At 64.9% G+C, this 56842-nt stretch carries 58 protein-coding genes and 1 pseudogene (2 of these 59 only partly in view); 28 read left to right on the top strand and 31 right to left on the bottom strand.

All coding sequences use genetic code 11. The features are described from left to right. From ABIC16_RS09340 to ABIC16_RS09255, 18 genes are all read right to left on the bottom strand, one after another. Positions 1–52 carry the start of an NADH-quinone oxidoreductase subunit M gene (locus ABIC16_RS09340; RefSeq protein WP_354290856.1) on the bottom strand. Its footprint begins 1478 nt before the window's first position, so 52 of the gene's 1530 nt are visible here — the first part of the coding sequence; it begins with the start codon at positions 50–52; its stop codon lies beyond the left edge, outside the window. After that, positions 49–2235 carry an NADH-quinone oxidoreductase subunit L gene (nuoL, locus tag ABIC16_RS09335; protein WP_354290855.1) on the bottom strand — a complete coding sequence of 729 codons (2187 nt, stop codon included), beginning with the start codon at positions 2233–2235 and terminating at the stop codon, positions 49–51. The genes ABIC16_RS09340 and nuoL overlap by 4 nt, the downstream gene beginning before the upstream one ends. Positions 2236–2240: 5 nt before the next feature. Next, positions 2241–2549: an NADH-quinone oxidoreductase subunit NuoK gene (gene nuoK, locus ABIC16_RS09330; protein WP_010163525.1), complete on the bottom strand. Its 309-nt coding sequence runs from the start codon at positions 2547–2549 to the stop codon at positions 2241–2243. Next, positions 2546–3157, bottom strand: a complete 612-nt coding sequence (locus tag ABIC16_RS09325) for an NADH-quinone oxidoreductase subunit J (RefSeq protein WP_010163524.1) — start codon at positions 3155–3157, stop codon at positions 2546–2548. The genes nuoK and ABIC16_RS09325 overlap by 4 nt, the downstream gene beginning before the upstream one ends. A gap of 34 nt (positions 3158–3191) precedes the next feature. Beyond that, positions 3192–3677, bottom strand: coding sequence for an NADH-quinone oxidoreductase subunit NuoI (gene nuoI, locus ABIC16_RS09320; RefSeq protein WP_010163523.1), 486 nt, complete (start codon positions 3675–3677; stop codon positions 3192–3194). Beyond that, complete coding sequence (gene nuoH / locus ABIC16_RS09315; protein WP_277969938.1) at positions 3674–4843, bottom strand: NADH-quinone oxidoreductase subunit NuoH; 1170 nt, start codon at positions 4841–4843, stop codon at positions 3674–3676. Before nuoH ends, nuoI begins: the two co-directional genes overlap by 4 nt. Further along, the gene (gene nuoG, locus ABIC16_RS09310; protein ID WP_354290854.1) at positions 4840–6840 is read right to left on the bottom strand and encodes an NADH-quinone oxidoreductase subunit NuoG; all 2001 of its coding nucleotides are present in this window, start codon (positions 6838–6840) and stop codon (positions 4840–4842) included. The genes nuoH and nuoG overlap by 4 nt, the downstream gene beginning before the upstream one ends. Continuing rightward, entirely contained in the window at positions 6840–8144 is a 1305-nt protein-coding gene (gene nuoF, locus ABIC16_RS09305; RefSeq protein WP_010216648.1) for an NADH-quinone oxidoreductase subunit NuoF, read from the bottom strand. The genes nuoG and nuoF overlap by 1 nt, the downstream gene beginning before the upstream one ends. Continuing rightward, complete coding sequence (locus ABIC16_RS09300) at positions 8144–8812, bottom strand: complex I 24 kDa subunit family protein (protein WP_277969935.1); 669 nt, start codon at positions 8810–8812, stop codon at positions 8144–8146. Before ABIC16_RS09300 ends, nuoF begins: the two co-directional genes overlap by 1 nt. Then, on the bottom strand, positions 8812–9117 hold the full coding sequence (locus ABIC16_RS09295; RefSeq protein WP_277969977.1) for a nuclear transport factor 2 family protein: 306 nt from the start codon (positions 9115–9117) through the stop codon (positions 8812–8814). The genes ABIC16_RS09300 and ABIC16_RS09295 overlap by 1 nt, the downstream gene beginning before the upstream one ends. 26 nt (positions 9118–9143) lie before the next feature. Beyond that, a complete protein-coding gene (locus tag ABIC16_RS09290) occupies positions 9144–10379 on the bottom strand; it encodes an NADH-quinone oxidoreductase subunit D (protein WP_277969934.1) in 1236 nt (411 codons plus the stop codon). Continuing rightward, positions 10376–11200 (bottom strand): NADH-quinone oxidoreductase subunit C, encoded by an 825-nt coding sequence (locus tag ABIC16_RS09285; RefSeq protein WP_277969933.1) that lies wholly within the window; start codon positions 11198–11200, stop codon positions 10376–10378. The genes ABIC16_RS09290 and ABIC16_RS09285 overlap by 4 nt, the downstream gene beginning before the upstream one ends. After that, entirely contained in the window at positions 11197–11751 is a 555-nt protein-coding gene (locus tag ABIC16_RS09280; protein ID WP_277969932.1) for a NuoB/complex I 20 kDa subunit family protein, read from the bottom strand. Before ABIC16_RS09280 ends, ABIC16_RS09285 begins: the two co-directional genes overlap by 4 nt. Beyond that, positions 11742–12116 carry an NADH-quinone oxidoreductase subunit A gene (ndhC, locus tag ABIC16_RS09275; protein ID WP_277969931.1) on the bottom strand — a complete coding sequence of 125 codons (375 nt, stop codon included), beginning with the start codon at positions 12114–12116 and terminating at the stop codon, positions 11742–11744. Before ndhC ends, ABIC16_RS09280 begins: the two co-directional genes overlap by 10 nt. A gap of 272 nt (positions 12117–12388) precedes the next feature. Beyond that, positions 12389–13201 carry an inositol monophosphatase family protein gene (locus ABIC16_RS09270; RefSeq protein ID WP_354290853.1) on the bottom strand — a complete coding sequence of 271 codons (813 nt, stop codon included), beginning with the start codon at positions 13199–13201 and terminating at the stop codon, positions 12389–12391. 147 nt (positions 13202–13348) lie between these two features. Further along, positions 13349–13912, bottom strand: a complete 564-nt coding sequence (gene efp / locus ABIC16_RS09265) for an elongation factor P (protein WP_277969929.1) — start codon at positions 13910–13912, stop codon at positions 13349–13351. Positions 13913–13976: 64 nt separating this feature from the next. Next, a complete protein-coding gene (locus ABIC16_RS09260) occupies positions 13977–14612 on the bottom strand; it encodes a M23 family metallopeptidase (protein WP_354290852.1) in 636 nt (211 codons plus the stop codon). Positions 14613–14624: 12 nt separating this feature from the next. Further along, positions 14625–15599 (bottom strand): L,D-transpeptidase family protein, encoded by a 975-nt coding sequence (locus ABIC16_RS09255; RefSeq protein ID WP_354290851.1) that lies wholly within the window; start codon positions 15597–15599, stop codon positions 14625–14627. 154 nt (positions 15600–15753) lie between these two features. Between ABIC16_RS09255 and ABIC16_RS09250 the strand changes: the two genes are divergently transcribed. Then, positions 15754–16278, top strand: a complete 525-nt coding sequence (locus ABIC16_RS09250; protein WP_354290850.1) for a YcbK family protein — start codon at positions 15754–15756, stop codon at positions 16276–16278. A gap of 52 nt (positions 16279–16330) precedes the next feature. Here ABIC16_RS09250 and thiE read toward each other — a convergent pair whose 3' ends face one another. Together thiE and ABIC16_RS09240 are read right to left on the bottom strand one after the other, a co-directional pair. Further along, on the bottom strand, positions 16331–17014 hold the full coding sequence (thiE, locus tag ABIC16_RS09245; RefSeq protein WP_354290849.1) for a thiamine phosphate synthase: 684 nt from the start codon (positions 17012–17014) through the stop codon (positions 16331–16333). A 128-nt stretch (positions 17015–17142) separates the two neighbouring features. Then, positions 17143–18051 carry a class I fructose-bisphosphate aldolase gene (locus ABIC16_RS09240; RefSeq protein WP_354290848.1) on the bottom strand — a complete coding sequence of 303 codons (909 nt, stop codon included), beginning with the start codon at positions 18049–18051 and terminating at the stop codon, positions 17143–17145. Positions 18052–18189: 138 nt separating this feature from the next. On the opposite strand from ABIC16_RS09240, the gene ABIC16_RS09235 reads away from it, so the two are divergent. The 7 genes from ABIC16_RS09235 (at position 18190) to ABIC16_RS09205 (ending at position 24666) form a co-directional block, all read left to right on the top strand. Next, positions 18190–19386 carry an MFS transporter gene (locus ABIC16_RS09235; protein WP_354290847.1) on the top strand — a complete coding sequence of 399 codons (1197 nt, stop codon included), beginning with the start codon at positions 18190–18192 and terminating at the stop codon, positions 19384–19386. Between the two features lie 111 nt (positions 19387–19497). Further along, positions 19498–20757 (top strand): tryptophan synthase subunit beta, encoded by a 1260-nt coding sequence (trpB, locus tag ABIC16_RS09230; protein WP_277969924.1) that lies wholly within the window; start codon positions 19498–19500, stop codon positions 20755–20757. Beyond that, positions 20754–20963: a hypothetical protein gene (locus ABIC16_RS09225; protein WP_277969923.1), complete on the top strand. Its 210-nt coding sequence runs from the start codon at positions 20754–20756 to the stop codon at positions 20961–20963. Before trpB ends, ABIC16_RS09225 begins: the two co-directional genes overlap by 4 nt. Continuing rightward, a complete protein-coding gene (gene trpA, locus ABIC16_RS09220; protein WP_354290846.1) occupies positions 20960–21763 on the top strand; it encodes a tryptophan synthase subunit alpha in 804 nt (267 codons plus the stop codon). The genes ABIC16_RS09225 and trpA overlap by 4 nt, the downstream gene beginning before the upstream one ends. After that, positions 21760–22620, top strand: coding sequence for an acetyl-CoA carboxylase, carboxyltransferase subunit beta (gene accD / locus ABIC16_RS09215; protein ID WP_354290845.1), 861 nt, complete (start codon positions 21760–21762; stop codon positions 22618–22620). The genes trpA and accD overlap by 4 nt, the downstream gene beginning before the upstream one ends. Before the next feature lie 197 nt (positions 22621–22817). Then, positions 22818–24152 (top strand): bifunctional folylpolyglutamate synthase/dihydrofolate synthase, encoded by a 1335-nt coding sequence (locus ABIC16_RS09210; protein ID WP_354290844.1) that lies wholly within the window; start codon positions 22818–22820, stop codon positions 24150–24152. A gap of 70 nt (positions 24153–24222) precedes the next feature. Then, positions 24223–24666 (top strand): DUF6628 family protein, encoded by a 444-nt coding sequence (locus ABIC16_RS09205; protein WP_277969919.1) that lies wholly within the window; start codon positions 24223–24225, stop codon positions 24664–24666. A gap of 3 nt (positions 24667–24669) precedes the next feature. Here the strand turns inward: ABIC16_RS09205 and ABIC16_RS09200 are convergent, their stop codons facing one another. Both ABIC16_RS09200 and ABIC16_RS09195 read right to left on the bottom strand, forming a co-directional pair. Next, positions 24670–25998, bottom strand: a complete 1329-nt coding sequence (locus ABIC16_RS09200; protein ID WP_354290843.1) for an AmpG family muropeptide MFS transporter — start codon at positions 25996–25998, stop codon at positions 24670–24672. 104 nt (positions 25999–26102) lie between these two features. Then, a complete protein-coding gene (locus tag ABIC16_RS09195; protein ID WP_354290842.1) occupies positions 26103–26534 on the bottom strand; it encodes a response regulator in 432 nt (143 codons plus the stop codon). Between the two features lie 147 nt (positions 26535–26681). Between ABIC16_RS09195 and ABIC16_RS09190 the strand changes: the two genes are divergently transcribed. Further along, on the top strand, positions 26682–28013 hold the full coding sequence (locus tag ABIC16_RS09190) for a pseudouridine synthase (RefSeq protein ID WP_354292294.1): 1332 nt from the start codon (positions 26682–26684) through the stop codon (positions 28011–28013). Beyond that, positions 28013–28549 carry a 16S rRNA (guanine(966)-N(2))-methyltransferase RsmD gene (gene rsmD, locus ABIC16_RS09185; RefSeq protein ID WP_354290841.1) on the top strand — a complete coding sequence of 179 codons (537 nt, stop codon included), beginning with the start codon at positions 28013–28015 and terminating at the stop codon, positions 28547–28549. The genes ABIC16_RS09190 and rsmD overlap by 1 nt, the downstream gene beginning before the upstream one ends. A 75-nt stretch (positions 28550–28624) precedes the next feature. Here rsmD and ABIC16_RS09180 read toward each other — a convergent pair whose 3' ends face one another. Continuing rightward, on the bottom strand, positions 28625–30262 hold the full coding sequence (locus ABIC16_RS09180) for an inorganic phosphate transporter (RefSeq protein ID WP_277971410.1): 1638 nt from the start codon (positions 30260–30262) through the stop codon (positions 28625–28627). A gap of 310 nt (positions 30263–30572) precedes the next feature. Here ABIC16_RS09180 and ABIC16_RS09175 point away from each other — a divergent pair, with 310 nt between their 5' ends. The 5 genes from ABIC16_RS09175 to ABIC16_RS09155 all read left to right on the top strand — a co-directional run bounded on the left by ABIC16_RS09175 (position 30573) and on the right by ABIC16_RS09155 (position 36045). Next, positions 30573–31688 carry a glycosyltransferase gene (locus tag ABIC16_RS09175; protein WP_354290840.1) on the top strand — a complete coding sequence of 372 codons (1116 nt, stop codon included), beginning with the start codon at positions 30573–30575 and terminating at the stop codon, positions 31686–31688. 60 nt (positions 31689–31748) lie between these two features. Continuing rightward, complete coding sequence (locus tag ABIC16_RS09170) at positions 31749–34076, top strand: ATP-dependent helicase (protein ID WP_354290839.1); 2328 nt, start codon at positions 31749–31751, stop codon at positions 34074–34076. 44 nt (positions 34077–34120) lie between these two features. Next, positions 34121–34471 carry a DUF3147 family protein gene (locus ABIC16_RS09165; RefSeq protein WP_354290838.1) on the top strand — a complete coding sequence of 117 codons (351 nt, stop codon included), beginning with the start codon at positions 34121–34123 and terminating at the stop codon, positions 34469–34471. Positions 34472–34501: 30 nt separating this feature from the next. Beyond that, complete coding sequence (locus ABIC16_RS09160) at positions 34502–34891, top strand: hypothetical protein (protein ID WP_354290837.1); 390 nt, start codon at positions 34502–34504, stop codon at positions 34889–34891. 164 nt (positions 34892–35055) lie between these two features. Continuing rightward, positions 35056–36045 (top strand): phosphatase PAP2 family protein, encoded by a 990-nt coding sequence (locus ABIC16_RS09155; RefSeq protein ID WP_277971405.1) that lies wholly within the window; start codon positions 35056–35058, stop codon positions 36043–36045. 137 nt (positions 36046–36182) lie between these two features. Here ABIC16_RS09155 and ABIC16_RS09150 read toward each other — a convergent pair whose 3' ends face one another. Then, the gene (locus ABIC16_RS09150; RefSeq protein WP_277971404.1) at positions 36183–36527 is read right to left on the bottom strand and encodes a hypothetical protein; all 345 of its coding nucleotides are present in this window, start codon (positions 36525–36527) and stop codon (positions 36183–36185) included. 177 nt (positions 36528–36704) lie between these two features. On the opposite strand from ABIC16_RS09150, the gene ABIC16_RS09145 reads away from it, so the two are divergent. The 3 genes from ABIC16_RS09145 to ABIC16_RS09135 all read left to right on the top strand — a co-directional run bounded on the left by ABIC16_RS09145 (position 36705) and on the right by ABIC16_RS09135 (position 39574). Next, positions 36705–37196 carry a pyridoxamine 5'-phosphate oxidase family protein gene (locus tag ABIC16_RS09145; RefSeq protein WP_277971403.1) on the top strand — a complete coding sequence of 164 codons (492 nt, stop codon included), beginning with the start codon at positions 36705–36707 and terminating at the stop codon, positions 37194–37196. A gap of 59 nt (positions 37197–37255) precedes the next feature. Further along, a complete protein-coding gene (locus ABIC16_RS09140) occupies positions 37256–38647 on the top strand; it encodes an MFS transporter (protein ID WP_354292293.1) in 1392 nt (463 codons plus the stop codon). Between the two features lie 303 nt (positions 38648–38950). After that, entirely contained in the window at positions 38951–39574 is a 624-nt protein-coding gene (locus ABIC16_RS09135; protein WP_354290836.1) for a PEPxxWA-CTERM sorting domain-containing protein, read from the top strand. Positions 39575–39637: 63 nt separating this feature from the next. Here the strand turns inward: ABIC16_RS09135 and ABIC16_RS09130 are convergent, their stop codons facing one another. Continuing rightward, positions 39638–41374 (bottom strand): DUF885 domain-containing protein, encoded by a 1737-nt coding sequence (locus ABIC16_RS09130; RefSeq protein ID WP_354290835.1) that lies wholly within the window; start codon positions 41372–41374, stop codon positions 39638–39640. A gap of 143 nt (positions 41375–41517) precedes the next feature. Here ABIC16_RS09130 and ABIC16_RS09125 point away from each other — a divergent pair, with 143 nt between their 5' ends. After that, positions 41518–42339, top strand: a complete 822-nt coding sequence (locus ABIC16_RS09125; protein WP_354290834.1) for an alpha/beta fold hydrolase — start codon at positions 41518–41520, stop codon at positions 42337–42339. Positions 42340–43027: 688 nt separating this feature from the next. On the opposite strand, the pseudogene ABIC16_RS09120 reads toward ABIC16_RS09125, so the two are convergent. After that, a pseudogene (locus tag ABIC16_RS09120) lies at positions 43028–43316 on the bottom strand (FtsB family cell division protein). Between the two features lie 82 nt (positions 43317–43398). After that, on the bottom strand, positions 43399–44676 hold the full coding sequence (eno, locus tag ABIC16_RS09115) for a phosphopyruvate hydratase (protein WP_277970906.1): 1278 nt from the start codon (positions 44674–44676) through the stop codon (positions 43399–43401). A 144-nt stretch (positions 44677–44820) separates the two neighbouring features. Between eno and ABIC16_RS09110 the strand changes: the two genes are divergently transcribed. From ABIC16_RS09110 to ABIC16_RS09090, 5 genes are all read left to right on the top strand, one after another. Next, positions 44821–45333, top strand: coding sequence for a hypothetical protein (locus ABIC16_RS09110; RefSeq protein ID WP_354290833.1), 513 nt, complete (start codon positions 44821–44823; stop codon positions 45331–45333). A 22-nt stretch (positions 45334–45355) separates the two neighbouring features. Further along, on the top strand, positions 45356–45724 hold the full coding sequence (locus ABIC16_RS09105) for a phage holin family protein (RefSeq protein ID WP_354290832.1): 369 nt from the start codon (positions 45356–45358) through the stop codon (positions 45722–45724). Beyond that, complete coding sequence (locus ABIC16_RS09100) at positions 45721–46026, top strand: DUF3618 domain-containing protein (protein WP_354290831.1); 306 nt, start codon at positions 45721–45723, stop codon at positions 46024–46026. The genes ABIC16_RS09105 and ABIC16_RS09100 overlap by 4 nt, the downstream gene beginning before the upstream one ends. A gap of 19 nt (positions 46027–46045) precedes the next feature. After that, complete coding sequence (locus ABIC16_RS09095; RefSeq protein ID WP_277970902.1) at positions 46046–46609, top strand: hypothetical protein; 564 nt, start codon at positions 46046–46048, stop codon at positions 46607–46609. 79 nt (positions 46610–46688) lie between these two features. Next, positions 46689–46922, top strand: a complete 234-nt coding sequence (locus ABIC16_RS09090) for a DUF4170 domain-containing protein (protein WP_354290830.1) — start codon at positions 46689–46691, stop codon at positions 46920–46922. A gap of 43 nt (positions 46923–46965) precedes the next feature. Here the strand turns inward: ABIC16_RS09090 and greA are convergent, their stop codons facing one another. From greA to carA, 4 genes are all read right to left on the bottom strand, one after another. Continuing rightward, positions 46966–47442, bottom strand: coding sequence for a transcription elongation factor GreA (gene greA, locus ABIC16_RS09085; protein ID WP_242186948.1), 477 nt, complete (start codon positions 47440–47442; stop codon positions 46966–46968). An 85-nt stretch (positions 47443–47527) separates the two neighbouring features. Further along, positions 47528–50860, bottom strand: a complete 3333-nt coding sequence (gene carB / locus ABIC16_RS09080) for a carbamoyl-phosphate synthase large subunit (RefSeq protein ID WP_354290829.1) — start codon at positions 50858–50860, stop codon at positions 47528–47530. Then, positions 50860–51252 (bottom strand): ribonuclease E inhibitor RraB, encoded by a 393-nt coding sequence (locus tag ABIC16_RS09075; RefSeq protein WP_354292292.1) that lies wholly within the window; start codon positions 51250–51252, stop codon positions 50860–50862. The genes carB and ABIC16_RS09075 overlap by 1 nt, the downstream gene beginning before the upstream one ends. Next, positions 51252–52529 (bottom strand): glutamine-hydrolyzing carbamoyl-phosphate synthase small subunit, encoded by a 1278-nt coding sequence (carA, locus tag ABIC16_RS09070; RefSeq protein WP_354290828.1) that lies wholly within the window; start codon positions 52527–52529, stop codon positions 51252–51254. The genes ABIC16_RS09075 and carA overlap by 1 nt, the downstream gene beginning before the upstream one ends. Before the next feature lie 118 nt (positions 52530–52647). Here carA and ABIC16_RS09065 point away from each other — a divergent pair, with 118 nt between their 5' ends. The 4 genes in view from ABIC16_RS09065 to rpoD are tightly spaced (at most 56 nt apart) and all read left to right on the top strand, a layout consistent with a single transcriptional unit that may run on beyond the window. Then, the gene (locus tag ABIC16_RS09065) at positions 52648–53115 is read left to right on the top strand and encodes a GatB/YqeY domain-containing protein (RefSeq protein WP_354290827.1); all 468 of its coding nucleotides are present in this window, start codon (positions 52648–52650) and stop codon (positions 53113–53115) included. 56 nt (positions 53116–53171) lie between these two features. Continuing rightward, positions 53172–53615 (top strand): endonuclease domain-containing protein, encoded by a 444-nt coding sequence (locus tag ABIC16_RS09060; protein WP_354290826.1) that lies wholly within the window; start codon positions 53172–53174, stop codon positions 53613–53615. Beyond that, positions 53612–55495, top strand: coding sequence for a DNA primase (gene dnaG / locus ABIC16_RS09055; RefSeq protein ID WP_354290825.1), 1884 nt, complete (start codon positions 53612–53614; stop codon positions 55493–55495). Before ABIC16_RS09060 ends, dnaG begins: the two co-directional genes overlap by 4 nt. Next, positions 55495–56842, top strand: partial view of an RNA polymerase sigma factor RpoD gene (rpoD, locus tag ABIC16_RS09050; protein ID WP_354290824.1) — the 5' portion only. Its footprint extends 680 nt past the window's final position; the window shows 1348 of its 2028 coding nt (coding positions 1–1348); the start codon lies at positions 55495–55497; its stop codon lies beyond the right edge, outside the window. The genes dnaG and rpoD overlap by 1 nt, the downstream gene beginning before the upstream one ends.

Genomic DNA, 56842 nt, shown 5'->3' with positions numbered 1-56842 from the left:
CCGCGATCGCAGGGATCGCGAGCATGATCGAAAGGATTGGAAAGCCGCTCACTTGCTCGTCGCCCAGATGTTGATTGCCCAGGTCACGGCCCCGGTCAGGCCCAGCAGCATGACGAACGCATAAGTATAAACGTACCCCGATTGGATTTTACCAGCGACCCGCGAGCTGCGCTCGACGATCCAGGCCGAGCCGTTCGGCCCGAAGCGATCGATCGTCTTCTCGTCCCCGCGGTGCCAGAAGAAGCGACCGATGGCGAATGCCGGCCTCACGAACAGCAGATCGTACAATTCGTCGAAATACCATTTGTGGAGCAGGAAGTCGTAGATCGGCGCGTAGGTCTCGGCGAGCTTCTGCGACACCCCCGGCGAGCGGATGTAGAAGATGTACGCACCGACCAGACCGGTCAGCATCGCAATGGTCGCCGACAGCTTCACCAGCAACGGAACCTCATGCATTTCGTGCATCAGATGCTCGCGGAAGGCGATCGCGCCACGCCAGTATTCTTCGCCGGCGGTCGGCTCGATGAAGTAGCCATGGAACACGAACCCAGCCGCAATCGCACCGATCGACAGGATGATCAGCGGGATCAGGATCGGGAACGGGCTTTCGTGCGGATGATAGCCACCCGTGCCGTCGCCCTTGGTGGTGAACACCGGATGCAGCGGGACGGCATGGCCGTGCGCGCCATGAGCATGATCGTCATGACCGTGCGGCTCGCTGCCCTGCCCTTCCTCTGCGGCTTCACCGTGATGCGCATGCGCCGCGGTGGTGCCGTGATCGTCATGGCCAGCATGGACCGCGTCATGGCCGTGGCCGTGCGCATCGTGGATCGCATGCTGGATATGCTCGGACTGCTCCCAGCGCGGCTTGCCCCAGAAGGTAAGGAACATCAGACGCCACGAGTAGAAGCTCGTCAGCAGCGCCACGATGATCCCGACGATCGACGCGCCATGCTGGCCCGAAGCCCAGGCCGCCTCGATGATCGCATCCTTCGAATGGAAGCCTGCGAACCCGATTGCGAGCGGGTTGCCGAACACCGCGGGAATACCGACGCCGGTGATCGCCAGCGTGCCCATCATCATCCCCCAGAAGGTGATCGGGATGCTTTTCCGCAGGCCGCCATAATAGCGCATGTCCTGCTCGTGATGCATCGAGTGGATCACCGAACCGGCACCAAGGAACAGCAGCGCCTTGAAGAAAGCGTGCGTGAACAGGTGGAACATTGCGGCGCCATAGGCCCCGCACCCGGCGGCAAAGAACATGTACCCGAGCTGCGAGCAGGTCGAATAAGCGATCACGCGCTTGATGTCGGTCTGCACCATGCCGATCGTCGCGGCGAACAGGCAGGTCGCAGCGCCCACGGTCATCACCACCGTCAAAGCGAACGGCGACGTCTCGAACATCGGCGACAGGCGGCACACCATGAACACGCCCGCGGTGACCATCGTCGCCGCGTGGATCAGCGCCGACACCGGGGTCGGGCCTTCCATCGCGTCCGGCAACCAGGTGTGAAGCCCGAGCTGTGCCGACTTGCCCATCGCGCCGACGAACAGCAGCAAACAGAGCACCGTCATCGTATCGAAGCGGCCACCGAAGAAGCCGATCGTCGACCCGGCCATCCCCGGCGCAAGCCGCAGGATCTCGGGGATCGAGACGGTGTTGAACACCAGATACGTGCCAAAGATGCCGAGCATGAAGCCCAAGTCGCCGACGCGGTTGACGACGAACGCCTTGATCGCAGCAGCATTGGCCGTGGGCTTGCGGAACCAGAAGCCGATCAGGAGGTAGGATGCGAGACCCACGCCTTCCCAGCCGAAGAACATCTGGACGAGGTTGTCCGCGGTCACCAGCATCAGCATCGCGAAGGTGAACAGCGACAGATACGCGAAGAAGCGCGGCTGGTCGGGGTCCTCCTCCATATAGCCCCAGCTATACAGATGGACGAGCGCCGAGACGCTGGTGATGACGACGAGCATGACCGCGGTCAGCGCGTCGACGCGGAGCGACCAGTCGATCACCATGTCGCCGGAATGGATCCAGTCGAGCACCGGCGTGACCGTCGCTTCGCCACCACCAAGGTAATGGAGGAAGATCGGCCAGCTGAGCGCGCACGACACGAACAAGGCGCCGGTCGTGACGATCTTGGGGAGCGCGGAGCCGAAGCCCTTGTTCGCGAACCCTGCGATCAGCGACGCGAGCAGCGGCAGGAAGACGATGAGAAGAATCGAATGCACGTAACTTACCCCTGCATCCGGTTGGCGTCGTCGACCGAAATCGTCCCGCGGCTACGGAAATAGATGACGAGGATGGCGAGCCCGATGGCCGCCTCACCCGCCGCGACCGTCAGCACGAACATCGCGAACACCTGCCCGACGAGATCGTGGAGATAGCCTGAGAAGGCGACGAAGTTGAGGTTCACCGCGAGCAGGATCAGCTCGACCGCCATCAGCATGACGATGAGGTTCTTGCGGTTGGCGATGATGCCGAGCACGCCGAGCGCGAACAGGATCGCGCCCACGACGAGATAATGGCCCAAACCGATCGTCATAGCTCCACCCCTGCGCCGACCGTCGGCTGCGTATTGCGCGTCGCGTCCTGCGGACGGCGCGCGTTCTGCCGCGAAATGTTCTGCTTGCGCGACCCTGAGCGTTCCCGATGCGTCAGCACGATCGCGCCGATCATCGCGACGAGCAGCACGAGCCCGGCACCCTCGAACACGAACAGATAGCGCGTGTAGAGCACCATCCCGAGCGCCTGGATGTTCGAGATCGTCTCGGGCGTCGGCGCCGCACGGCGCGCGAGCTCGATCTTGCCCGCGCTCCATGCGCCGAAGGCGAGCATGATCTCGGCCGCGAGCCCGACCGCGAACACCGCGCCGATCGCCGCGTAGCGGGCGAACCCGGCACGCAGTTCGGCGAAATCGATGTTGAGCATCATCACGACGAACAGGAACAGCACGGCGACCGCTCCCACGTAGACGATGACGAGCAGCATCGCGATGAACTCGGCACCGACGAGGACCATCAGGCCCGCTGCGTTGAAGAAGGCCAGAATCAGCCACAACACGGCATGCACCGGGTTGCGCGAGGTGATGGTCAGCGCGGCTGACGCAATCACGATCGCTGCGAAAAGATAAAAGGCGAGTGCCTGGATCACGGTTTTCTGGGGCCCCTCAGAGTCGGTGCGGCGCTTAACGGTAAGGTGCGTCGGCGGCAAGGTTCGCGGCGATCGCGCTTTCCCAACGGTCGCCATTCGCCAGCAGCTTGGTCTTGTCGTAGATCAGTTCTTCGCGCGTTTCGGTCGCATATTCGAAGTTCGGACCTTCGACCACCGCGTCGACCGGGCACGCTTCCTGGCACAGGCCACAGAAGATGCACTTGGTCATGTCGATGTCGTAGCGCGTCGTGCGGCGCGAGCCGTCGTCGCGCGGTTCGGCCTCGATCGTGATCGCCTGCGCCGGGCATACCGCCTCGCACAGCTTGCACGCGATGCAGCGTTCCTCGCCGTTCGGATAGCGCCGCAGCACATGCTCGCCACGGAAGCGCGGGCTGATCGGGTTCTTTTCGAACGGATAGTTGATCGTCGCCTTGGCCTTGAAGAAATACTTCAGGGTCAGCGCGTGCGCCTTGAGGAATTCCCAAAGCGTATAGGACTTGATGATCTGGGCGACGCTCACGAGCGCTTCTCCAACTGGTTCACGCGAGCAGCCTGGCACACGCCATCGGTGGGATAGCGCGGACGACCGTCGTCGTAGAGATATTGCTTGGTATAGACCCGGTTCTCGGGCGCGCACTCGGTGCCGACGCGGGTCATCATCAGGACACCCGAGATCAGGAACACCCAGAACAGCGACAGCGGCAGGAAGATTTTCCAGCCCAGCCGCATCAGCTGGTCGTAGCGATAGCGCGGAACCGTCGCCTTCACCCAGCTGAACAGGAAGAAGAACACCAGGATCTTGATGAACAGCCAGATGATGCCCGGAACGACATACAGCGGCGCCCAGTCGAATGGCGGCAGATACCCACCCCAGAACAGCGTCGCGTTGAGCGCGCACATCAGGATGACGTTGGCATATTCGCCGAGCCAGTAGAGCGCGAACGACATCGACGAATATTCGGTCTGATACCCGGCGACGAGCTCGCTCTCCGCCTCGGTCAGATCGAATGGTGCACGCTGCGTTTCCGCGAGCGACGAGATGAAGAACACCACCGCCATCGGGAACAGCAACGGGTTGAGGAAGAAGCCGTTGACCGGCGTCCCCAGCACACCCTTCTGCGCTTCGACGATGTTGGTCAGGTTGAAGCTGCCGCTCCACAGCACGATCGAGATGAGCACGAAGCCGATCGCGACTTCGTACGAAACCATCTGCGCCGCGGCGCGGATCGCCGAGAAGAACGGGTATTTGGAGTTGGACGACCAGCCCGCGAGGATAATCCCGTACACCCCGAGCGACGACGCCGCGAGAACGTAGAGCAACCCGACGTTGATGTCGGCCAATGCGGCGCGCGCATCGAACGGCACCACCGCCCACACGATCAGCGCGACCGTGAAGGTGATGATCGGCGCGATCAGGAACAGCGTCTTGTTCGCCGCCGACGGGATGATCGTTTCCTGGAGAAAGACCTTGAGGCCGTCCGCGAACGACTGGAGCAGCCCGAGCGGGCCGACAACGTTCGGACCACGCCGCAACGCCATCGCCGCCCAGATCTTGCGATCGGCGTAGATGATCATCGCGACCGCGAGCATCAGCGGCAACGCGATCAGGAGAATGTCCATCAGCGTCGCGAGCGTCCAGGCCCAGCCATATGGCAGGCCGAAACGGTAAGTGAAGAAGGAGGTCATTCCGCTGCCTCCGCAAAGTCTACGCCGTGGACGAGTTCAGCCGAGCAGCGCTGCATCGTCGGGCTCGCCCGGCAGATTGCGTTGGTCAAATAGAAGTCCTTGATCGGATAGCCGGTCAGTTCGCCCGAAGCCGCGGCGTTGAGCGCGGGCGGTGCCCAGTCGAACGTCGCCAACCCAAGCGTTGCGAGCGCAGGGGTATCGGTCGCCATGTCGGCGCGCAGTTCCTCGAGCGTGTCGAACGGGAGCGTCTTGCCCATCATCCCCGACAGCGCGCGCAGGATCGTCCAGTCCTCGCGCGCGTCGCCCGGCGGGAACACCGCGCGCTCGCCACGCTGAACACGACCCTCGAGGTTGACGTACGTCCCCGACTTCTCGGCATAGCTCGCCCCCGGCAACACGACGTCGGCAGCTGCCGCGCCCTTGTCGCCGTGATGGCCGATGTACACCTTGAACGAGCCCTCGAACGCCGCGAAGTCGACCTCGTCCGCGCCCAGGAAGAACGCGAGCTTCGGCTTGGCCGCGACGATATCCGCGATGCCGCCCTTCTGCGCGTAACCGAGCATCAGGCCACCCATGCGGCTGGCCGCCATGTGCAGCACGTTGAAGCCATTCCAGCCATCCTTGACCAGACCCAGCGGCGACACCAGCGCGAGCGCTGCGCCGAGCGACTTGAGCCCTGCCCCGCCGACGATCATCATCGGACGCTCGGCCTTGGCGAACGCCTCGGTCACCGCCTCCGGCAGATTGCCGAGCACGCCGAGATCCTCGCCGAGCCATTCGACCTTGTAGGTCAACTCGGTTTCCGGTCCGATCGCGAAGACCTTGGCGCCCTTCTTGATGGCTTTGCGGATCCGCGTGTTCACCAGCGGCGCTTCCCAGCGCACGTTGCTGCCCACGATCAGGATCACGTCGGCCTTTTCGGTGCCAGCGATCGTCGTGTTGAAATTGACCGCGGCCAGATTGGTCGTGTCGTAATCCATACCCGTCTGGCGGCCTTCGAGCAGGGTCGAGCCCATGCTGCCGAGCAGCGCCTTGGCGGCATACATCGTCTCGCAATCGACCAGATCGCCCGCAATCGCGGCGATGTTCGACCCGGCGTCGACCTGCGAGATCGCAAGGAACGCGGCATCCCACGAGGCTTCGGTCAGACGGCCATTCTTACGGATATACGGCTTGTCGAGACGACGACGGACCAGACCGTCAACCGCGTGGCGCGTCTTGTCGCTCGCCCATTCCTCGTTCACGTCTTCGTTGATCCGCGGCACGGCGCGGAGCACCTGGCGACCACGGCTGTCGAGCCGGATGTTGGTGCCAACCGCGTCCATCACGTCGATCGTCAGCGTCTTGCGGAGTTCCCACGGACGCGCTTCGAACGCGTACGGCTTGGAGGTCAGCGCACCGACCGGGCACAGGTCGACGACATTGCCCGACAATTCGCTCGTCACGGCATGTTCGAGATAGGACACGATCTGCATGTCCTCGCCACGACCGATCGCGCCGATTTCCTCGACGCCCGCGACTTCCTCGGCAAAACGGATGCAACGCGTGCACTGGATGCACCGCGTCATCACCGTCTTGACGATCGGCCCCATGTACTTCTCGGTCACCGCGCGCTTGTTCTCGTCATAGCGCGACTGGCCGCGCCCGTAAGCGAGGCTCTGGTCCTGCAGGTCGCATTCGCCACCCTGGTCGCAGATCGGGCAATCGAGCGGATGGTTGATGAGGAGGAACTCCATCACCCCTTCGCGCGCGTTCTTGACCATCGGCGAGTTGGTGAAGATCTCCTGCTTGTCCGCAGCCGGCAGCGCGCACGATGCCTGCGGCTTCGGCGGTCCGGGTTTCACCTCGACCAGGCACATGCGGCAATTGCCCGCGATGCTCAGGCGCTCGTGATAGCAGAAGCGCGGGATTTCCTTGCCCGCGATCTCGCACGCCTGGAGCACGGTGGCACCAGCGGGCACTTCGACTTCGACGCCGTCGACTTTGACAATAGGCATTATTCAGCCGCTTCCATCATCGGGCTCAGCCCGCCGCCACGCTTCTCGGTGATCCGCCGCTCCATCTCGGGGCGGAAGTGCTTGATCAGGCCCTGGATCGGCCATGCCGCCGCATCGCCCAATGCACAGATCGTGTGGCCCTCGACCTGCTTGGTCACCTGATACAGCGTATCGATCTCGGAAATGTCCGCGTCGCCGGTGCGCATCCGCTCCATCACGCGCCACATCCAGCCGGTGCCTTCGCGGCACGGCGTGCACTGGCCGCAGCTCTCATGCTTGTAGAAATAGGACAAGCGGCTGATCGCGCGGACGATGTCGGTCGACTTGTCCATGACGATGATCGCCGCCGTGCCGAGACCCGAACCGACCTTCTTGAGGCCGTCGAAGTCCATCGGGCAGTCCATGATCTCGGCAGCCGGCACCAGCGGAACCGACGACCCGCCTGGGATGACCGCGAGCAGATTGTCCCACCCACCACGGATCCCGCCGCAATGCGTCTCGATCAGTTCGCGGAAGGTGATGCTCATCGCCTCCTCGACAACGCACGGCTTGTTCACGTGACCGCTGATCTGGAACAGCTTTGTGCCGCGGTTGCCCTCGGCGCCGAAGCTCGCGAACCACTCGGGCGAGCGGCGCAGGATCGTCGGGACGACCGCGATCGACTCGACGTTGTTGACCGTCGTCGGGCAGCCATAGAGCCCTGCCCCTGCCGGGAACGGCGGCTTCAGCCGCGGCTGGCCCTTCTTGCCCTCGAGGCTCTCGAGCATCGCGGTCTCTTCGCCGCAAATGTAGGCGCCCGCGCCACGGTGGACGAAGACGTCGAAGTCGTAGCCCGACCCGCTGGCGTTCTTGCCGATCAGGCCCTTGTCATACGCCTCGGCGACCGCCGCGAAGAGGACTTCGGCTTCACGAATATATTCGCCGCGGATGTAGATATACGCAGCACGCGCCCGCATCGCATAACCCGCGATCAGCGCACCCTCGATCAGCTTGTGCGGATCGTGACGGATGATCTCGCGATCCTTGCACGACCCCGGCTCGGATTCATCGGCGTTGATGACGAGGAAGTTCGGCCGGTCCGGCTTGGGTTCCTTGGGCATGAACGACCATTTGGTGCCGGTCGGGAAGCCAGCGCCGCCGCGGCCACGCAAGCCCGATGCCTTGACCGCGTCGATCAGCGCATCCTGCCCGCGTGCCATAAGGCCCTTGGTGTCGTCCCAATCGCCACGCTTGATCGCGGCCTCGAGGTTCCACGGCTGGAAGCCGTAGACGTTGGTGAAAATGCGGTCCTTATCGGCGAGCATCAGGCCCACTCCCCCCGATAGTCATGGTTCTCGTCGACCATCGCGACAAGATTGGTCGGGCCGCCCGCCGCGCAGCTGTCGCGGCGCCCGGTCTGCGATCCCGGCGTGACCGGCGTGCCGTTGGCAAGCGCCTCGAGCAAGGCGCTGGTCTTGTCGTAATCGAGATCTTCGAAGTTATCGTCGTTGATCTGTACCATCGGCGCGTTGGCGCAAGCACCGAGACACTCAACCTCGGTCAGCGTGAACAGACCGTCCGGGGTCGTGCGACCTTTGATCAGGCCCTTGTTCTTGCAGGCAGCCAGAACGTCGTCGCTGCCGCCGAGCAGGCACGGCGTCGTGCCGCAAACCTGAACGTGATAGCGGCCGACCGGCGCCATGTTGAACATCGTGTAGAAGGTCGCGACCTCATAGACGCGCATGTACGGCACGCCGATCTGGCGCGCGACGAACTCGATCACCGGAACCGGCAGCCAGCCCTGCGTCTGGGTTTCGGCGCCGACCTGACGTTGTGCCAGATCGAGGAACGGGATCGACGCGGATTGCTCGCGACCCTTGGGATAGCGACCGAGGATCTCGTTCGCCTTCTTCTGGTTTTCGTCGTTCCACGCGAACGCGCCCCAGCGGGCGCGGGTCTCGGCTTCGTCGGGAATTTTGGGCGCTTCGGCCATTAGCGGATGAACTCCACGCGGTCGACTTTATCGCCGACAAACGAATAGATGGACATGACTTCGAACGCTTCGCCGCCGGGTCCGCGCGAAACATTCTCATGCAAAACGACGGTGTCGCCGATTTCGTAGGACGACAGGATCCCGGCATGGTTCTGCGGGTATTGCGCGAACATCGCCTTCAATCCCGACCGAACCCCTTCCCGACCTTCGCGAACGACGGCGCCACGATAGGTCGCCTCGCACGCGCCGTCGGTCATCAGGTCGACATAGCCGTCGGCATCCTGCGCATTGTAGCGCGCGATCATGCGGTGTGCGGTTGCCAGCTTGCCGGTCACCGGTCACACTCCCCGAACACGATGTCCATCGCCCCCAGGATCGCGGTGGTGTCGGCGAGCATGTGGCCCTTCGACATGAAGTCCATCGCCTGCAGATGCGAGAACGCCGTCGGGCGGATCTTGCAACGGTACGGCTTGTTCGTGCCATCCGCGACCAGATACACGCCGAACTCGCCCTTCGGGCTTTCGGTCGCGACATAGACGTCGCCGGCGGGCACGTGGAAGCCTTCGGTGTACAGCTTGAAGTGATGGATCAGCGCTTCCATCGAGCGCTTCATCTCGGCGCGCTTGGGCGGCACGACCTTGCGGTCGAGCGACGCGATCGGCCCCTCGGGCATGTCGCGCAGGCACTGCTTCATGATCCGTGCGGACTGGCGGACTTCCTCGACGCGCACCATGAACCGGTCATAGCAATCGCCGCGCGTGCCGACCGGCACGTCGAAGTCCATCTTGGCGTACACGTCATACGGCTGCGACTTGCGCAGATCCCAGGCGATGCCGGAGCCGCGGATCATCGGGCCGGAGAAGCCCCACTTGATCGCATCGTCACGGCTAACCGTGGCGATATCGACGTTGCGCTGCTTGAAGATGCGGTTGTCCGCGACGAGCGAAATCGCATCCTCGAACAGACGCGGCAGGCGCGTGTCGAGCCAGTCGGCCAGATCGGCGAGCAGCTTGAGCGGGGCGTCCTGATGGACGCCGCCCGGGCGGAAGTATGCGCTGTGCATCCGCGCGCCCGAGACCCGCTCGAAGAAGTTCATGCAATCCTCGCGGATTTCGAACAGCCACAGGTTCGGCGTCATCGCGCCGACGTCCATGACGTGCGACCCGAGGTTGAGCATGTGATTCGAAATGCGCGTCAGTTCGGCGAACAGCACGCGGAGATACTGCGCGCGGATCGGCACTTCGAGATCGAGCAGCTTCTCGATCGCGAGCACATAACTGTGCTCCATGCACAGCGGCGAGCAGTAATCGAGCCGGTCGAAATACGGCAGCGCCTGCATGTAAGTCTTGTATTCGATCAGCTTCTCGGTGCCGCGATGCAGCAGCCCAACGTGCGGATCGACACGCTCGACGATCTCGCCGTCAAGCTCCATCACGAGGCGCAAAACGCCGTGGGCTGCCGGATGCTGCGGACCGAAGTTGATCGTGTAATTCTGGATTTCGACGTCGCCGACTTCCGGGTTTTCCCCGTCGTAGCGATGTTCGAGCTGGTCGAGATACTCGGTCACTGGTTCTGCCCCTTGGTGGAGGGAACGACATCCGGATTGGCTGGCTTCTCGCCCGCACCCGGGCCGGGCTTGCCCGCACCCGACTGCGTGGTGTTCTCGGTCGCCTTGGGCTCGGTCGCGCCGGAGACGGGGCTTTTCGGGGCATCCGCCTTGACGATCTCGTCGGCCTTGAGCGGCGTCGGCGCGCCCTTGGCTTCGGGCACCTTCGCCTTCTCGTCACCCGGAAGGACGTATTCGGCGCCTTCCCATGGGCTCATGAAATCGAACGTGCGGAAATCCTGCGCAAGCGCGACGGGCTCATAGACCACGCGCTTTGCCTCTTCCGAGTAGCGCAGTTCGACATAGCCGGTCAGCGGGAAGTCCTTACGCTGCGGATGCCCGCGGAAACCGTAATCCGTGAGAATGCGGCGCAGATCGGAATTGCCAGAGAACAACACACCGTACATGTCGTACACTTCGCGCTCGAGCCAGCCGGCGACCGGCCAGATGCCCGTTACCGATGGCACCGGCTTCTCGTCGTCCGTCTGCACATGCACACGAATGCGGTGGTTGCGCGTCAGCGAGAGCAGGCAATAGACGACCTCGAACCGATCGATCCCGCGATCGGGATAATCGACACCGGCGATTTCCATCAGCTGCTGATATTCGAGACCGGGCGTATCGCGCAGCGCGACCATCGTCTCGACCAGCGAGTCCCGATCGACATGCAACGCAACTTCGCCGACCGCATCCAGCGAATGCAGCAGGTGACCACCGAGCGCGGCGGTTGCCGCATCGATCACGCCGTCATTGGCGCGATAGGCAGGAGCCGGCGCCCTCATCGTTCGATCGTCCCGACGCGACGGATCTTCCGTTGCAGCTGCATGATCCCATACAGCAACGCTTCAGCGGTCGGCGGGCAACCGGGGACGTAGATGTCCACGGGCACGATCCGGTCACAACCGCGCACGACCGAGTAGCTGTAGTGATAATAGCCGCCGCCATTGGCGCACGAGCCCATCGAAATGACGTACTTCGGCTCCGACATCTGGTCATAGACCTTGCGAAGTGCAGGCGCCATTTTGTTGCAGAGCGTGCCCGCGACGATCATCACGTCCGACTGACGCGGGGACGCGCGCGGCGCGGCACCGAAGCGCTCGAGATCGTAACGCGGCATGTTGACGTGGATCATCTCGACCGCGCAGCACGCGAGCCCGAAGGTCATCCACCACAGCGAACCCGTGCGCGCCCACTGGAACAGATCCTCGGTCGAGGTGACGAGGAAACCCTTGTCGCCCAGTTCGCCGTTCAGATCGTTGAAGAACGCGGCGTCGGGCTGGACCAGGTCCTGGCCCGGCAGGCCAGTCGTCGGATGAGTGAGTTCTACTCCCATTCGAGAGCTCCCTTCTTCCACGCGTAAACAAGGCCGAGCGCGAGTTCGGCAATAAACAGCATCATCGATCCCCACGCGACCCAGCCGAGCTGGAACACGCTGACCGCCCATGGATACAAGAACGCCGCTTCGAGATCGAAAATGATGAACAGGATCGCGACGAGGTAGAAGCGCACGTCGAACTGGCTGCGCGGATCCTCGAACGCGGGGAAGCCGCATTCATATTCGGAGAGTTTTTCGGCAGTCGGTTTGTGCGCGCCGGTCAGGCGCGCAACGACCATCGGCAGGAACACGAACGCGCTGGAAAGCACGAGCGCGACGCCGAGGAACAGCAGGATCGGCAGATATTGTGACAGGTCAACCAAGGGTGTTCTCGCATGTGCGAAGGGATGCCGAGGGCTTTAGGACCATGGGCTAATAGGGGCAAGGGTTGCGGGCGTGAGAATGAATCGCAACAGGGATTTGGCGGGCGGTGTTGGTAGGCGCGTGCGGCCCGCGCGCCCCCGCCCCCTTGCGGCATCCCCGCAAAGGCGGGAATCCGTTGACGCCACGGCAGAAAGGTTGACCGAGGCCAGTCACCATGGATCCCCGCCTTCGCGGGGATGCCGGAACGTGGGGGCAGCGTCGCCCCCACCCCTTACCGCAGAGCGCCCGCCAGCAATTTATGGAGTCGCGTCTGGAGCCCGTCGTTCGCGGCCAGGAATTCGCTGCGTTCCATCATCTTCTCGCCACCGCGGAAGTCGGTGATGAATCCGCCCGCTTCCTTGACGAGCAACAGGCCTGCGGCTGCGTCCCATGGCTTGAGGCCCGATTCCCAATAACCGTCGTACCGCCCTGCCGCGACCCAGGCGAGATCGAGCGCCGCCGACCCCATCCGCCGGATGCCGGCCACTTCCGGTGCGATCGCGCCGAAGATGCGCGACCATTCGGCGAAATTGCCGTGGCCGAGGAACGGAATGCCGGTCGCGATCAGCGAGTCGGCGAGGTCACGACGGGCCGACACGCGCAGCCGCTGCTCCTGCACCCATGCGCCCCGGCCCTTCTCGGCCCAGAACGCTTCGTCGGTGATTGGCTGATAAACCATCGCCGAGGTGATCTCGCGCTTGCCATTGGGCATTGGCTCCTCGACCGCGATCGAGATCGCGAAGTGCGGGATGCCGTGGAGGAAGTTGGTCGTGCCATCGAGCGGATCGACGATGAAGCGCGGCTTGTTGGGGTCGCCTGCGACTTCGCCGCGCTCTTCCATCAGGAATCCCCAGTCGGGGCGGGCGCGCGACAATTCCTCGTACAGCGTCTGTTCGGCACGCTGATCGGCGATCGTCACGAAGTCGGCGGGGCCCTTGCGGCTGACCTGGAGCTGCTGGACCTCATTGAAATCGCGGCGCAGGCGCGGACCGGCCTTGCGCGCGGCACGATCGATGACGGTCATCAGACCGGAATGGGAGGGCATATCTTTTTCTTTCTTCTCCCTCTCCCCGCTTGCGGGGAGAGGGTCGGGGAGAGGGGCAGTACAGTGCGGTACGCTACGATACTGCCCCTCTCCCGTCCTCGCTTCGCTCGGCCACCCTCTCCCCGCAAGCGGGGAGAGGGAGAAGCATTACTCGGCGCGCTTCACATAGGTCTGTTCGTAAACGTCGACGACGATCCGCGTCCCAGCGCCGATATGCGGCGGGACCATCACGCGGACGCCATTCTCGAGGATCGCGGGCTTGTAGCTCGACGAGGCGGTCTGCCCCTTCACTACGGCATCCGCCTCGACGATCAGCGCCTCGATCGTGTCGGGGAGCTGGACCGAGATCGGGCGCTCCTCCCACAATTCCATCACGACATCCATGCCGTCCTGCAGGAACGCCGCAGCATCGCCAAGGATGTCCGCGTCGAGCGAGATCTGCTCGTAATTGACCTTGTCCATGAAGGTCAGCGTGTCGCCCTCGCGGAACAGGAACTGGAAGTCGACCGTGTCGAGCCGGACCTTCTCGAGGCTCTCGGCCGAGCGGAAGCGGACGTTGTTCTTGCGACCGTCGATGAGGTTCTTCAGCTCGACCTGCATATAGGCGCCGCCCTTGCCGGGCTGGGTGTGCTGGATCTTCACCGCACGCCAGATGCCGCCTTCATATTCGAGAATGTTGCCGGGACGGATTTCGACCGCGTTGATCTTCATGGGGTGAGCCTGCGTTGCAAAGAGCCAAGGGGCGCCTCTTTTCGAGGCACCGTGGCGCGAGGCCTTAGCCGGGCAGCGGCTTCCCGGCAAGATAGGGGAACGGATCGACGTCTGTTCCCTCGTACCAATGCTGCGCAGGATCGGTCCGTGTCAGGCCGAAATGCAAGTGATAATTCCCTGCCCCCGCGTTGCCGGTATCGCCGACATACCCCAGCAGCTCGCCCGCAGCGATCGTCTGGCCTTCGTGCAATCCGGGGGCATAGCCCGAGAGATGGGCATAATAATGCGTCCACGTCCGCGCCGGCGACCGGACGTATACGGTGGTCCCGCCGGCTTCGCTGTTCCATAGCTTCTCGACGACCCCCGGCGCCGCCGCAACAACCGGAGTATTCGCGGGTGCCATCACATCGGTGCCGTGATGTGCCCGCGTTCCGTCATCCCGCGCTTCGCCCCAGGAGTCGCGAAGCGCGTTCCGCGCGACCCCGGAGACAGGCATGCCGAGCAAGATCGCCGGCCCGCGACCAGCGCCGATATCCACCGGCTGGGGCTGCCAGCGCACTGCGAGCCGAAGTCGCTCGAGCGGAGTTCGCGCCGCGCCGGACGATCCGGCGGGCGCATCCGGCAAGAACACCAGGGCAGCAATCCAAAGCCCGACGACCGCAACCAGCAGTCCGAGCATGACGAAACCGATCCGCCGCATGCCGACGTCCGATCAGCTCTGGAACACGGCTGGCGTGCCGGGCTTGATCATCAACGCGAGTCGCGCAGCGTCCCAGTTGGTCAGGCGGATGCAACCGTGGCTTTCCGCGCGCCCGATCGTCTCGGGCGATGGCGTGCCGTGGATGCCATAATGCGGCTTGGACAGATCGAGCCACACGACCCCGACCGGACCGTTCGGCCCCGGAGGAAGCAAGGCCTGCTTGGCGCTTTTCTTCGCGTCCCAGAACAGATCCGGGTTGAAGTGGAACTCGGGATTATACGACGCGCCCTTCACCTTCCACGTCCCGATCGGAAGCGGATCGTGCGTGCTGCCCATTGTTGCCATGAACTGCGCGACAAGCTTGCCGTCCTTGTCGAGCACCCGCAGCACTTCTTTGGACTTGGACACGACGATCTTGGCGCCGACTGGCTGAGTCGAGTCGACGTTGAGGTCGCTCAGCGTCTTGCGCCACGCCTCGGGCAGTTTTGGATCGTAGGCGCGCTGTGTCGTGATCGCATTGGGAACGACGATCTCCGTTCCGGCGGTCAGCTTGGTATCGGGGCTGTTGAGTTCGATCAGCACCGCCGGCGTGGTGTGGAACATCTCCCCGAGTTTCTCCATCACGCTCTTGTACCCGAGCGCGGGCAGTTTCGACTGGAGTGCGGGATCCTTGGGGAACGGATTGGTATAGGGACCGGCAAGGATCTGGTCGGTCAACGTGATCCGCTGGATCGGGCGAAACGCGCGGTGCGGATACAGCGCACGCAACGTCTTCTGATCGAGCTTCCCCGTGATGGGCAGACCCTGTGCTTCCTGGAAACCGTTGAGCGCGGCGACGAGCGATTTGCCCTCGCGCCCGTCGAGGACGCCCGGCGAGAACCCGAGATGGTCCAGAATCACTTGCGCGTGGAGGACGGAACGGTCGAGCGACGTCTGTGCGGCGGGATTGGACTGCGGCGCATTTGTTCCCGCCGCCGTGGCACTCATGAGACCAACCGGGGTCAAGACCAGACAAGCCAAGCCGGCGAAGGTTTTTAGCACGGTTTCAGTCCCCTACATGCAATGCATGGACATAACGACAGATCGCCCACTTGGCTCCGTTACGAATACGAAATGTCAGTCGCTCCTTTCGCGACGCGCAATGCTCGGCCGCGCCATCGCTGGTGGCGCGGCGCTGGCCCTCCCCTTGCCCGCCATGGCGAAGGGTATCGAATGGCGTCTGGCGATCCGCAACGTCCACACCAACGAGACGGTCGACGCCGTCTTCGCCCGTTCGGGGCGGTTCCTCGCCGCCGGACTTGCCGAGCTCAATCACGGGCTGCGCGACTGGCGGACCGGCGAGACGATCGGCATGGACCGACGCCTGCTCGCGTTGCTCGTTTCGCTCCGCCAAAAGCTCGACCTTGGTGGCAATCGCAAGATCGATCTGATTTCCGGCTATCGGTCGCCCAAGACCAACGCCAAACTGCGGTCAAACGGCGGCAAACATACCGGCGTCGCGCACATGAGCCAGCATATGCTGGGCAAGGCGACCGACATCGTGGTGCCGGGCGTATCGCTCGACCGCCTTCGCGGCGCGGCGCTGGCGCTGGGCGGCGGGGGCGTCGGCTATTATCCGCGCGACGGATTCGTCCATGTCGATACCGGACGCGTCCGCCACTGGTGATCCACCCGTCGCGACGGCTGCGTCGCGATCGGACGAGGCCGGAGCCGCGCCGCTAGCGCGCCAGCACCGCCCCAAACGCCTGCACTGCCGCCGCTTCATCGCCGCCCCACACCGCATGCGACACCGCGAGAAAGTCCGCCCCCGCAGCGACCAGCGGCGGCGCGTTGACCGGGGTGATTCCGCCGATCGCGACACAGGGGATTTCGAACACGGTCGACCACCAGCTGAGCAGCACGGGATCGGCAACATGCTCGGTCGCCTTGGTGACGGTCGGGTGGAAAGCGCCGAACGCGACATAGTCCGCCCCCGCCTCGCCCGCTTCCATCGCGAGATGGCGGCTGGCGTGACACGTGACGCCGATTTGCGCTGCGGCGCCGAGTTCACTGCGCGCTTCCTGCGGATCCCCGTCGTCCTGTCCGAGATGCACGCCATCCGCGCCAAGCCGCTTTGCCAGCGCGATGCTATCGTTGACGATGAAGGCGACGTCGGCGTCCGCGCAGATTCGCTGCAGCGGCTCGGCGAGCGCGGCGGCGGCATGCTGATCGACGTCCTTTACGCGGAACTGGAACGCCGCGATCGGCCCCGCCTCGAGCGCGCGCTTCAGGCGATCGGGGAACCCGCCGCCGACGTCGAGCGGCGACACGAGATACAGCTGGCATGGGGGGCGTCGGTAGTCGCGCTGGAATTGCGCACCGAAATTGGGGTCGAGCGGGCCGAGCGGGTCTTCAATGTCCATCCGCTGCCGATAGCGCCACGATCGCGGCATGGAAAGCCGCGGTATGTTCGGGCACACGCGTCTGGCGTAGCTCTAGAAGCACGCCTGTCATCGGACCAAGGTCGCGATGACAGGCGTGCCCGTGCGATTTACGCCTCGCCCTTGTAGATCGCGATGATCTTGGCGAGCATTTCGAGGGCTTCGTCGCGCGGACGCTGGAAGGTGTTGCGCCCGATGATCGAGCCGTTGCCGCCACCGGCGAGGATGTCGCGCGCGTCCTGATACACCGCGTCCGCGCCCTTGGCCGCGCCACCCGAGAAGACGACGATGCGGCGACCCGCGAAGCTCGCCTGCACGACATGTTTCACGCGGTCCGCCTGGTTCGACCAGTCGGTGCCCTCGTACATCGGCTTGGCTTCCTTCTGCTCGATGTGATCGCTCGGCAGTTTCACCTTGATGATGTGTGCGCCGAGCAATGCCGCCATGTGCGCGGCATAGGCCCCGACGTCGAGCGCGAGCTCGCCCGACTTGGGCAGGACGCCGCCACGCGGATAGGACCAGATGACGGTCGCGATGCCGACCGACTTTGCCTCCGCCGACATTTCGCGAATCTGGCCGATCATGTCGAACAGATCGTCCGACCCCGGATAGATCGTGAAGCCGATCGCCGCGCAGCCGAGCCGCACCGCATCCTCGACCGAACCGGTGACGGCCTGATTGGCACCTTGCGCCCAGCTGTTCGAGCTGTTGACCTTGAGGATCGTCGGGATCTGCCCTGCAAAGGTGCCCGCGCCTGCTTCGAGCATGCCGAGCGGTGCGGCATAGGCCGAAAGCCCGGCATCGATCGCCAGCTGATAATGGTAATGCGGGTCGTATGCCGCAGGATTGACGGCGAAGCTGCGCGCCGGGCCATGTTCGAAACCCTGGTCGACGGGCAGGATGACGAGCTTGCCGGTCCCGCCGAGCTTGCCCTGCATGAGGATGCGACCAAGGTTCGCCTTGGTCGCGGGGCTGTCCGATTCGTACTTGTCGAGAATGGCTTGGACGGCTGGCGTCATGATTAGGCTCCTCCACGGGAATGTTTGGCGGCGTGATACCCAGCCGCATTGGCGACTGCAACGCGGCATTCCCCCGCCAAGGCCGATTCGTCCGCTCACCTCTTGCTATTTGGCACATTGACGGGCTTTCGCGATGCGATGACCCAAACCGACAAGCACGATCTTTCGCCTGCCGTCACGATGCTGATGGCGATCGCCTGCGGTGCGATGGTCGCGAACCTCTATTATGCACAAACGCTGATCGAACAGATCGGCCCCGATATCGGCCTGTCCGCCGGGCTGGCGGGGGCAATCGTGACGTTGACGCAACTGGGATATGGGCTGGGCCTCGCCTTCATCGTGCCGCTTTCGGATCTGGTCGAGAACAAGCGCCTGATCCTGATCTCGACCGCGGGCGCGGTGCTCGGTTCGCTTGGCATCGCGCTGGCGCGGGGACCCGAGATGTTTCTTGCTGCAGCGCTGATGACGGGTGTCTGCTCGGTCGGGGTACAGGTGCTGGTGCCGCTTGCGGCGAAGCTTAGCAGCCAGGCGCGGCAGGGGCGCACGATCGGGCTGGTGATGAGCGGCCTGCTCACCGGAATCATGCTCGCGCGACCGGTTGCCAGTTTCGTCGCCGGGTTGGCGGGGTGGCGCGCGATGTTCTTCGTTTCCGCCGGAATCACCGCGCTGGTCGGGATCGCGTTGCTGACGATGCTCCCGGCGCGGCGGCCCGACAGCACGCTGCGCTACCGCGCGCTGCTGGCGTCGTCGGTCGAGCTGCTGCGACTGTATCCCGTATTGCGGTTGCGCGCGGCGTATCAGGCATTGCTGTTCATCGCGTTCAACATGTTCTGGACTGCCGCGCCGATCGTGCTGACTCAGCGATTCGGGCTCGGGCCGAACGGTATCGCGCTGTTCGCGCTGGCGGGCGCGGGCGGCGCGTTGATCGCGCCTGTCGCCGGATGGCTCGCGGACCGCGGGCTGGCACGCCGGGCGACGTTCGGGGGCCTGATGTTGCTGACGCTGTCGTTCCTCGGGTCCGACATGGTCGTCGCCGCGGGTAGCGTGATCGCCTTCGCCGTCAGCGCGGTCCTGATCGACGCCGCGGTGCAACTCAACCAGATCTCCGGCCAGCGAATCATCTTCGGGCTGGATGCGAGCGCGGGCGGGCGGATCAATGCGGCGTATATGACGATCGTCTTCCTGTTCGGCGCGACCGGCTCGGTGATCGGCAGCGCCAGCGTGGCGGCGGGAGGCTGGGCGCTGACCAGCCTGATCGGCGCGGCGTTCGGCGGGGTCGGGTTGGTGCTGTTCCTCGTGTTCGATCGGCCAAGCCGTGCGAACCGACCCGGCTGACGCGCGTCCGCTTCAACGGCCCGGAGGACCGATACAAACGGTGACGCCGTTGCATGCGACGCGCGGCAAAGCCCCTTGGAACGCGCCCGCATCCTGCTAAACGCTGGCGCGATGAACCTTCCCTCCGAAACCACACCGCCGCTCGCGCAGGCCAACAGCCTGCGCCAGCAACCCGACGACAACGGGCATTTCGGCCAGTTCGGTGGCCGCTACGTCGCCGAAACGCTGATGCCGCTCGTGCTCGAGCTCGACCAGGCGTATCGCGCGGCGAAGGCGGACCCCGCGTTCCAGGCGCAGTTCGACGATCTGCTCGAACATTATGTCGGCCGCCCGAGCCCGCTTTACTACGCCGAACGCCTGACCGAGACGCTGCGCGAATCCGCGCCCGACGGAAAGGGCGCGCAAGTGTGGTTCAAGCGCGACGAACTCAACCATACCGGCGCGCACAAGATCAACAATTGCATCGGGCAGATCCTGCTCGCGATGCGCATGGGCAAGACCCGCATCATCGCCGAAACCGGCGCGGGGCAGCATGGCGTCGCCACCGCGACGGTCTGCGCGCGCTTTGGCTTGCCGTGCGTGATCTACATGGGCGCCAAGGACATCGCGCGGCAGGCGCCCAACGTGTTCCGCATGAAGCTGCTCGGTGCGGAAGTCCGCCCGGTAACGAGCGGGTCGCATTCGCTGAAGGATGCGATGAACGAGGGCATGCGCGACTGGGTCGCCAACGTCCACGACACCTTCTACATCATCGGCACCGCCGCAGGGCCGCACCCCTATCCCGAGATGGTGCGCGATTTCCAGAGCGTGATCGGCAAGGAAGCGCGCGCGCAGATGCTGTCGCGGATCGATCGGCTTCCTGATCTTCTCGTCGCCGCGATCGGTGGCGGATCGAACGCGATCGGTCTGTTCCACCCCTTCCTCGACGATGCCGACGTGAAGATGCTTGGCGTCGAAGCGGCAGGTCGTGGGCTCGACAAGGAACATGCGGCGTCGCTGGCAGGCGGTGCGCCGGGGATCCTCCACGGCAACAAGACCTATCTGTTGCAGGACGAGGATGGCCAGATCACCGAGGCGCATTCGATCTCGGCCGGGCTGGACTATCCCGGCATCGGGCCGGAGCATAGCTGGCTGCATGAGATCGGCCGGGTCGAGTATACGGCGATCACCGATACCGAGGCGCTGGACGCGTTCCAGCTGCTGTGCCGGACCGAGGGCATCATCCCCGCGCTCGAACCGGCGCACGCGATCGCCGCCGTCGCCAAGCGGGCGCGTGAGATGGACCGCGACCAGATCATCCTCGCCAACCTGTGCGGGCGTGGCGACAAGGACATCTTCACCGTCGCCGAAGCGCTGGGCGTGGCGATATGAGCGCGCGGGGGGGCGGTCTTTCGGACGTCGTCACCGCTGCCGTGGTGGGGGCGGTCGTCGCGCTGATCGTGCGCGAAGTCAGTGCGTTCGGCATCGATGTGCAACGCTGGACCTTGCATGTCCCGCGCGCGCTCGATTCCGCCAAGATCGGCGCGATCGCGGGTGCGGCGAGCAACCTCTTCGGCAACTGGAGAACGGGACGATGAGCCGCCTTTCCGCTGCGTTTGCCAAAGGCCACCCCGCGCTCGTCGCATTCGTCACCGCGGGTGACCCCACCCCCGCCGCCACCGGCGCGATCCTCGACGCGATCGTCGAGGGCGGCGCGGACGTGATCGAGCTTGGCATGCCGTTCACCGACCCGATGGCGGATGGCCCCGCGATCCAGGCGGCGAACATCCGCAGCCTGCTCGCGGGCACGCGGACCGCGGACATCCTCGGGATTGCGAAGGCGTTCCGCGCCCGGCACCCGGATACGCCGCTGGTGCTGATGGGCTATGCCAACCCGATGACGATCCGCGGCGGCGACTGGTTCGCCGCCGCCGCCAAGGATGCGGGCGTCGACGGCATTATTTGCGTCGACATTCCGCCCGAGGAAGACGCCGAGCTTGGCCCAGCCCTCCGTGCGGCGGGAATCGACCCGATCCGCCTTGCGACCCCAACGACCGACGCGGCGCGCTTGCCCGCGGTGCTCGATGGCGCGAGCGGCTTCGTCTATTACGTATCGGTCGCCGGAATTACCGGACTGCAACAGGCCGCACAGGCTTCGATCGAGTCCGCGGTCGCCCGGTTGAAGGCGTCGACCGACTTGCCGATCGCGGTCGGCTTCGGCGTCCGTACTCCCGATCAGGCCGCCGCCATCGCCAAGGTTGCCGACGGCGTCGTCGTCGGCTCGGCGATCGTCGAGCTGGTCGCGCAGCATGGCGCCGCTGCGCCGGACGCGGTGCGCACCTACATTCAATCCCTGTCGACGGCGATCCACGCCGCCCGCGAAGGAATCCCTGCATGACCTGGCTCACCAGCGTCCGCAACGCGCTCTCGCTCGTCGTCCCGATCAAGAAGGAGACGCCCGACACGCTCTGGCACAAGTGCAAGGGCTGCGGACAAATGGTGTTCGTAAAAGAGTTGGAGGACAATCTCTACGTCTGTCCGCACTGCGACCATCATGAGCGGATTGGGCCGATCCTGCGCTTCCAATATGTCTTCGACGCAGGCTCCTACACGATCGTGCCGCTGCCGAAGGTCCCCGATGACCCGCTCAAGTTCCGCGATACCAAGCGCTATGCGGACCGGATCAAGGCGGCGCGTGCTGCCACGTCCGAAGGCGACGCGCTGATCACCGCGCGCGGTACGATCGAGGGTCGCCGCGCGGTCATCGGCGTACAGGACTTTGCGTTCATGGGTGGATCCATGGGTCTTGCGGTCGGTGAGGCGTTCGTGCGCGGGGTCGAGACCGCGATCAAGGACGACTGCCCGTACATCATCTTCACCGCCGCTGGCGGCGCGCGGATGCAGGAGGGTATTCTCAGCCTGATGCAGATGCCGCGCGCGACCGTGGCGATCCAGATGCTGCACGATGCGGGGCTCCCGTACATCGTCGTGCTGACCGATCCGACCACGGGCGGCGTCACCGCAAGCTATGCGATGCTTGGTGACGTGCAGATCGCCGAGCCGGGTGCGCTGATCGGCTTTGCCGGCCAGCGCGTGATCGAACAGACGATTCGCGAGAAATTGCCGGATGGCTTCCAGCGGGCGGAATATCTGCTCGAACACGGGATGATCGACATGGTGAAGCACCGCCGCGACCTGCGCGTGACGCTGGCGAGTTTGATCGATTACCTGGGTGGAAAGCGCGCGGCGGCGTGAGTGTTCTCCCTCTCCCCGCTCGCGGGGAGAGGGCAAGCGAGCGAAGCGACGCGAGGGAGAGGGGCAGTACGGTTGGAGTGGCGTGCTGGACTGCCCCTCTCCCCGGCCAGTTTGGGGTAAACATCGCCCCGCGATGTTTAGGCCATGCCGGGGGCATAGCCGCCCCCAAACTCCCCGGAGGGGAGAGGGAGTAAGAAATGGACCACGCCGTCTCCGAGAATACCGCCGTTCAGGCGCAGCTTGACCGGCTATGGAAGCTGTCTCCCGGTGCCGACATCCTCGGCCTCGAGCGGATCACGCTGCTGCTCGGTCGGCTCGGCAATCCGCAGGATCGGCTCCCGCCGGTGTTCCATGTCGCGGGCACCAACGGCAAGGGCTCGACATGCGCGTTCCTGCGCAGCGCGCTGGAGGCCTCGGGCCTGACGGTCCATGCTTATACCAGCCCGCATCTCGTGCGGTTCAACGAACGCATCCGGATCGCCGGAAGCCTCATCGACGACACCCTGCTCGCAGCGTTGCTCGAAGAGGTGCTGGACGCTGGCGGAGACATCGGTGCCAGCTTCTTCGAGGTCACCACCGCCGCCGCATTCCTCGCCTTTGCGCGGACACCTGCGGATGCATGCGTGATCGAGGTCGGGCTCGGCGGACGGCTCGATGCGACCAACGTGATCGCGCACCCGCTGGTCACCGGAATCGCGCAACTCGGGATCGATCACCAGAGCTTCCTTGGCGACAGCGCGGTTGAGATCGCCGGCGAGAAAGCTGGGATCGCCAAGGCCGGCGTCCCACTCGTCACCATGACGTACGAAACCGACAGTGCGGCACGTGTTGCCGAAATCGCGCGTCATGCGAAGGCGTCCGTGATTGCGCTCGGTTGCGGATGGCAAATGCATGTCGACGGCACGACCCTGCGGTACGAGGACGCGAACGGTACCGTCGAAACGCCGCTGCCCGCCCTGGCGGGTCCGCACCAGCCCGGCAATCTGGCGCTCGCCATCGCGATGCTTCGCCACCAGACGGTCCTGACGATCCCAGCCGATGCTTATTCGGCCGCCGCGCGTGGCACGCACTGGCCCGCGCGGATGCAGCGTTTGCACCCGGGGCCGCTGGTCGGTCTGCTGCCGCCTGGAAGCCAGGTATGGCTGGACGGCGGGCACAACCCCGCTGCCGCCGGGGCGATCGCGGCCACCTTGCGCGCGATTGCCAATCCCGGGATCGGGCGGAGCGAAGTCCATCTCGTGCTCGGCATGCTGGCGAACAAGGATCCTGCCGGGCTGCTGGCGCCCTTCGCCGGAATCGCGACAACACTCCACGCGGTGCCGATCTCGGGGCACGCGCATCATGCCCCCGCAGCGCTTGCCGCGATCGCCCACAGGTTCGGCATCGCTGCACATACCGCGGATGACGTCGCTGGCGCGCTCCGGGATATTGCCGAAATCGCCGATCAGGCAGAACCGCCGATCGTACTCGTCCTGGGCTCGCTCTACCTCGCGGGCGAGGTGCTCCTGGCGAACGGTGAACTACCGGACTGACCGATATTATTGCGATTGACTTGCAATAGCGACTGGAAGAGGATTGCTCCACCCGAAGGAGTATCCGTTCATGTCCTCGAATCAGCCTACCGCACCGGCGCTTGCTGCGGCACTCCCGCACCCCCTCCCCGAGGATACAAACGCGCGTTTGTTCCTTTTCGCGTTCCGCCGGATGGGGGCGCACGGGCTCAACGATGCGTTCGCCGCGCACGCATTGCTGGAAGGGTTCGGCGCTGGATTTCGACGTCCGCTCACGCTGCTTCGCGCGATGATGGCGGACCTTGCAGGCGGCGCAAAGTGCTCAATCGCGATCGCGCCATGCTGCTGCCGCCGCACGACGCATGCGGAACATGCTTTGCTGACGATCGTAACCCGGGCAGAAATCGCGCCAGACAGCGCGCGCCTGTTGCTGAGCGACCTCATCGGACTGCGAAGCCCGGACGGGATCCTTGCGAGCATCTGCATCGTGGCACAGGCCTTTGCCGATGCAGGGCGTCCGATCACCGCGGAGTAAGGTCTAGTCGAACACCTGGTCGTGCGTTGCGTCCTCGGTCGCGCCGATCGACGCATCGATCAGGCCACTTCGGCTCATCCACCAGAAGAGCAGCACGCCGGGCAGCGCCGCGATCGTCGTGAGCAGGTAGAAATTCACATACCCCATCGAGTCGATCAGCCCGCCAGCGGTCGTCCCGGTGACGAAGCGCCCGACGATGCTCGCCGCTGCCGAGATCAACGCATATTGGGCAGCGGTGAAGCGGGAATTGGTCAGTGCCGAGAAATAGGCAATGACCGTGACCCCGCCGATCCCACTCGAGAAATTCTCGAACCCGATTGCGGAGGCCATGCCGAGATTGGAATGCCCCGCCGCCGCCAGACCCGCAAAACTGAGGTTCGAGAGCATCATGAGGATCAGCGACACCAGCACGGACCGCTTGAGCCCAAGCCGTGTGTAGAGGATTCCGCCGACGAAAATGCCGACCATGAAGGCGAGGAAACCGATCCACACGTCGTAGAATGCGATCTCGTCGTTGGTGAAGTGGAGCGAGTCGAACAGCAGTCGGAACGTGAGGTTCGCCAGCGTATCGCCGATCTTGTGGATCAGGATGAACAACAGCACCAGCGCCGCGCCACGGCGTTGGAAGAATTGCAGGAACGGTCCGAGAATCGACGTGCCGAGACTGGCGAACCCTGGACGCCGCTTTTCCGGAGCCCGTCGGTTTGCCGGTTCGCCGCAAATCAACCCGGCAAGCATCGCGGGCAAGGCGAACGCAGCGCAGACAAGATACGCATTCGCCCAACCGAAGCGCGCTGCAACGACCAGCGCGACCGCCCCCGCCCCCGCCGACCCGAGCCGCCAGCCATATTGCGACATGCCCGATCCGACGCCCAACTGGCGCGGTTCGAGCAGTTCGATGCGATAGGCGTCGATCACGATATCGAACGTCGCGCCCGCCGCGCCCACCAGGATCGCCGCGACTGCGGTGGCGAAGATGTCAGCCTTGGGATCGATGAGCGCGAGATGCGCAACCGCCGCGATTACCAGCAGGCCTGCGACGATCAGCCAGGACACACGCTGACCGAGCGCGCCAATGCCGGGAAGGCGGAAGCCGTCGACGATCCATGCCCATAACCACTTGAGATTATAGACAAGAAACGCGAGGCTGAAGGCGGTGACGGTCGACTTGGTGATGCCGTCCTGCGCGAGGCGCGTCGTCAGGGTCGCGCCGATCATCGCGAACGGGAACCCCGACGAAATCCCGAGCGCCAATGCCGCCAGCGGGGCCTTTTCGAAATACGGGCGAATGCCATCCGACCAGCGACGGTCGCGCCCGCTCATGCCATCCATGCGTCTATTGCCCCTACCGCGAAATCCGGTTTCCGTCGCGCAGGACCCTAACGCCTAAAACGCGGAGCGGAAGAGCGGACCCGTCGCAACACGCCGGGTTGCGCTCAGATCGCCTGCCCGAACAGACTGAAGCCAGACGGAATCCGTTTCGGAACCTTGCCGTCGAGCACCGCCTCGATCGCAGAGATCGATGCAAGCAAATCGCGCTGTGCATACGGTTTAGCGAGGCATCCGGCGGCAATTTCTCGAGCGCCTTGCGGGCACTGGCCGGTCACGAAAAGCACGGCGATGCCCTTAGCGTGTGCGGCATGCGCCACGTCGACGCCGCTGCCATCGGCGAGGCTGATATCGACCAGGACCAGGTCGAGTTCCTCGTCGAGGTCGATTACCGTGATTGCGTCGGCGACCCGATCGACCGTCGCGACGATCTCATAGTTCGCCTCGCGGAGGTAATGCTCGGTATCGAATGCCACCAGCGGCTCGTCTTCGACGAGCAACAGCTTGCAGATCCGCCGCTTTTTCCGTCCGAACAGCATGTCCGGTGCCCCACCTTCTGTACCACGCCGAGAATGGCATCGTGCGTTCCGCCCTCGTTACGCACCCGTGCCTTAACGCTCGGCTACGAGATCGGGCGCAAATCTTTTTGTTCAACACTCGTGGAAGATTTTGGGTATCAGGGCGGCGTGTCAAAATACCGTCCCCCCAAAATTGCCGCGCCGGGCGCCGCCACCACCCCACGCGAACGCGCCGACGACGAGCAGCGGATCGCCAAGCTATTGGCGCGCGCCGGAATTGCGTCTCGGCGCGAAGTCGAACGGATGATCGCGGAGGGGCGCGTCGCCCTGAACGACGTGGTGATCGAGACGCCCGCGACGATTCTCGCGTCGCTCGAGGGGGTGACGGTCGACGGAAATCCGGTCGCAGCCGCCGCCGAAACGCGTCTGTTTCTGTACCATAAACCGTCAGGACTCCTCGTTACCGAGCGGGATCCTGCCGGAAGACCGACGATTTACGACCGTTTGCCGCAGGATTTACCGCGGCTGGTGCCCGTGGGGCGACTCGATCTCAACACCGAAGGCCTGTTGCTGCTTACCACAGACGGCGAATTGAAGCGACAGCTCGAACTGCCGTCGACCGGAGTCGAGCGGGCATATCGCGCGCGCGCCTATGGCCAGGTCACGCAGGACCAGCTCGAGGAACTGATCCACGGGATCGAGATCGAGGGGGTCCGCTACGGATCGATCAACGCCAATCTCGAACGCCGCACGGGCGCCAACGTCTGGATCGAGATGATCCTGACCGAAGGCAAGAATCGCGAAGTCCGCCGCGTCCTCGAATTCCTCGGGCTCAAGGTCTCGCGGCTGATCCGGACGCGGTACGGCCCGTTCCTGCTGGGCGACCTTTCGCCCGGGGCGATCGGCGAGGTGCGGGCGCACGACGTCGCGGCGTTCCGCAAGGATCCCAAGCGGATGTTGCAGCCCGAGCGGATCAGGGGCCCGTCGCCCGACCGCGCCAAGGCCACCGCCACGCCTCCAGCGGAACGGCCGCAGCGCGCCGCGCGCCCTGCGCCGCGCCCGAGCGCAACGCGCATCACGCGTGCGGTGGCGAACGATAGTGACCGCGCTGCGTTCGCGGACCCGCGCCGCGCCGCCGCTGAACCACGCCGCGAAGGGATCGTCGTCACCAAGGCGCCCAAGATCAAACGCTTCTATGACGCCAAGCCCAAGGCGGGTACGCCCGCCGCTGGCGCAGGCGCAACCCCAGGCGCACGGCCGGCGAGCGGATCGGCCCGCCCGCCCGCGCGGACGCCGGACGGACGCCCTGCACGCGTCTTCAACCCCGAGCTTGGACGCAACGTGCGCGCGAAGCCCGGGCGTGGCGCCGGAACGGTGAGCACCGCAACGCCACGGTCGGATTCGCGTCCGGCCAGCGCGCGCCCCGGCACCGCGCGACCGACGGGCGATCGTCCTGCCCCCCGCCCGACCAACCCACGCCCACCACGGACCCGTAAATAATGCGTATCATTGCCGGTGAATGGCGCGGCCGCCCGCTCGTGGCGCCCAAGGGCGATGCGACGCGTCCGACCGCCGATCGCGTGCGAGAAGCCCTCTTCTCGATGCTCGCCAGCCGCCTCGGGAGTTTCGAGGATCTGTCGGTCGCGGATCTGTTCGCGGGGTCGGGTGCGCTCGGGCTCGAAGCGCTGTCGCGGGGGGCCGCATCGTGCATCTTCGTCGAGCAGGACAAGCCTGCGCTCGACGCGCTCCGCACCAATATCGCCAAGCTTTCCGCCAAGGCGGACGTGCGGGCGCAATCGGTCCTCGCGCTCGGCCATGCGGTCGCGCCGCTCGACCTGATCCTGATGGATCCGCCCTATGACAGCAATGCGGGCGCGGTCGCGCTCGACAAGCTCGCACGGCTCGGCTGGATCGGCGATGCGACGTGGATCAGCATCGAAACCGCCAAGCCCGACCGGATCGAGGTGGCGGGGTTCGTCGAAGACGTCAGCCGCGTTCACGGTAAGGCGCGTCTGACCTTGCTGCGTCGCGGCTGAACACCCGCTCAAACCGCGGGCCAGACTTCAAGCAATCAGAACATCGGGGGCGCGCCGGCAGGTCCGGCGCGCCGATCACATTTTCGTGATCGCCACGAACAGCACATACAGGCCGCCGGACAGCGCCATCGCGACCGGCAGGGTCAACACCCACGCCAGCGCCATGTTGAGCACGGTGCGCCCCTGCAGACCGGCCCCGTTGGCGACCGATGCCCCGGCGACACCGGACGACAGGATGTGCGTGGTGGACACCGGCAAACCGTAGACTTCCGCCGCCATGATCGTCCCGGCAGCGACCAGCTCGGCGGACGCGCCCATCCCGTAAGTGAGATGCGACTTGCCGATCTTCTCACCGACGGTGACGACGATCCGCTTCCAGCCGACCATCGTCCCCAGGCCAAGCGCCAGTGCGACCGTGATCTTGACCCAGGTCGGGATGTAGCGCGTGCCCTTCTCGAGGTTGGTCTGATAGCCGGTAATGGCCTTGAGTTCGGGCTCGCTGAACACGGCCGCTGCCGCTTTCTTGTCCTTGGTGGCAAGCCGGGTGGTGTCGAGCACCAGATACATGTCGTTGCGCAAATTGGGCGTCGCCGCCGCCGAAACCTTGTTGAGCGACCCGAACGCGCCGATGCGCTGGCCGAGATCGCGCGACAGTGCCGATGCAGCCGCGAAGACCTGCGGGGTCGACGCCTTGCGCTCCTTGAGCGCCTGCGTGAGCACGTCGCGTGCGGTGTCCACCGTCGTCACGGTCGCGCCCTTGGCATGGACCTGGAAAGCGTTGGACGCGGCATTGGCACTCGCGACGAACGCGGGAGTCTGGCTCTCGGGCATCGTGCGGTTGAGCGCATACGCAGTCGGCGCGCAGCCGATGAGGATGAGCATGATGAGGCCCATGCCCTTTTGCCCGTCATTCCCGCCGTGCGCGAAGCTGACCGCGGTGCAGGTGAAGATGAGCAACGCGCGAATGCCCTTGGGCGGCGGGGCATTGCCCTCCGGCTCCTTGTAGAGCTTCGGGTTCTTGAGCACGAACTTCATGACGATCAGCAGCAGGAACGCCGCGCCGAAGCCGATCAGCGGTGCCATCCAAAGGCCGGTCAGCACCTTGGTCGCCTGGCTCCAGTCGACGCCCGACGTGCCGCCGGTGCCCGAGGACATCAACTGATTCGCCAGGCCGACGCCCAGGATCGACCCGATCAGCGCATGGCTCGACGAGTTGGGGAGGCCGACGAACCAGGTCGCGAGGTTCCACAGGACGGCGGCCAGCAGCAACGCGAAGATCATCGCGAAGCCGGCGCTGCTTCCGACATGCAGGATCAGGTCGACCGGCAGCAACGTGATGATCGAATAAGCCACCGCCCCGCTCGATGCCATCACACCGAGGAAGTTGAAGAAGCCCGACCAGACCACCGCGAGCGGTGCCGGCATTGAATGGGTATAAATGACGGTCGCGACCGCGTTGGCGGTATCGTGGAAGCCGTTTACGAATTCAAAACCCAGCGCGATCAGCAGTGCGAGCGTCAGGAACGCGAACGTCCCGAGCGCGAGTCCCTCGCCGACTTCGCGTGTATCACTAAAGATGCTGAACCCGGCGAACGCCAGCCCCGCGACCATGACCGCCAGAAACACCCAGCGCCCGGCCGGAGGAAAGTCGTGATCCAACCGCGGACTGCGTGCAGCCCCCGTCTCGAGAGGCGCCGACAATGTAGTAGCCATGGCTGAGGAAGGCCTTCACTCGGTTGGTTACGGGTGGTTCAAATGTACAGGTGTTGAGCGCCGATAGCCCTGTCCCAAGACAAACGCCAGCCCGAACCCGTCGTTACTTCACCGCACTGCAGCAAAAATTGTTCGGTGGTTGCCGTACTTTCGCCCCGAGGGAAACGCGCGTAGGGGATATGCGGCGCCGAGGGGGGTGCCGGGGGAGCACACCACAATGCCCGTCGCGTCTGCGGCTTGCGGGGCTATCGCTCACCCGTCCGAAACGACGGGGAATGCGCCCGTTGTCGCGCCGTTGCGGATCGTCACGATGCTGTACGGTTTTGATCCCGGCGGCGTCGAACGGGTTGCCGCCCGGCTCCATGCCGCGTGGACCAATGCGGGACCGCATGCCGAGATCCTTGTGTCGGATAGCCGGGTTGCCCCGCCCTTCCCCTTGCGCAACGTTTCGCGCGCCGCACCCCGGTCGCATGATCACGGACTGTTCGCGTTCCTGGTCCTCGTTATGGCGCTGCGTCGGCGCGTGCGGGCAGACCGGCCCGATGTGATCTTCTGCGCGGGCAACACCTACGCCGTCGTCGCTGTGGCGTTGCGGTTGCTGGTCGGGCCAGCGTGCCCGCCGATCGTTGCGAAGATCAGCAACTGTCTGGTCCGGCTGGACATGCCGGTGACAGTGCGCTGGTTCTATCGCCGGTGGCTCCGGATTCAGGGCCGCTGGATCGATCATTTCGTCGGCCTCGCACCCGCGATGCGCGACGAGATTGCCGGATTGATGCGCGTGCCGCACGATCGCATCAGCGTGATCGAGGATCCTGCGCTGGCCACGGACGACCTGGCCTATCTGGCGGACGCACGGGATGCGGCGCAGCGCGACCAGCCGGGGCGCCATTATCTGGCGGTCGGTCGGCTCGCCCCGCAAAAGAACTTTGCGCTGCTGATTACAGCGTTTCGGCAGATCGCCGCGCCCGGCGACTTGCTCACCATCCTCGGCGAGGGCGCGGAACGGGCGATGCTGGAGGCGAAAGTCGCGGCACTTGGCTTGTCCGACCGGGTGCGGATGCCGGGGCATGTCGCATCGACGGCGGCGTGGCTCGCGCAGGCCGATGCCCTGGTCCTGTCCTCCGATTATGAGGGCGTGCCGGCGGTGCTGATCGAAGCGCTGGCCGCCGGGATCCCGATCGTGTCGACGCGGTGCTGTGTTTCGATCGACGATTTGCTCGGTCATGGTCGATATGGGCGGGTGGTTCCGGTCGGCGACATGGTTGCGCTGGGTGACGCGATGGCGGCGGCGGTCGAGTCCGAGCCCGTCGCGACCGTCGCGGCACGGCGCGCTTCCGCCGAACCGTACACGATCGATCGGGCAAGTGCGCGCTACATCGCGGTGATGCGCGACCTCGTCGACGCGCGCCGCGTCGCAGCCGGCTGAACCGGCGTCAGGCAAACCCCGCGCTTGCCCAGATCGCTCGCGTTCCCTACCTGTTCACCGATGAGTCTTCCTGTTTCCCGAGACGCGCTAGCGCCCGCCGAACCGCCGTATCTCCGCGGCCTCAATGATCCGCAGCGCGATGCGGTGCTGACGACCGAGGGGCCCGTTCTCGTTCTGGCGGGGGCCGGGACCGGCAAGACGGCGGCGCTGACCGCGCGACTCGCGCATTTGCTCAACACCCGGAAGGCGTGGCCGAGCGAAATCCTGAGCGTCACCTTCACCAACAAGGCCGCGCGCGAGATGCGCGAGCGAGTCGGGCGGCTGGTCGGCGACGTGGTCGAGGGGATGCCGTGGCTCGGCACGTTCCATGCGATCGGTGCGAAGATGCTGCGGCGGCATGCCGAACTCGTTGGATTGCAGAGTAATTTCACGATCCTCGACACCGACGACCAGTTGCGGCTGCTCAAGCAGTTGATTCAGGCCGCCGACCTCGACGAGAAACGCTGGCCCGCGCGGCAGCTGGCGGGGCTGATCGACGGGTGGAAGAACAAGGGCCTGACGCCGGCGCAGATCGATGCGGGCGAAAGCGAGCTCTATGCCAACGGGCGCGGGCAGGAACTTTACGCGGCGTACCAGACTCGCCTCGCCGCGCTCAATGCATGCGATTTCGGCGACCTTTTGCTGCACATGCTGGTCATCTTGCAGCGGGATCGCGACGTTCTGGCGGACTATCAGCGCCGGTTCAAATACATCATGGTCGACGAGTATCAGGACACAAACAGCGTCCAGTATCTCTGGCTGAGGCTGCTCGCGCAGGAGCGCAAGAACATCGCCTGCGTCGGCGATGACGATCAGTCGATCTATTCGTGGCGCGGCGCGCAGGTCGAGAACATACTGAAGTTCGAGAAGGACTTTCCGGGCGCCAAGATCATCCGGCTCGAACAGAATTACCGTTCGACCCCGCATATCCTGGGCGCCGCCTCGGGCGTGATCGCCAACAACAGCGGGCGGCTGGGCAAGCAGCTGTGGACCGAGCTCGACGTCGGCGAGAAGGTCAAGGTGCTCGGCGTGTGGGACGGCCCCGAGGAGGCGCGCCGGGTCGGCGAGGAGATCGAGCGAGTCCAGCGCGACGGCAAGAGCCTCGACGAAATCGCGATCCTCGTCCGCGCGCAGCACCAGACGCGCGAATTCGAGGACCGCTTCATTGCGACCGGCATCAACTACCGCATCGTCGGCGGTTTCCGCTTCTACGAGCGTGCCGAGATTCGCGATGCGCTGGCGTATCTGCGCGTCGTCGCGCAGCCGGCGGACGATCTTGCGTTCGACCGGATCGTCAACGTGCCCAAGCGCGGGCTGGGCGACAAGGCGGTGTCCAAGGTCCACCAGTTGGCCCGCGCGCAGGGCATCCCGCTCGTCACCGCCGCGGCGCGGTTGCTCGATACCGACGAACTGACGGGGGCGGCGCGCAAATCGCTCGGCAATCTGGTGATCGACATGGCGCGGTGGCGCGCGCAGGTGACCGAGCTGTCGCATGGCGATCTCGCGCGGATCATCCTCGACGAGAGCGGCTATACGGGGATGCTCCAGGCCGAGAAGTCGGTCGAGGCGGCGGGCAGGCTCGAGAATTTGACCGAACTCGTCCGCGCGATGGAGGAATATGAGACGCTCGGCGCGTTCCTCGAGCATGTCAGCCTCGTGATGGACAATGAGGCCGGCGCCGAGGACCCCAAGGTCACGATCATGACGATCCACGCCGCCAAGGGGCTGGAATATGACACGGTCTTCCTGGTCGGCTGGGAAGAAGGGCTGTTCCCCTCGCAGCGCTCGCTCGACGAGGGCGGGACCGCGAGCCTCGAGGAGGAACGCCGCCTCGCCTATGTCGCGATCACGCGCGCGCGCCGCCGTGCGATCATCCTGCATGCCGCTAACCGCCGGATCTACGGCCAGTGGACGAGCAGCATTCCGAGCCGGTTCGTCGGCGAACTGCCGCCCGAGCATGTCGAGGCCGAGACCAGCATGGCGGGCGGCGAGAGCCTGTGGCGCGCCAACTGGTCCGAACGCGCCGATCCCTTCGCCGACGTCGCGCGCGGCACCGGGCGCGGTCCCGGCTGGCAACGCGCGGCGGGTGTCGGCGGCGCGTCCGCCAAACCGGGCGGCGATTACACCAGCCGCACCTTCTCGCGCGAACCGAGCCGCGTGCAGGAATCGCGGTCGTCCGCGATCAGCCTTGGCAACAAGGGGCGCAGCGACGTGTCGGTCGGGCTGCGCGTGTTCCACCAGAAGTTCGGCTACGGGTTGATCGCGGAGATCGAAGGCAACAAGCTCGAGATCGACTTCGAGAGTGCCGGGCGGAAGCGCGTGATGGACAGCTTCGTGACCATTGGCTGATCCACGCCGCACCGCGCGGCGCCTGCATACAGGATGACCGACCGTTGCTGTTCCTCGCCCTCAAAGCGCTCATTTCCGGAATCCTGATCGCGGCCGCATCGACGCTTGCCAAACGCTATCCGGGGTTCGGCGCGCTGGTCGCGTCGTTGCCGCTGGTATCGGTGCTGGGGATGATCTGGCTGTGGGGTGAAAAACCGGACACCGCGAACATGGCGGACCATGTCGGCGCGACGTTCTGGTACATCCTCCCCTCCCTGCCGATGTTCTTGGCGATCCCGGCGCTGTTGCGAAGCGGCGTCGGGTTCTGGCTTTCGCTCGGGCTCGGGTGCGGCCTCACGATCGCCTTGTACGCCGGGATGCTCACGATCGCGCCGCGCTTCGGCATCTCTCTGTAGCGGCGCTTTCGCACCGCGTTTGCCACGCCAGTGCAATGTGTACGCGCGCTGTCGGGTGCGTTCAGCATCGATACCGTCCGCGACGGGCATATCCTGAAGCCAAGCCCGATCGACGGGCCGAAAGGACATCGCATGAAGATCGCCCATATTCTTGCCGCAGCTAGCCTGATCGCCGGTATCGGCGTCTCCACCACCGCGTCCGCGCAGGATTACCGCGGCGACCGCGGTCGATACGATCACCGCTATGACGATCGTCGCGGCGATCATCGGGGCGACCGTCGCGACTGGCGCGGCGACCGCCGTGGCGGTGACCGCTATTACGGTCGCGACCGGTATCACGGCCGCCACGGCTACAATAACCGCGGTCGTCATTGCCGGACCGACTGGCGCAACCACCGCCGCGTCCAGATCTGCCGCTGAACCGACCAGGAAGGGGCGCCCGGGCGTCCCTTCCGCTCCGCTCGGCGCGACTGATGATTTGTAACCTTTACGTCATAATGTCTTCACGGCATGGATAGGGACAGCTGGGTACCGGATCCAATCCTGCGACGATCGCGTCGATCGTCCATTTCAGGCGCTGCCGTTTGTTCAATTCCACGGTCTTCCCTTTCGCGCCGCCGGCGCCAGTCTATCCCGTTGGGAGGTCGTATGTCGGCCTGATCCCGGGCAAGTGGCTGGTCATCGCGCTGGCGGTGAGCGCAGTCTGCCTGGCTGCGTTGATGTACGACGCGGGCCTGACGATCGATCCGACCGCGCCGCGCACCCTGGTTTATCTCACCGTCTTCACGGTCGCGCTCGGTCTGCGCTGTGCGTTCCGCACGCCCAACAATCCGGCGCAACGCGTGACGCGCGACATCGCCGAGACCTTCGGCCTGTTCACCGCGGTCTCGCTGATGGGGGCGGTCTCGACCTATCCGATCGGCGCCGAGACGAACGGAACGATCGATGCCGTTCTGCAACAGATCGACGCGACGCTGCATTTCGACTGGCTCGCCTGGTATAACCTCGTCGCCGAGCACCGGTCGCTCCAGATCCTCGGAATCGCGGCGTACCAGAGCATCTACATCAGCCCTGCGGTCATCCTCGGCTATTGCGCCTGGGCAGACAAACGCGCCGCCGCGCGCGGACTGATTGCCAGCTTCTGGGTCGCCGCGGTCATCGCGCTGGCGCTGTTCCGGTGCTGGCCGGCGTACGGTCCGTTCGCGACGCTGTGGCACGGCCCCGCGCCGTACATGACCGAAAGCGGCCTGTATGAATCGCAGCTTCTGCCGCTGCTCCGCGCGCGGCTGGTGCACGAAGTCGACCTGTCGTCGTTGCGGGGTCTGGTCGAGGCGCCGAGTTTCCATACCGCCAGCGCCGTATTGTACATCGTGGCGGCATGGCCGTTTGCGCGGATCCGGACGCCGATCCTGATCGTCAACATCGCGATGTTGCTGGCGACCCCGGTGGAGGGAACGCATTATCTGGCCGACATGCTCGCGGGCGCATCGGTCGCTATCATCGCCCTGCTGATCGTCGCGGCGATCCGCCGTCGGCTCCCCGGCACGGTTCCGGAATGGACGGGCAGCCGCTAGAGCGGGACGAGTTCAGGCAGATTTTGCCCGTTCGTCAGCGCAACTGCCGGGCGAGACGTCGGATGCGGCAAAGCGTACAGGACCCGACATTACGCAATACGGCCCGCCTATGACGGGTCGCGTCACAGCACGAGACGTCAGGCGTGCTCGACCGCCATCAGCGCCGTGTCGGCATATTTGGGATCGCTCGGCGAGAACAATTCGCTGACCTGGAAATTGCGATCGACCAGCGCCAGGTCGACCAGACCGATCAGCTTGAACGTACCGACCTTGAACTCGCGCGGCGGCTTGCCTTCCCGCTCCAGCACGACGCCGTCGACGTAGAGTTCGCCGTGCCGCGTGAAGATGATGTGGGGCGCCAATACGATCGGCAATTTGTTGTAAACGGCGCTGAGGCACTTCTTGCGAACGATCGCTTCGAAGACCGTCGGCACAGGCCCGGTCGGCATTGCAGTTTCGCCTTGTTGGTCCGGATATTTCATGACAGCGTTGTACCGAAATTGGTGCGGTGCAGCAAGTAACGTCGCGATCTCGAAATGGGATCCGCGCCAAGCCGAATTTATTGCGCGCCCTGTGGTGTCGGCGCGGCTGTAGCCCGAGCGCGGACGGACGCGGAACTGGCATCGGTGCCACCCGTTCGGCGTAGGAAGGAGACGACCATGACGGACTCGGTAGAAATCGAACGCAAGTTCTGGAAAGCATTGCGATCGGACATGACGATGATGCTGGGCCTCGTCGGCGTCGACGAAGGGCACACGCGACCGATGACGGCACAACTGGACGGCGATGCGGATCGTGGGCCAATCTATTTCTTCACGTCGAAGGAAACCGAACTCGTCACCGATTTGACCCCCGGCGCGCGCGCGGTGGCAACGTTCGCCTCCAAGGGGAACGACATTTTCGCGGCGGTCCATGGCACGTTGAGCGTGGACGACGACTCGGCGACGATCGACCGGTTGTGGAATCGCTTCGCGGCGGCATGGTTCGAGGGCGGTCGGGAAGATCCCAAGCTGCGACTGCTTCGGTTCGACGCTGAACGCGCGCAAATCTGGATCGACGCGTCGAGTATGGTTGCCGGGGTCAAGCTCCTGCTCGGCATCGACCCGAAGGAAGATTACAAGGACAAGGTTGCGGAAGTCTCGCTCGGTTGACGACGTCGACGGACGACACGGATAGCGCAGCGGCGCGATCGGGGGCCCAGGCCCCAGAAATCGACGGGCTGCCCCTGCCCCGCCGCTATGCCGCGATCGCGACGCTGTGCCTTGGCACGGCTTTGATCATTATCGATGGCGGCGTGGCCAATGTTGCGCTGCCAACGATCGCACGTGATCTCGGGGTCGACCGGTCGTCGGTCGTATCGGTCGTCACCATCTATCAACTGATGCTGGTGATGCTGCTGCTGCCGTTCGCCGGGCTCGGCGAACGCATCGGGCTCAAGCGGATGTACCAGATCGGCCAGCTCGTCTTCGCGGTCGCGACGTTGCTGTGCTTCTTTGCCAAGAGTCTGCCGTTCCTGCTGATCGTCCGCGCGGCGCAGGCGGTCGGCGCGGCGGCGGCACTGAGCGTATCGTCCGCGCTGATCCGATCGACCTACCCTGCCAAGCAATTGGGCAGCGGGCTCGGGATCAACTCAGCGATCGTGTCGGCGGGTGCGGCGCTAGCGCCGTCGCTCGGCGGATTTATCCTGGGCGTGGCGCCGTGGCCGTGGGTGTTCGCGAGCGCCGTTCCCTTTGCGATCGGATCGCTCATCCTCGGGCGCGCGCTGCCCGACACGCCGCCGCGCGACACGCCGTTCGACGTGGTGGGCGCGGTGATGTGCGCGGCGATGTTCGGTCTGGTGATCGGTGGGCTGGAAAGTGCGGTGCATGGCGACAGCCCGGTGGTGTCCGCCGCGATCGTGTTGGTCGGTGGTGTGGTCGGGGTGCTGTTCGTCCGGCGCGAGCGGAGCGAACCCGACCCGATCCTGCCGATCGACTTGCTCGACCGGCCGGTGCTGCGGCTTTCGGTGGTGGGGGCGTACACCGCGTTCATCGCGTCGATGACGCTGATCATCTCGATGCCGTTCCGGCTGCAAAGCGAGTTCGGCTTCACCGCGCCCGAAATGGGGCTGCTGATGGCCCCCTGGCCGCTGACCAACATCATCGTCGCGCCGCTGTCGGGCTGGCTGTCGAGCCGGATCCCCGCAGGCGTGCTCGGCGGGATCGGGATGGCGATCTCGATCGTCGCGCTGATCCTGATCGCCTATATGCCGCCGCACCCGAGCCATTTCGACGTGGCGTGGCGGATGGCGTTGTGCGGCGCGGGGTTCGGGACGTTCCTGCCCCCCAACGCGCGGCTGATCATCGGCAGCGCCCCGCGCGACCGCGCCGCCGCGGCGGGCGGGCTGGTGTCGACGACCCGGCTGCTCGGGCAGACCACGGGCGCGACGCTGGTGGCGGCGCTGCTCGCGCTCGGCATCGGTGACGGGACGACTCCGCCGCTGGTCGCGGCTGGACTGGCGTTCGTGGCGGGGCTGTGCAGTCTCGCGCGGCTGCGCCCCTCGATCCGCATGCCCAAGACCGAGGAAGCAGCGGACGTCCAGCCTGCGAGCCCGGTGCGCTAGGCCCAAGTCGCACCTTACTCCGAGGAAATACACGCGTCCGCGGAACGAAGGCATGTTCTTCGCTCCAGGCGATCTTTGCTTAACAGCTATAGTTAATACTTCGGATAATTCGATACGCGACAGTATGTAGTACTGATGGCGTATGTCATTGCGGCTTACAGAACCCTGATCGACTTCCGCGTAACATATTGAATGTTCTATCTGGCACGAGTCATGCTTAGACATTAAGCACTCGGAGTACAGAGTCAGTCCCTACTACCAATGAATGATTTCCGTTCCGAGTATCACAGGGAAAGGAAACAAATGCGTATCATGAAAGTCCTCGGGCTCACCGCTGCTTCGGCAGCGCTTGCTCTTGCTGGTCCCGCTCTGGCGGCAACCACCTTCTCGACCAACTTCGACAGCACCGACTTCGGAACGGCGCCGGGTTTTACGACGCTGACCAGCTATGAAGGCTGGAACGGCGGTCCGAACGGGATCGAAGTCCAGTATAACAACGTCGCCGGGCGCGCATTCTCGGGCAACAACTTCGTCGAGCTCGATACCAACGCCAACAGTTCGATGAGCCGCATCATCGACGCCGGGAGCTACGTCCTGAACTACTGGTACTCGGACCGTCCGGGCGTTGCGGCGCGGTCCAACGGCATCACGGTGTTGCTGGACGGCGACCGGGCCTTCACCTCGACCGGCGGCGCCGGCGGAAGCCAGACGGACTGGCGTCAGCAGACGTTCGCCTTCAACGTCGCCGAGCGGACCAGACTGACTTTCCGGGCGATCGGCACGAGCGACTCGCTTGGCGGGTATATCGACAGCGTGTCGCTGTCCGCCGTGCCCGAGCCGACGACCTGGGCGATGATGATCGCAGGCTTCGGGATGATGGGCTTCGCGCTCCGCAACCGCGCCAAGAGCAAGGTCGCCTACGCCTGATCCCTGCTGGGAACGACCGAAGCCGCCGACCGAAAGGCCGGCGGCTTTGGCATGATTGGGGCGTCAGAACACCGCCTTGCCGTCCCCGCCGAGCATCGCCTTGCGGACGAGCGGGATCGGCGGGCCACCGAAGCTGAGGAGCTGGTCGTGGAACGCCTTCCACCCGGCGCGGCCGCCATGCGTGGCGGTCCAGTCCGCGCGGAGCTTGCGGATCATCAGCTTGCCCATCGTATAGTTGAGATAGGCCGGGTCGTAGGTCCCGCGCGCCGACTGCTGCTTAGCGTTGCCCTCGTCCTGATAGCATTGCTCGACGAACATCTTGCGCGACTGTTCCTGCGTCATGCCGTGCGCGTGGAGGCCGATCGCCGACAGATACCGGCAATCGCGCAGCAACGCGTTGGACAACTGTCCGACGTGCGTCTCGGGGTCGCCATCGTGGAGCCCCGCTTCCCACATCATTTCCTCAGCATAATGCGCCCAGCCCTCGGCGAAGGCGTAACCGACGAACAACCGGCCGAACAACGACGGCGACTTGTTCGCATGGCGGAACTGGAGGAAATGCCCCGGCATCACTTCATGCACCGAGGTGAACAGCAAGTCGTTCTTGCCGGGGATGAAACCGTCCTGCTCGGCCTTGCTCCACGACGGGTCCGGCGGCGAGATGTAATAGACCGAGGGGATGCCCTTCTCGAACGGCCCGGGCGGATCGATGTAGGCGGAGTTCTGCCGGTTGTACGGCGGGCTTTCCTCGACCAGCGCCTGTTCCTGGTCGGGGATGGTGACGACGTCGCTCTTGAGCACGAACGCGCGCAGTTCGGGGATCTGCTTGCGCGCTTCGGCGACGGGGTCGTCGTTGATCGGCTTGTTGGCGTTCATCTTCGCCATGCACGCCGGCACGGTCGCGCCCGGTGCGAACTTGGCGCAGGCTGCCGTCAGCGCCTGCTGATTGCGCGCCAGATCCGCGCGCCCCGCCGCCTCGAGCGTGGCGAGCGGCACGTCGACCCCTTCGGTCTGCTTGATCATCCGCGAGAACTTGTCCGCCCCCAGCGCGAAATCCTGCGTCGCCGACCCGCGCTGGCTCTCCAGCCAGCCGCCGAGATCATGCATCGCCTTCGAGGCCGCGACCGCTGCCTTGTCGAACTCCTCCTGCAACGCGGGGCTCTTCACCTCGGCGAACGCCTTCTTGGCATCGCCGGTGTAGTAATCGCCGAAACCGTTGAACGCCGCGACGCCGAAGTTGATGTAGCTGAGCGGCATCGGCGTCTTGAGGTTGGCGCGGATCTGCGCCGCCGCGGTCGGGATCTTGCGCAGGAACGACACCATCGCGCGCATCCGCGTCGGCGCATCGGCGTATTTGCGCGCGATGTAGACGTTCGGGTCGAGCCCGGCGTTGACGTACCAGGTCGGGTTGCGGTGCGGGAAATCGGCGTCTTCCAGCCAGAACAGTTTGCCCGACGCGACCGTGACGAGATAGTCGCGCTCGAACGCATCCTGCTTGCCCAGCTTGGCGGCATCGAACGCCTTGGCCTTGGTGATTGCCTCGCGCAGGAAATCCCCCTGCCGCTTCAGGCCGGCGGGCGACCAGTCGCCGAGGCCGCCGTCGAAATCGTGCCGCCCCTGATACACCGCGTCGGCGGGCGAAACCTTGAACCAGTCCTCAATGAACGTGTCGCGGAAGCTCTTCCAGTCGGTGGTCGACAAGACCGCCAGCGTCGCGGCGGTTGCCTTGGGCGCGGGCGCCTCGGACGTGCAGGACGCCATTGCTACCGCTGCTATTCCCGTAAGCCAGATTTTCCGCATTCGCGCTCCTATCGATCGGAACCCCGAGGGGATTCGTTTGCGACGGGAAGCTGGCAGCTTGCGACCGCGAGCGCCACCCCGGACGGAACGCCCGGTCGTGCGCATCGTTCTTCCCAGGCAATTCAACGCCGAGGAGCTTACCCTTGCCCTATATCAAAACCCGCGACGGCACAGACCTTTACGTCAAGGATTGGGGAAGCGGTCGCCCCGTCGTCCTGATTCACGGCTGGCCGCTCAATGCCGACAGCTGGGATGCGCAGGCGATGGCGCTCGCCGACGCCGGGTTCCGGGCGATCGCCTACGACCGCCGCGGGTTCGGGCGGTCAAGCCAGCCGTGGAGCGGCTATGACTATGACACGCTGACCGACGATCTGGCGGACGTGCTGGAGCAGACCGGCGCGAACGATGCGACGATCGTGGGCTTCTCGATGGGTGGCGGCGAAGTGGCGCGCTACATGAGCCGGCATGACGGCAAGGGCGTGGTGGCGGCGGGTCTGATCTCGTCGGTGGTGCCTTACATGCTCCAGACGGAGGACAACCCGCACGGCGTCCCCGAGGAAAAACTCGCGGCAATTGGCGAGGGAATTCAGAAGGATCGCTACGGTTTCTTCCAGACGTTCATGAAGCAGTTCCTGGGGGTCGGATTCATTTCGTCGCCGGTCAGCAGCGAGACGGTGGAGTGGGCGTGGTCGCAGACCAACCTTGGCGGCCTCAAGCCGATCCTCGCGTGCGCCCAGTCGTTCGGGCACACTGACTTCCGCCCGGATTTGCCTGCGTTTCGGGTACCGACGCTGGTCGTTCATGGCACGAGCGACCAGACCGTCCCGATCGACGCGACCGGGCGGCGTGCGGCTGAGGGGATCGCATCGGCGCAACTGGTCGAATATGAGGGCGCGCCGCACGGTCTGACGATTACCGAGAGCGCCCGGTTTACGAATGATCTGCTGACTTTTTTGGGGCGGTAGGGCGATTGTTCTTTGCCCCTCCCCTTTAGGGGAGGGGATTGGGGTGGGGGGAGCCTCGCAGAGACCTGACCCAGATGGCGGTCCGCTACACGGCCCCACCCCAACCCCTCCCCTAAAGGGGAGGGGCTTAAGGTACGGCACCACTTGTTTCGCCCCTCCCCTTCAGGGGAGGGATTGGGGGAGGCCTCGCAGAGACCTGACCCCGCCAGTGATCCGCAGCACGGCCCCACCCCAACCCCTCCCCTGAAGGGGAGGGGCTTTAGGTACGGCGCGACTTGTCTCGCCCCTTCCCTTTAGGGGAGGGGTTGGGGGTGGGGGGAGCCTCGCAGAGACCTGACCCAGCCGGCGGTCCGCTGCACGGCCCCACCCCAACCCCTCCCCTGAAGGGGAGGGGCTTTAGGTACGGCGCGACTTGTTTCGCCCCTCCCCTTTAGGGGAGGGGTTGGGGGCGGGGGAAGCCTCGCAGAAACCTGACCCAGCCGGCGGTCCGCTGCACGGCCCCACCCCAACCCCTCCCCTGAAGGGGAGGGGCTTTAGGTAGGGCGCGACTTGTCTCGCCCCTCCCCTTCAGGGGAGGGGTTGGGGGTGGGGGAGGACTCGCAGAGACCTAACCATGCCGGCGGTCCGCTACACGGCGCCACCCCGCCCCCTCCCCTGAAGCGGAAGGGCTTTCACCACACAGATCGCATTAGTTCAGCGGGACGATCACTTCGTCCTGATGCACCACGCCAAGATCCTTGCGTGCCAGTTCATCGGCCAGATCGGGATCGGCATGCCGCGGGTCGAGCAAATTGACCCGGTTCTTCAATTCGCTGCGATTCCGGTCGAGCGCCGCCAGTTGCTTCTGCTTGACCGCGAGCTGCCGTTCCACGTCGCCATAGGCCAGCGCGCCGTTCGGGCCGAAGATCGCATAGCCCCCGAAAAACAGGCCAAACGATCATCAACGCCGCCGGCGCGACGGCGCGGCGGAGCATCATTCGGACATTGGAGCGGCGCTTGATCACGGTCGCGATTCTCGCGCATCGCGACTCGTGGATCAAGACGTATTTTTCAAAGACTTCAGACGCGAAGGATAGAACGCCCCGCATAGACCGCCGCGCCCTCGAGCTCCTCCTCGATGCGGATCAGCTGATTGTACTTGGCGAGCCGGTCGGAGCGCGCGAGGCTGCCCGTCTTGATCTGTCCGCAATTGGTCGCGACCGCGAGATCGGCGATCGTCGAATCCTCGGTTTCGCCCGAGCGATGCGACATCACCGCGGTATATTTCGCACGATTCGCCATGGATACCGCTTCGAGCGTCTCGGTCAGCGTGCCGATCTGGTTGACCTTCACCAGCAGCGAGTTGGCGAGACCGTCCTTGATCCCCTGCCCGAGCCGCTTGGGGTTGGTGACGAACAGATCGTCGCCGACCAGCTGGACCGTGTCGCCGCACAGGTCGGTCAATGCCTTCCAGCCCTCGAAATCGTCCTCGGCCATGCCGTCCTCGATCGAGAAGATCGGGTAGCGGCGTGCGAGATCCGCGAGATATTCGGCCATTTCGTGGCTGCTGAGGCTCTTGCCCTCGCCCGAAATCTCATACTTGCCGTTCTTGTAAAACTCTGTCGCCGCGCAATCGAGCGCGAGCATCACGTCCTCGCCGGGCTTGTAGCCGGCGGTTTCGATCGAGCGCAGGATGAACTCGATCGCTTCGTCATTCGACGCGATGTTCGGCGCGAAGCCGCCCTCGTCGCCGACCGAGGTCGCGAGACCCTTGTCGTGCAGGCCCTTCTTGAGCGTGTGGAAGATCTCCGACCCGCACCGCACCGCTTCGAGGATCGACGACGCACCCACCGGCACGATCATGAATTCCTGGAAATCGATCGGGTTATCAGCATGTTCGCCGCCGTTGATGATGTTCATCATCGGCACCGGCAGGACGTGCGCAGCGACACCGCCAACATAGCGGTACAGCGGCAGGCTGCGCGCATCGGCAGCGGCCTTGGCGACCGCGAGCGACACGCCGAGGATCGCGTTCGCGCCGAGGCGATGCTTGTTCTCGGTCCCGTCGAGCTCGATCATCGTATGGTCGACGTCGCGCTGGTCCTCGGCTTCGAGCCCGAGCACCGCGTCGGCGATCTCGCGGTTGACCGCCTCGACCGCCTGGTCGACGCCCTTGCCGCCCCAGCGGCTCTTGTCGCCGTCACGCTTCTCGACCGCTTCATGCTTTCCGGTGGAGGCACCCGACGGGACCGCCGCGCGGCCGAAGCTGCCGTCTTCCAGCATCACGTCGACCTCGACCGTGGGGTTGCCGCGGCTGTCGAGGATCGTGCGGGCATGAATGTCGATGATTGCGGTCACGGAACGATCCTTCTACGATTTCGGAATAGCGTCGCGGGTGCCTCTATCGCCTAACCTTCGCCGCCGCAATTCGTGCGCGACCGATGGAACTAGGCGCGGTCCGGACCGCTTATTGTCGACAAGTAACAATTGGAGGGCATTATCATGGCCACGACCCCAGGATCCCAGACGGGCGCAGATGCGCGCGCCGCCGCTAACGAGAAGATCGATGCCGCCGCTGGTGCCGCCAAGGATGCCGCCTCTTCCGCGCGCGACGAAGCCGCGAAGCTGACCAGCGGTGCTGCGCAGTTGTTCAAGGACAGCACCGACAAGCTCGGCAAGGAAGTCGTCGATCGCGCCAAGACCTATGCCGAGGACGGCAAGGCGCGCGCCGGGACCGCGCTCGACGAGATCGTCCGGATGATCAACGATGCTGCGGGCACCGTGGATGACAAGCTCGGCGCCCAGTACGGCCAGTATGCGCGGACCGCCGCGGACAAGGTCCAGGGCTTCTCGGAAGGGCTGAAGGCCAAGGAGCTCGACGACTTGATCGACGACGCGCGCGGGTTCGTCCAGAAGAGCCCGGCGATTGCGATCGGCACGGCGGCGGCGCTCGGCTTCGTGCTGGTGCGGCTGATCCAGTCCGGGCTTGCCGTCGACAGCGACCCCAAGGCCTGATCGCAGCGTGACGGGAGCCGGAATGGGTGAGACCCTGAAAAACCTCGCGCCGGCTACGGTGGACGACAGCGTCGGGGCATTGCTGTCCCGCGCGGTGTCGGACGCCGAGCAGGTCGCGCGTGCCGAGATCGACCTGCGCAAGGCCAAACTGTTCGCCAAGGTCGACGAGGCCAAGGCGGGTGTCGTGCTGGTGGCAGCAGCGGCCGTGATCGGACTGTTGGCAGCGATTGCGTTGGTCGTCGGCGCGCTGATGATCCTGACGCCGCTGGTCGGCCCGGTCTGGGCGACGGTGATCGTCGTCGGCGTGCTGCTCGTCGTGGCGGGGCTGTTGGGGATGCTCGGGATACAGCATTTCAAGCGGATGTCCGGCGCGACAGAGGTGTCGGCATGAGCATGAAGGCTCCCTCCCCGCGCGTCGTGGCCGCACAAGCGCGGGCCGATGCGGCGCGTGCACGCTTGTCCAAGACGATGGGCCTGCTCCAGAAGCGCGCCAACCCGCAGACGATCGCGTCGGATGTTGTCGCGACCCTCAAGACACGGGGTGGCGAAGCGATGCAAACCGCGATGGATACGGCGGAGAAGCGCCCGTGGGCCACCGGGATCGGCGTGGCGTTGACCGGCCTGTTCCTCGCCCGCGGGCCGATCTACCGGGCGATTCGCGGCACCGACAAACCCAAAGCCCCCAAGCGATAGATATTCCAGGAGATTGAGTGTGACCGTCAAAGATACCCTTCAAACCCAGGGCGCGGCGCTTTCGGACAAGGCGCATCACGCCGTCGACGTCGCGCGGGACAACGTCGGCAAGGCCGTCGAAACCGTCCGTGAAACCGCCGGCAAGGCCGCAGAGACCGCCCGCGAGACTGCCGAGAAGGCCGCCGAGACGACTTCGCATGCCGCCCACGATCTTGGCGCGCGCGCGATCGAGACGATCGAAAGCAGCCCGCTGGGCGTGCTGGTCGGCGGGATCGCGGTCGGGATGCTCGCCGCATCGGTGCTGCCGCGCAGCCAGACCGAGGCTCGGCTGTTCGCGCCGGTCGGTCGCCGTCTGACCGATACCGCAAAGGGCGCGGTCGGCGCGGCGAAGGAAACCGCGCAGTCGGAATTCGCGTCGCTGGGTCTTTCGCGCGACTCGGCGAAGGATCAGGCGGGCAAGCTGCTCGGCGGGATCGTCGACGCGCTGACCGCCGCGGGTACCGCCGCGCTCACCGCTCGGCTGTCGGGTGGCAACGAAAAGCCGGTCGCCGCGGCGCCGAAAACTGGCCCGGCGCACGAATAATCCTTCATGACAGGTTCCCGAAGCGGCCGGGCGTGCCTATGAGGTGCGCGAAACCTGCCGTTTTCGGGAACCCATTATCATGAGCAAGCTTCACCTGGTCTTCGGCGGTCGCGTTCGCGATCCGCGCGGAACCGACTTCGTCGATACCGCCGCGATCGAGATCGTTGGGGTGTATCCGGATTATGCCAGCGCCGAGAAGGCTTGGCGCGCCGCCGCACAACGTACGGTCGACGATGCCGAGATGAAATTCGTGGTGGTGCACCTGCACCGTCTGCTCGAGCCGGATCTGCTCACGCCAGGCACCGCCGCCTGAATACTGAAAAGCCCGCCATGCATCTGCACGGCGGGCTTTTTTATCAGATGAACTCGATCTTCGAGACGACGTAGTAGCGATCACCCGACGGAACGGTCACTTCGACCTCGTCATCGAGCTTCCGCCCGATCAGCGCGCGACCGAGTGGCGAGTTGTACGAGATGCGGCCGCCCTTGGCGTTCGCCTCGGTCTGGCCGACGATCTGGTACGTAACAGGCTTGTCGTCCTCGTCCATCAGCGTGACGGTCGCGCCGAACACGACCTTGTCGCCCGACAGGTCGCGCGGGTCGATCACCTGCGCGCGCGCAAGCTTGTCCTCGATGTCGCTGATCGACGCTTCGATCTGGCCCTGGCGCTCCTTGGCGGCGTGATATTCGGCGTTTTCCGAAAGGTCGCCATGCGCGCGCGCCTCTTCGATCGCATCCACGATCGTCGGGCGTTCCGCCTTCAGCCGTTTCAGGTCTGCATTCAGCGTTTCATAGCCTTCCTGCAGCATCGGCATCTTTTCGACGGTAGCCATCCCTTAAACCCTTTGTCTTCGAACAATCCCTTATCAAGCGAACCCTCCGGAGAGGGCCCGCCCGCACTGTTTCAATATGTCGGGATCAATGGTGCGAAGAGGAATAATAGGATTGTAACGGTCGCACTTCAAGGCTGCGTGTCGAAAGCGCGACGATTGCCTGTGCCGCCTCGACGCTCGCGGGTGCCGTGGTGAAGTAGGGAATCTTCAACTGGAGCGCGGACGCACGGATCGGCTGCGAGTCCTTGAGGCTCTGCCACCCTTCCGTCGTGTTGAAGATCAGCGCGATCCCGCCGTCCTTGATCCGGTCGACGATATGCGGCCGGCCCTGTGCGACCTTGTTGACGCGCTCGACCGCGACGCCCTGCCCCGCGAGGTAATCCGCGGTGCCCCCGGTCGCGACGATCGTGAAGCCATGCTCCGCCAGCGCCCGGACGCCCGGCAGGATCACCGGCTTGTCGGTATCCTTGACGCTGACGAACACCGCGCCCGCCTTCGGCAGGATCGTCCCCGCCCCGAGCTGCGACTTGGCGAAGGCGAGCGTGAAGTCGGGGTCGATCCCCATCACCTCGCCCGTGCTCTTCATTTCGGGCGACAGCACCGGATCGACGCCGGGGAAGCGGTTGAACGGGAAGACTGCTTCCTTGACCGCATAATAATCGATGTGGCGATCGATCAGCGGCAGGTTGGCGAGCTTCTCCCCCGCCATTACGCGTGCGGCGATCTTGGCGATCGGTGCGCCGATCGCCTTGGCGACGAACGGCACGGTGCGGCTGGCGCGCGGGTTGACCTCGATGAGATACACCTGCCCGCCCTTGACCGCGAACTGGATGTTCATGAGGCCGACCACCGACAACGCCTTGGCGAGCGCGGCGGTCTGCTTCTCGATCTCTTCGATGATCGCGGGCGTCAGGCTGTACGGCGGGATCGAGCAGGCGCTGTCGCCCGAATGGACCCCGGCTTCCTCGATATGCTGGAGCACGCCCGCGACGACGACATCGGTGCCATCCGAGATGGCGTCGACATCGACCTCGATCGCATCGCGCAGATACTGGTCGATCAGTACGGGCGAATCCCCCGACACCTGGACCGCGGTCTGGATATAGTCGTCGAGCTGGAGCGGCCCGTCGACGATCTCCATCGCGCGCCCGCCGAGCACATAGCTCGGGCGCATCAGCACGGGGTAGCCGATCCGCTCGGCGACCGCGATCGCCTCGTCACGGCTGCGCGCGATGCCGTTGGCGGGCTGGAGCAAGCCGAGCTTGTTGATGAGCGCGGCGAACCGCTCGCGGTCCTCCGCCAGATCGATCGCGTCGGGCGAGGTGCCGAGGATCGGGATGCCTGCGTCCTGGAGCGCCTGCGCGAGGTTGAGCGGCGTCTGCCCGCCGAACTGGACGATAACGCCCACGAGGGTGCCGTTCTGCTGCTCGACATGGAGGATTTCGAGCACGTCCTCTGCGGTCAGCGGCTCGAAGTACAGGCGGTCGGAGGTGTCATAGTCGGTCGACACCGTCTCCGGGTTGCAGTTGACCATGATCGTCTCATAGCCCGCATCCGCGAGCGCGAAGCACGCATGGCAGCAGCAATAATCGAACTCGATCCCCTGCCCGATCCGGTTCGGCCCGCCACCGAGGATGACGATCTTGCGCCGGTCGGTCGGCTGGCTCTCGCACTCGGGCTCGCCGAAGCTCGGGGCTTCGTAGGTCGAGTACATGTACGGCGTCTTGGCGTCGAATTCGGCGGCGCAGGTGTCGATCCGCTTGAACACCGGACGTACGCCGAGGCGGTGCCGCAAAGCGCGGACTTCGGCCTCGGTCACGCCGCCGGTCATCGCGACGATCGCATCGTGGACCAGCCCCGACCCGCGCGCGATGCCACGTGCATTACCGCGAAGGTTCGCTGATTTCAGCGCGAGATAGGCGAGACGCTTGTCACTGAATCCCATCGACTTCAGACGCCGCATCCCCGCCGCTTCGATCGGCAGGCCGTTGCCGCAGATCTGCTCCTCGGCTGCGACGATCTCGGCGATGCGTTCGATGAACCACGGGTCGAACTTCGCCAGCGCATGCACCTCGGCGACGGTGAAGCCCTCGCGCAGCGCCTGCGCTGCGACGAGCAACCGGTCCGGCGTTGCGATCGCGAGCGCGGCCTCGATCTCGGCGCGCGGCGCGCCTTCTAGGCGGTCGATCATGTTGAACCCCGACAGCCCGGTCTCGAGCCCGCGGAGCGCCTTCTGCAGGCTCTCGTGGATGTTGCGGCCGATCGCCATGACTTCACCGACCGACTTCATCGCGGTCGACAGCACGGCTTCGGCGCCCTTGAACTTCTCGAACGCGAAACGCGGGATCTTTGTGACGACGTAATCGATCGTTGGCTCGAACGATGCCGGCGTCGCGCCGGTGATGTCGTTCATGATCTCGTCGAGCGTATAGCCGACCGCCAGCTTGGCGGCGACCTTGGCGATCGGGAAGCCGGTCGCCTTCGACGCGAGCGCCGAGGAGCGCGACACGCGCGGGTTCATCTCGATCACGATCAGGCGGCCATCCTTCGGATTGACCGCGAACTGGACGTTGGAACCGCCTGTTTCGACACCGATTTCGCGCAGGCAAGCGATGCTTGCGTTGCGCATGATCTGATATTCCTTGTCGGTCAGCGTCAGCGCGGGCGCGACGGTGATCGAATCGCCCGTGTGGACGCCCATCGGATCGATATTCTCGATCGAGCAGATGATGATGGCATTGTCGGCGCGGTCGCGTACGACTTCCATCTCATATTCCTTCCAGCCGATCAGCGATTCCTCGATCAGCACTTCGGTCGTCGGCGAGGCGTCGAGCCCCGAGCGGACGATCGTCTCGAATTCCTCGCGGTTGTACGCGATCCCGCCGCCGGTGCCGCCCATCGTGAAGCTCGGCCGGATGATCGACGGAAGTCCAGTCCGTTCAAGTACTTCGAACGCTTCGGTGAGGCTGTGTGCGATGCCCGAGCGCGCGCTTTCGAGACCGATCTTGGTCATCGCGTCGCGGAACTTCATCCGGTCCTCGGCCTTGTCGATCGCCTCGGCATCCGCGCCGATCATCTCGACGCCGTACTTCTCGAGCGTGCCGTCGTTGAACAAGGCGAGCGCGGTGTTGAGTGCGGTCTGCCCGCCCATCGTCGGCAGGATCGCGTCGGGACGCTCCTTTTCGATGATTTTGGCGACGATCTCGGGCGTGATCGGCTCGACATAGGTCGCGTCCGCCAGCTCGGGATCGGTCATGATCGTGGCGGGGTTCGAATTCACCAGGATGATGCGATAGCCATCTTCCTTGAGCGCCTTGATCGCCTGCGTGCCCGAATAATCGAACTCGCACGCCTGCCCGATGACGATCGGCCCCGCGCCGACGACGAGGATCGAGGAGATGTCGGTACGTTTTGGCATTAGTGTGCTTGTCCGGTTTCTTCGGTGTCTTCTTCGTCGCTGCCGTCTTCCGACGTACAGCCCCAGCCGTCATATTCGACGCCGTACGCCATTTCGATTTGGACACACTTGCGCGTCAGCGCTCGAATCGAGGCTTCATCGGCGGCTTGCTCGCAGCCGAGGAACAGGCACATTTCGCCCTCTTCATCCTCTTCGCGCTCGATCACTTCGAAGCCGAGTTGTTCGGCGTCGGCTTCGAGCTTGTCGAGCGCGGCGTCCTCACCGCGGAAGCTGACGTCGACCGGGCGGATGAGATGCGCGATGTCGCCGCTTTCCTCGAGACTTGCGAGCACGTCCTTGTCGGCGGCCCACTCTTCTTCGAGCCGGGCGGGCGGGACTTCTGGGAGGTTCATCATGCCGGTGCTTTCAGGGATGAGACGAATTTCTCGAACAGATACAGGCTGTCCTGCGGGCCGGGGCTCGCTTCGGGGTGATATTGCACGCTGAACGCGGAGCGGTCGGTGAGTTCGATGCCGGCGTTGGAGCCGTCGAACAGCGAGACGTGCGTTTCGCGCGCGGTGGCCGGCAGGGTGGCGCGCTCGACCGCAAAGCCGTGGTTCATCGAGGTGATCTCGACCGCGCCGTCACTGAGGCGCTGGACCGGGTGGTTGGCGCCGCGGTGGCCCTGGAACATCTTGGTCGTGCTCGCGCCGACTGCGAGCGCGAGGAGCTGGTGACCGAGGCAGATGCCGAACAGCGGCTTGCCGGTGTCGAGCAGTTGCTGGATCACGGGCACGGCGTATTCGCCGGTCGCGGCGGGGTCGCCCGGGCCGTTCGACAGGAAAATGCCGTCGGGCGCGAGCGCCATGATGTCTTCGAAGCTTGCCTGCGCGGGGACGACCGAGACGTCCGCGCCGGCGGCGACGAGGTTGCGGAAGATGTTGCGCTTCGAGCCGTAATCGACCGCGACGACGTGGGGGCGCGTCTTCTTAAGCCCATCCCCTTCAGGGGAGGGGTTTGGGGTGGGGCTGTCCAGTGAAGTCACGGGGTCGGTTGGCTGCACGGCCCCACCCCCGGCCCCTCCCCTGAAGGGGAGGGGGGAAGAAGTGTCGTAGCCTGCGCCGAGCTTCCACACGCCGCCATCCCAGCCATAATGCATCTCGGTGCTCACCCCGAGCGCGAGGTCCATGCCTTCGAGCCCCGGCCATGCGCGCGCCATCTCAAGCAGTTTGGCGACGTCGAACACGCCGTCGGGCGCATGCGCGATCACGCCGTTGGGCGCGCCGCCGTTACGGATCCGGCGCGTCAACGCGCGCGTGTCGACGCCCGACAGGCCGATTCGCCCGTGCTTGGCCATCCACGCATCGAGTCGCTCGGTGCTGCGGAAATTGCTCGGTTCGGTCACGTCCTCGCGCACGATCATGCCCAAGGCGTGCGGATCGTTCGCCTCGACGTCGTCGGCGTTCGCGCCGACGTTGCCGATATGCGGGAAGGTGAAGGTGATCATCTGGCCCGCAAAGCTCGGGTCGGTCATGATTTCCTGGTAACCGGTCATCGCGGTGTGGAAGCAGACTTCGCCGACCGCGGCACCTTCCGCGCCGAAGCCCCTGCCCCACACGCATTCGCCGGTGGATAGCACCAAAACGCCGGTAGCTCCGTCGGGCACAGTCATGGGATTGGCGTCGGCCATTGCGGCGGGCACTCCGTTTTTCGTTTCGATGTCGCTAAGCGCCGGGAGCTAGAGGGGGATGGGCAGTGCGTCAATCGGATAAACCCGCTACCCTCCTGCCCCAGCAAAAGGACGACACATGATTCGAGACGACATCAAGGCTGCATTGATCACCGCGATGAAGGGCGGCGACAAGGCTGGCACCGCGACCCTCCGGCTGGTGCAGTCCTCGATCAAGAATCGCGACATCGAGGCGCGCGCGCCGCAATCGCGCGAGGGCAAGGCACCGGACGACGACAATGTGCTCGTGGTCGAGGTGCTGCAGAAGATGATCAAGCAGCGCCGCGAGTCGATCGAGATGTACGTGAAGGGCGGACGCCAGGAACTGGCCGATGCCGAGAGCGCGGAAATCGCGGTGATCGAGCAATTCCTGCCCGCACAGTTGGACGAGACGCAGACCGCGGCGGCGATCGAGGCGATCAAGGCGGAGCTTGGCGCTACGGGCATGAAGGACATGGGCCGCGTGATGGCGGAGCTCAAGGCACGGCATGCGAGCGAGATCGACATGAGCAAGGCAAGCGCTGCGGTGAAGGCTGCGCTGGCGTAATGGGCGAGGGCGCGCCCCTTCTTCCTCCCCTCCCGCTCGCGGGAGGGGACCGAGGGGTGGGCGCGCGGTTCAAACCAGGCCGACCGACTGCGGCGGCGAAATCGCTCCGCAACGAGGCCACGCTGCACGAGCAACTTCTCTGGCGGCAGTTGAAAGGCCGTCGCCTCGTCGGCCTCAAATTCACCCGGCAGATGCTGATTGCTGGCTACATCGTGGATTTCGCGTGTCGCGAGCATACATTGGCGGTGGAGCTTGACGGCAGCCAGCATAGCGATGCCGTGGCGTATGATGCCGCGCGAACCAGCGCGATCGAACGCGCTGGATATCGCGTCCTCCGGTTTCGGAACAACGATCTGACTTCGAACATGACGGGCGTATTGGAAATGATTGCTGACGCTGCGCTTTGTGGAGAGCGCGCGCCCACCCCCTACCCCCTCCCGCAGGCGGGAGGGGAGGATTTGGGGCTAGCGGATCTCCCTACGGGGACCGCAGACGCATGACCCTTTCCCCGCAATTCCTCGATGAACTCCGCAGCCGCACGCTGCTGTCCGGCCTGATCGGCAAGACCACCAAGCTCCAGAAGGCGGGGCGCGAGTGGCGCGCGTGCTGCCCGTTCCACAATGAGAAGACCCCGAGCTTCTACGTCAACGACGACAAGGGCTTCTACCATTGCTTCGGCTGCTCGGCGCATGGCGATGCGATCCGCTGGATGACCGACCAACGGGGCTTGCCGTTCATGGATGCGGTCAAGGAACTCGCGCAAACCGCCGGCATGGAGCTCCCCGCGATGGATCCGCGCGCGGCTGAAAAGGCCGAGGCCGCCAAGGGCCTCCACGAAGCCTGCGCCGACGCCGCGACCTGGTTCACCGAGCAGCTCGATGGGCTGGCGGGCGCCACCGCGCGCGGGGTTCTCGCCAAACGCGGGATCAAGCCCGAAACCGCGCGCACCTTCGGTCTCGGCTTCTCCCCCGATTCGCGCGGCGGCCTCAAGACCGCGCTCAAGGACTATGGCGACCCGCTGCTGATCGAGGCCGGGTTGCTGATCAAGGTCGACGACAAGGTCCCGTACGATCGCTTCCGCGGTCGCCTGATGATCCCGATCCGCGATCCGCGCGGGCGCACCATTGCGTTCGGCGGGCGGATTATCGGCGACGGCGAGCCCAAATACCTCAATTCCCCCGAGACCCCTTTGTTCGACAAGGGCCGTACGCTCTACAATCTCGATCGCGCCGCGCCTGCCTCGCGCAAGACGGGGCGCGTGCTGGTGGTCGAAGGGTATATGGACGTCATCGCGCTCGCGCAGGCGGGGTTCGGCGAGGCGGTCGCCCCGCTCGGCACCGCGCTGACCGAGCCGCAGCTCGAGCGGCTATGGCGGCTGTGCGAAGTGCCGATCCTGTGCTTCGACGGCGACAGCGCCGGGCAGAAGGCGGCTTTGCGTGCCGCACACCGTGCGCTGCCGCTGCTCCAGCCGGGTCGAAGCCTCGCCTTCGTCACCCTGCCCGCGGGCCAGGATCCCGACGATCTCGTCCGCGCCAAGGGGCCTGGCGCGTTCGAGGCGTTGCTCCAGCAGACCGAGCCGCTGGTCGACCGGCTGTGGAAAAGCGAGCTCGCCGCCGAGCCACTCGACACGCCCGAGCAGAAGGCCGGCCTCAAGGCGCGGCTCGCGGAACTCGCCAAGACGATCGCCGACAGCAACGTCGCACACGAATATCAGGCCGAGTTCCGCACCCGCTTCGACGAGGCGTTCCGCCCTCAGCGCAAGGTCTTCGAACCGCGCGCGCCGTTCCAGCCATTCCAACGCGGCAAGCCCGGCAAACCGTATAAAGCGCCGCATCTTCCCGTCGGGGATGGTGTCAAATCGGTACGCACGCGCGGAATCGACCCGATCCTCGCCAAGGCGGTGCTGGCCGGGTTGATCCGCCATCCAGCGGAAATCGCACGGCATATGGAGGTGCTGGGAAGCCTGAAACTTGCCGACGATGCGCTCGGGCGATTGTTCGAGGCGGTGGTTGATCTCGCGGTAGAAGACCATGTGCTTGATAGTGACCGGTTGCTCACCATATTGGCTTCATCCGGATTTGACAGTATCGCACATGATCTGCTGCGACCCGACCGTTTGTCGTGTTCGTTCACGCAGAAGGATGCCGAGCCGGCCCGGGCGCGTGAAGACCTCGACGAGGCTATCGCGATCCTGGTGGCGCGACCCGAAGTCGACGCCGCGCTGGCTGAGGCAACCGCTGCCATGCAGTCGGACTATTCGGATGAGGCCTTTGCCCGCCAAGTGGCGTTGGTGAAGGAAAAACAGACGCTCGACGCGCGACTTGCAAATCTGGTGCAGTCGAACGAAGACGCAAGAAGCTTTATGACCGAGGGCAGTTGATGGCGAAGACGGATATGGCGGACGTTGCGGATACGACTGAGTCGAGCGATGCACCGCTGATCGATTTGAACGACGCTTCGATCAAGAAGGTGATCGCGCGCGCCAAGAAGCGCGGGTACATCACCTATGAGCAGCTCAACGAAGCACTGCCGCAGGGTGAGATGTCTTCCGACCAGATCGAGGATATCAGCGCCGCGCTCAGCGAGATGGGCATCAACATCGTCGAGAATGACGAGCAAGGCGAGGACGGCGACGAGCCCGCCAAGGCCGAGGACGACGATGATGCGGAGCCGGTAGACGCGTCCGAGGACGCCGGCCCGGCGCTCGACGTCAAGAAGAAGGAAATCGTCGATCGTACCGACGATCCCGTCCGTATGTACCTGCGCGAGATGGGCGCGGTCGAACTGCTCAGCCGTGAGGGCGAGATCGCCATCGCCAAGCGGATCGAAGCCGGTCGCGACACGATGATCCTGGGCCTGTGCGAATCGCCGATCACCTTCAACGCGATCATCGACTGGTCGACCGCGCTCAACGAAGGCACGATGCAGCTGCGCGAGATCATGGATCTCGACGCGATGCTGTCTAAGGATCCCGCCCCCGAAGCGATGGCCGAAGCCGAGGATGGCGACGGCGAGATTTCCGAAAAGAACGCAGGGCCTTCGTTCAAGGAAGAAGCCGAGCCCGAGGAACCGTCGGTCGACGACGACGAGGACGGCGAGCGCCGCACGCCGCGCGCTTCAGACGACGAGGAAGAGGACAACACCCTCAGCCTCGCGCAGATGGAAGAGCAGCTCAAGCCGATCGCGCTCGAACGCTTCGCCAGCATTACCGCGCTTTACAAGAAGTTCAGCAAGATCCAGCAGGCCCGCCTCGACGCTATGGCGGGCGGCGGCGAACTTTCGAGCAGCGACGAGAAGAAGTATCACAAGCTTCGCGAGGAACTCACGGCGGAAGTCGAGAGCGTCCAGTTCCACAACGCGAAGATCGAGTATCTGGTCGACCAGCTCTACGCCTTCAACCGGCGCCTGACTGCGCTGGGCGGCCAGATGCTGCGCCTCGCCGAGCGCCACAAGGTGCCGCGCAAGGACTTCCTCGACCGCTATATCGGCCATGAACTGGACGAGCAGTTCCTGCCCAGCGTCGCGAAGCTCGACAAGAAGTGGACCGCGTTCGTCACCAACGAAGGCGAGGCCGTCGATCGCATCCGCGTCGAAATCAGCGAGATCAGCCAGGCGACCGGCATGGCGCTCGGCGAGTTCCGCCGGATCGTCAACATGGTCCAGAAGGGCGAGCGCGAGGCGCGGATCGCCAAGAAGGAAATGGTCGAGGCGAACCTGCGGCTCGTCA

It is taken from the genome of Sphingomonas sp. PvP055, from assembly GCF_040546365.1.
Classification (GTDB): domain Bacteria; phylum Pseudomonadota; class Alphaproteobacteria; order Sphingomonadales; family Sphingomonadaceae; genus Sphingomonas; species Sphingomonas echinoides_A.
Note: the sequence above shows the minus strand (reverse complement) of the source record. Positions and strands in the feature narration are given on the sequence as shown.

Coding starts and splice junctions, on each gene's coding strand:
- nuoK (WP_010163525.1), bottom strand. CDS start 2,549: ATGACGATCGGTTTGGGCCATTATCTCGTCGTGGGCGCGATCCTGTTC.
- nuoH (WP_277969938.1), bottom strand. CDS start 4,843: ATGACCTCCTTCTTCACTTACCGTTTCGGCCTGCCATATGGCTGGGCC.
- nuoG (WP_354290854.1), bottom strand. CDS start 6,840: ATGCCTATTGTCAAAGTCGACGGCGTCGAAGTCGAAGTGCCCGCTGGT.
- nuoF (WP_010216648.1), bottom strand. CDS start 8,144: ATGCTCGCCGATAAGGACCGCATTTTCACCAACGTCTACGGCTTCCAG.
- ABIC16_RS09300 (WP_277969935.1), bottom strand. CDS start 8,812: ATGGCCGAAGCGCCCAAAATTCCCGACGAAGCCGAGACCCGCGCCCGC.
- ABIC16_RS09295 (WP_277969977.1), bottom strand. CDS start 9,117: ATGATCGCGCGCTACAATGCGCAGGATGCCGACGGCTATGTCGACCTG.
- ABIC16_RS09285 (WP_277969933.1), bottom strand. CDS start 11,200: ATGAGGGCGCCGGCTCCTGCCTATCGCGCCAATGACGGCGTGATCGAT.
- ABIC16_RS09280 (WP_277969932.1), bottom strand. CDS start 11,751: ATGGGAGTAGAACTCACTCATCCGACGACTGGCCTGCCGGGCCAGGAC.
- ABIC16_RS09270 (WP_354290853.1), bottom strand. CDS start 13,201: ATGCCCTCCCATTCCGGTCTGATGACCGTCATCGATCGTGCCGCGCGC.
- efp (WP_277969929.1), bottom strand. CDS start 13,912: ATGAAGATCAACGCGGTCGAAATCCGTCCCGGCAACATTCTCGAATAT.
- ABIC16_RS09260 (WP_354290852.1), bottom strand. CDS start 14,612: ATGCGGCGGATCGGTTTCGTCATGCTCGGACTGCTGGTTGCGGTCGTC.
- ABIC16_RS09255 (WP_354290851.1), bottom strand. CDS start 15,599: ATGAGTGCCACGGCGGCGGGAACAAATGCGCCGCAGTCCAATCCCGCC.
- ABIC16_RS09250 (WP_354290850.1), top strand. CDS start 15,754: ATGCTCGGCCGCGCCATCGCTGGTGGCGCGGCGCTGGCCCTCCCCTTG.
- thiE (WP_354290849.1), bottom strand. CDS start 17,014: ATGGACATTGAAGACCCGCTCGGCCCGCTCGACCCCAATTTCGGTGCG.
- ABIC16_RS09240 (WP_354290848.1), bottom strand. CDS start 18,051: ATGACGCCAGCCGTCCAAGCCATTCTCGACAAGTACGAATCGGACAGC.
- ABIC16_RS09235 (WP_354290847.1), top strand. CDS start 18,190: ATGACCCAAACCGACAAGCACGATCTTTCGCCTGCCGTCACGATGCTG.
- trpB (WP_277969924.1), top strand. CDS start 19,498: ATGAACCTTCCCTCCGAAACCACACCGCCGCTCGCGCAGGCCAACAGC.
- ABIC16_RS09225 (WP_277969923.1), top strand. CDS start 20,754: ATGAGCGCGCGGGGGGGCGGTCTTTCGGACGTCGTCACCGCTGCCGTG.
- trpA (WP_354290846.1), top strand. CDS start 20,960: ATGAGCCGCCTTTCCGCTGCGTTTGCCAAAGGCCACCCCGCGCTCGTC.
- accD (WP_354290845.1), top strand. CDS start 21,760: ATGACCTGGCTCACCAGCGTCCGCAACGCGCTCTCGCTCGTCGTCCCG.
- ABIC16_RS09210 (WP_354290844.1), top strand. CDS start 22,818: ATGGACCACGCCGTCTCCGAGAATACCGCCGTTCAGGCGCAGCTTGAC.
- ABIC16_RS09205 (WP_277969919.1), top strand. CDS start 24,223: ATGTCCTCGAATCAGCCTACCGCACCGGCGCTTGCTGCGGCACTCCCG.
- ABIC16_RS09200 (WP_354290843.1), bottom strand. CDS start 25,998: ATGGATGGCATGAGCGGGCGCGACCGTCGCTGGTCGGATGGCATTCGC.
- ABIC16_RS09195 (WP_354290842.1), bottom strand. CDS start 26,534: ATGCTGTTCGGACGGAAAAAGCGGCGGATCTGCAAGCTGTTGCTCGTC.
- rsmD (WP_354290841.1), top strand. CDS start 28,013: ATGCGTATCATTGCCGGTGAATGGCGCGGCCGCCCGCTCGTGGCGCCC.
- ABIC16_RS09180 (WP_277971410.1), bottom strand. CDS start 30,262: ATGGCTACTACATTGTCGGCGCCTCTCGAGACGGGGGCTGCACGCAGT.
- ABIC16_RS09175 (WP_354290840.1), top strand. CDS start 30,573: ATGCTGTACGGTTTTGATCCCGGCGGCGTCGAACGGGTTGCCGCCCGG.
- ABIC16_RS09170 (WP_354290839.1), top strand. CDS start 31,749: ATGAGTCTTCCTGTTTCCCGAGACGCGCTAGCGCCCGCCGAACCGCCG.
- ABIC16_RS09150 (WP_277971404.1), bottom strand. CDS start 36,527: ATGAAATATCCGGACCAACAAGGCGAAACTGCAATGCCGACCGGGCCT.
- ABIC16_RS09145 (WP_277971403.1), top strand. CDS start 36,705: ATGACGGACTCGGTAGAAATCGAACGCAAGTTCTGGAAAGCATTGCGA.
- ABIC16_RS09135 (WP_354290836.1), top strand. CDS start 38,951: ATGCGTATCATGAAAGTCCTCGGGCTCACCGCTGCTTCGGCAGCGCTT.
- ABIC16_RS09130 (WP_354290835.1), bottom strand. CDS start 41,374: ATGCGGAAAATCTGGCTTACGGGAATAGCAGCGGTAGCAATGGCGTCC.
- ABIC16_RS09110 (WP_354290833.1), top strand. CDS start 44,821: ATGGCCACGACCCCAGGATCCCAGACGGGCGCAGATGCGCGCGCCGCC.
- ABIC16_RS09105 (WP_354290832.1), top strand. CDS start 45,356: ATGGGTGAGACCCTGAAAAACCTCGCGCCGGCTACGGTGGACGACAGC.
- ABIC16_RS09100 (WP_354290831.1), top strand. CDS start 45,721: ATGAGCATGAAGGCTCCCTCCCCGCGCGTCGTGGCCGCACAAGCGCGG.
- ABIC16_RS09090 (WP_354290830.1), top strand. CDS start 46,689: ATGAGCAAGCTTCACCTGGTCTTCGGCGGTCGCGTTCGCGATCCGCGC.
- greA (WP_242186948.1), bottom strand. CDS start 47,442: ATGGCTACCGTCGAAAAGATGCCGATGCTGCAGGAAGGCTATGAAACG.
- carB (WP_354290829.1), bottom strand. CDS start 50,860: ATGCCAAAACGTACCGACATCTCCTCGATCCTCGTCGTCGGCGCGGGG.
- ABIC16_RS09075 (WP_354292292.1), bottom strand. CDS start 51,252: ATGAACCTCCCAGAAGTCCCGCCCGCCCGGCTCGAAGAAGAGTGGGCC.
- carA (WP_354290828.1), bottom strand. CDS start 52,529: ATGGCCGACGCCAATCCCATGACTGTGCCCGACGGAGCTACCGGCGTT.
- ABIC16_RS09065 (WP_354290827.1), top strand. CDS start 52,648: ATGATTCGAGACGACATCAAGGCTGCATTGATCACCGCGATGAAGGGC.
- dnaG (WP_354290825.1), top strand. CDS start 53,612: ATGACCCTTTCCCCGCAATTCCTCGATGAACTCCGCAGCCGCACGCTG.